Source organism: Bacillaceae bacterium S4-13-56 (assembly GCA_040191315.1).
Taxonomy (GTDB): Bacteria; Bacillota; Bacilli; order Bacillales; family JAWJLM01; genus JAWJLM01.
Genome location: JAWJLM010000027.1, coordinates 1 through 56,841, shown reverse-complemented (window position 1 = coordinate 56,841; position 56,841 = coordinate 1). Strand labels below are relative to the sequence as shown.

The 56,841-nt window shown below is 37.2% G+C and carries 55 protein-coding genes, 3 pseudogenes and 1 riboswitch; of the genes and pseudogenes, 16 read left to right on the top strand and 42 right to left on the bottom strand.

Annotated features, from left to right (window positions below; genetic code table 11):
- Positions 1-25: 25 nt before the first annotated feature.
- On the top strand, positions 26-337 hold the full coding sequence (locus RZN25_09125; GenBank protein MEQ6376978.1) for a DUF3905 domain-containing protein: 312 nt from the start codon (positions 26-28) through the stop codon (positions 335-337).
- Between the two features lie 147 nt (positions 338-484).
- Positions 485-562, top strand: a pseudogene (locus RZN25_09120) (YjcZ family sporulation protein).
- Positions 563-640: 78 nt separating this feature from the next.
- Here the strand turns inward: RZN25_09120 and RZN25_09115 are convergent.
- From RZN25_09115 to RZN25_09095, 5 genes are all read right to left on the bottom strand, one after another.
- Entirely contained in the window at positions 641-2,596 is a 1,956-nt protein-coding gene (locus RZN25_09115) for an EAL domain-containing protein (GenBank protein MEQ6376977.1), read from the bottom strand.
- A 205-nt stretch (positions 2,597-2,801) separates the two neighbouring features.
- Positions 2,802-3,224: a YwpF-like family protein gene (locus tag RZN25_09110; GenBank protein ID MEQ6376976.1), complete on the bottom strand. Its 423-nt coding sequence runs from the start codon at positions 3,222-3,224 to the stop codon at positions 2,802-2,804.
- A gap of 30 nt (positions 3,225-3,254) precedes the next feature.
- Positions 3,255-4,277 (bottom strand): GTP 3',8-cyclase MoaA, encoded by a 1,023-nt coding sequence (moaA, locus tag RZN25_09105; protein MEQ6376975.1) that lies wholly within the window; start codon positions 4,275-4,277, stop codon positions 3,255-3,257.
- A 39-nt stretch (positions 4,278-4,316) separates the two neighbouring features.
- A complete protein-coding gene (locus RZN25_09100; GenBank protein ID MEQ6376974.1) occupies positions 4,317-5,585 on the bottom strand; it encodes a molybdopterin molybdotransferase MoeA in 1,269 nt (422 codons plus the stop codon).
- A gap of 141 nt (positions 5,586-5,726) precedes the next feature.
- A complete protein-coding gene (locus RZN25_09095) occupies positions 5,727-6,776 on the bottom strand; it encodes a radical SAM protein (GenBank protein ID MEQ6376973.1) in 1,050 nt (349 codons plus the stop codon).
- Positions 6,777-6,991: 215 nt separating this feature from the next.
- Here RZN25_09095 and RZN25_09090 point away from each other — a divergent pair, with 215 nt between their 5' ends.
- Entirely contained in the window at positions 6,992-7,228 is a 237-nt protein-coding gene (locus RZN25_09090; GenBank protein MEQ6376972.1) for a hypothetical protein, read from the top strand.
- A 469-nt stretch (positions 7,229-7,697) separates the two neighbouring features.
- On the opposite strand, the gene RZN25_09085 is transcribed toward RZN25_09090, so the two are convergent.
- Positions 7,698-7,841 carry a hypothetical protein gene (locus RZN25_09085; GenBank protein ID MEQ6376971.1) on the bottom strand — a complete coding sequence of 48 codons (144 nt, stop codon included), beginning with the start codon at positions 7,839-7,841 and terminating at the stop codon, positions 7,698-7,700.
- 907 nt (positions 7,842-8,748) lie between these two features.
- Here RZN25_09085 and RZN25_09080 point away from each other — a divergent pair.
- Positions 8,749-9,489, top strand: a complete 741-nt coding sequence (locus tag RZN25_09080; protein ID MEQ6376970.1) for an SDR family oxidoreductase — start codon at positions 8,749-8,751, stop codon at positions 9,487-9,489.
- Positions 9,490-9,622: 133 nt separating this feature from the next.
- Here RZN25_09080 and RZN25_09075 read toward each other — a convergent pair whose 3' ends face one another.
- The 5 genes from RZN25_09075 to RZN25_09055 form a co-directional block, all read right to left on the bottom strand.
- Positions 9,623-10,234 (bottom strand): methyltransferase domain-containing protein, encoded by a 612-nt coding sequence (locus RZN25_09075; GenBank protein MEQ6376969.1) that lies wholly within the window; start codon positions 10,232-10,234, stop codon positions 9,623-9,625.
- Positions 10,235-10,608: 374 nt separating this feature from the next.
- Positions 10,609-11,109: an N-acetyltransferase family protein gene (locus RZN25_09070; protein ID MEQ6376968.1), complete on the bottom strand. Its 501-nt coding sequence runs from the start codon at positions 11,107-11,109 to the stop codon at positions 10,609-10,611.
- 73 nt (positions 11,110-11,182) lie between these two features.
- Positions 11,183-11,710, bottom strand: coding sequence for a thiol-disulfide oxidoreductase ResA (gene resA, locus RZN25_09065; protein MEQ6376967.1), 528 nt, complete (start codon positions 11,708-11,710; stop codon positions 11,183-11,185).
- Positions 11,711-11,894: 184 nt separating this feature from the next.
- A complete protein-coding gene (locus RZN25_09060; GenBank protein ID MEQ6376966.1) occupies positions 11,895-12,137 on the bottom strand; it encodes a hypothetical protein in 243 nt (80 codons plus the stop codon).
- A 192-nt stretch (positions 12,138-12,329) separates the two neighbouring features.
- On the bottom strand, positions 12,330-12,527 hold the full coding sequence (locus RZN25_09055) for a hypothetical protein (protein ID MEQ6376965.1): 198 nt from the start codon (positions 12,525-12,527) through the stop codon (positions 12,330-12,332).
- Positions 12,528-13,074: 547 nt separating this feature from the next.
- Between RZN25_09055 and RZN25_09050 the strand changes: the two genes are divergently transcribed.
- Together RZN25_09050 and nfsA are read left to right on the top strand one after the other, a co-directional pair.
- Complete coding sequence (locus RZN25_09050; protein MEQ6376964.1) at positions 13,075-13,920, top strand: hypothetical protein; 846 nt, start codon at positions 13,075-13,077, stop codon at positions 13,918-13,920.
- A gap of 14 nt (positions 13,921-13,934) precedes the next feature.
- A complete protein-coding gene (gene nfsA, locus RZN25_09045; protein ID MEQ6376963.1) occupies positions 13,935-14,672 on the top strand; it encodes an oxygen-insensitive NADPH nitroreductase in 738 nt (245 codons plus the stop codon).
- Between the two features lie 184 nt (positions 14,673-14,856).
- On the opposite strand, the gene RZN25_09040 is transcribed toward nfsA, so the two are convergent.
- Positions 14,857-15,909 carry a P1 family peptidase gene (locus RZN25_09040; GenBank protein MEQ6376962.1) on the bottom strand — a complete coding sequence of 351 codons (1,053 nt, stop codon included), beginning with the start codon at positions 15,907-15,909 and terminating at the stop codon, positions 14,857-14,859.
- A 283-nt stretch (positions 15,910-16,192) separates the two neighbouring features.
- Between RZN25_09040 and RZN25_09035 the strand changes: the two genes are divergently transcribed.
- Together RZN25_09035 and RZN25_09030 are read left to right on the top strand one after the other, a co-directional pair.
- A complete protein-coding gene (locus RZN25_09035) occupies positions 16,193-16,345 on the top strand; it encodes a hypothetical protein (protein ID MEQ6376961.1) in 153 nt (50 codons plus the stop codon).
- A gap of 318 nt (positions 16,346-16,663) precedes the next feature.
- Entirely contained in the window at positions 16,664-17,986 is a 1,323-nt protein-coding gene (locus tag RZN25_09030; protein MEQ6376960.1) for a TrkH family potassium uptake protein, read from the top strand.
- Positions 17,987-18,272: 286 nt separating this feature from the next.
- Here RZN25_09030 and RZN25_09025 read toward each other — a convergent pair whose 3' ends face one another.
- From RZN25_09025 to RZN25_09015, 3 genes are all read right to left on the bottom strand, one after another.
- A complete protein-coding gene (locus RZN25_09025; GenBank protein ID MEQ6376959.1) occupies positions 18,273-19,700 on the bottom strand; it encodes a hypothetical protein in 1,428 nt (475 codons plus the stop codon).
- A gap of 340 nt (positions 19,701-20,040) precedes the next feature.
- On the bottom strand, positions 20,041-20,592 hold the full coding sequence (locus RZN25_09020) for a GNAT family protein (GenBank protein ID MEQ6376958.1): 552 nt from the start codon (positions 20,590-20,592) through the stop codon (positions 20,041-20,043).
- Between the two features lie 7 nt (positions 20,593-20,599).
- A complete protein-coding gene (locus RZN25_09015; GenBank protein MEQ6376957.1) occupies positions 20,600-21,466 on the bottom strand; it encodes a DUF1028 domain-containing protein in 867 nt (288 codons plus the stop codon).
- A 322-nt stretch (positions 21,467-21,788) separates the two neighbouring features.
- Here RZN25_09015 and RZN25_09010 point away from each other — a divergent pair, with 322 nt between their 5' ends.
- Positions 21,789-22,094, top strand: coding sequence for a hypothetical protein (locus RZN25_09010; protein ID MEQ6376956.1), 306 nt, complete (start codon positions 21,789-21,791; stop codon positions 22,092-22,094).
- 37 nt (positions 22,095-22,131) lie between these two features.
- Here the strand turns inward: RZN25_09010 and typA are convergent, their stop codons facing one another.
- Positions 22,132-23,961, bottom strand: coding sequence for a translational GTPase TypA (gene typA, locus RZN25_09005; GenBank protein MEQ6376955.1), 1,830 nt, complete (start codon positions 23,959-23,961; stop codon positions 22,132-22,134).
- Positions 23,962-24,196: 235 nt separating this feature from the next.
- Between typA and RZN25_09000 the strand changes: the two genes are divergently transcribed.
- Together RZN25_09000 and RZN25_08995 are read left to right on the top strand one after the other, a co-directional pair.
- Complete coding sequence (locus tag RZN25_09000) at positions 24,197-24,682, top strand: GNAT family protein (GenBank protein MEQ6376954.1); 486 nt, start codon at positions 24,197-24,199, stop codon at positions 24,680-24,682.
- A gap of 56 nt (positions 24,683-24,738) precedes the next feature.
- Entirely contained in the window at positions 24,739-25,206 is a 468-nt protein-coding gene (locus RZN25_08995; GenBank protein MEQ6376953.1) for an S-ribosylhomocysteine lyase, read from the top strand.
- 56 nt (positions 25,207-25,262) lie between these two features.
- On the opposite strand, the gene RZN25_08990 is transcribed toward RZN25_08995, so the two are convergent.
- Positions 25,263-25,583 (bottom strand): helix-turn-helix domain-containing protein, encoded by a 321-nt coding sequence (locus RZN25_08990; GenBank protein MEQ6376952.1) that lies wholly within the window; start codon positions 25,581-25,583, stop codon positions 25,263-25,265.
- Between the two features lie 144 nt (positions 25,584-25,727).
- Between RZN25_08990 and ytzI the strand changes: the two genes are divergently transcribed.
- Positions 25,728-25,886 carry a YtzI protein gene (ytzI, locus tag RZN25_08985; GenBank protein MEQ6376951.1) on the top strand — a complete coding sequence of 53 codons (159 nt, stop codon included), beginning with the start codon at positions 25,728-25,730 and terminating at the stop codon, positions 25,884-25,886.
- 58 nt (positions 25,887-25,944) lie between these two features.
- Here ytzI and RZN25_08980 read toward each other — a convergent pair whose 3' ends face one another.
- From RZN25_08980 to RZN25_08920, 13 genes and pseudogenes are all read right to left on the bottom strand, one after another.
- The gene (locus RZN25_08980; protein MEQ6376950.1) at positions 25,945-26,196 is read right to left on the bottom strand and encodes a hypothetical protein; all 252 of its coding nucleotides are present in this window, start codon (positions 26,194-26,196) and stop codon (positions 25,945-25,947) included.
- Between the two features lie 582 nt (positions 26,197-26,778).
- Positions 26,779-28,317 carry an FAD-dependent oxidoreductase gene (locus RZN25_08975; protein MEQ6376949.1) on the bottom strand — a complete coding sequence of 513 codons (1,539 nt, stop codon included), beginning with the start codon at positions 28,315-28,317 and terminating at the stop codon, positions 26,779-26,781.
- A 41-nt stretch (positions 28,318-28,358) separates the two neighbouring features.
- Entirely contained in the window at positions 28,359-28,601 is a 243-nt protein-coding gene (locus RZN25_08970) for a DUF1292 domain-containing protein (GenBank protein ID MEQ6376948.1), read from the bottom strand.
- Between the two features lie 107 nt (positions 28,602-28,708).
- Complete coding sequence (locus RZN25_08965; protein ID MEQ6376947.1) at positions 28,709-29,686, bottom strand: aldo/keto reductase; 978 nt, start codon at positions 29,684-29,686, stop codon at positions 28,709-28,711.
- 85 nt (positions 29,687-29,771) lie between these two features.
- A pseudogene (locus RZN25_08960) lies at positions 29,772-30,163 on the bottom strand (ATP-binding cassette domain-containing protein).
- Positions 30,164-30,403: 240 nt separating this feature from the next.
- Entirely contained in the window at positions 30,404-30,940 is a 537-nt protein-coding gene (locus tag RZN25_08955; GenBank protein ID MEQ6376946.1) for an NADPH-dependent FMN reductase, read from the bottom strand.
- Between the two features lie 99 nt (positions 30,941-31,039).
- Positions 31,040-31,846, bottom strand: coding sequence for a pyrroline-5-carboxylate reductase (gene proC, locus RZN25_08950; protein MEQ6376945.1), 807 nt, complete (start codon positions 31,844-31,846; stop codon positions 31,040-31,042).
- A gap of 130 nt (positions 31,847-31,976) precedes the next feature.
- Positions 31,977-33,131: an acetylornithine transaminase gene (locus RZN25_08945; protein MEQ6376944.1), complete on the bottom strand. Its 1,155-nt coding sequence runs from the start codon at positions 33,129-33,131 to the stop codon at positions 31,977-31,979.
- 10 nt (positions 33,132-33,141) lie between these two features.
- Positions 33,142-33,951, bottom strand: a complete 810-nt coding sequence (argB, locus tag RZN25_08940; protein MEQ6376943.1) for an acetylglutamate kinase — start codon at positions 33,949-33,951, stop codon at positions 33,142-33,144.
- Positions 33,952-33,962: 11 nt separating this feature from the next.
- Positions 33,963-35,195: a bifunctional ornithine acetyltransferase/N-acetylglutamate synthase gene (argJ, locus tag RZN25_08935; protein MEQ6376942.1), complete on the bottom strand. Its 1,233-nt coding sequence runs from the start codon at positions 35,193-35,195 to the stop codon at positions 33,963-33,965.
- A gap of 18 nt (positions 35,196-35,213) precedes the next feature.
- Complete coding sequence (gene argC, locus RZN25_08930) at positions 35,214-36,251, bottom strand: N-acetyl-gamma-glutamyl-phosphate reductase (GenBank protein ID MEQ6376941.1); 1,038 nt, start codon at positions 36,249-36,251, stop codon at positions 35,214-35,216.
- Positions 36,252-36,498: 247 nt separating this feature from the next.
- Complete coding sequence (locus tag RZN25_08925; protein MEQ6376940.1) at positions 36,499-36,858, bottom strand: hypothetical protein; 360 nt, start codon at positions 36,856-36,858, stop codon at positions 36,499-36,501.
- 110 nt (positions 36,859-36,968) lie between these two features.
- Positions 36,969-37,074: riboswitch (SAM riboswitch) on the bottom strand.
- 67 nt (positions 37,075-37,141) lie between these two features.
- Positions 37,142-38,038, bottom strand: a complete 897-nt coding sequence (locus RZN25_08920) for a fumarylacetoacetate hydrolase family protein (protein ID MEQ6376939.1) — start codon at positions 38,036-38,038, stop codon at positions 37,142-37,144.
- 284 nt (positions 38,039-38,322) lie between these two features.
- On the opposite strand from RZN25_08920, the gene RZN25_08915 reads away from it, so the two are divergent.
- Positions 38,323-39,138: a ZIP family metal transporter gene (locus RZN25_08915; protein MEQ6376938.1), complete on the top strand. Its 816-nt coding sequence runs from the start codon at positions 38,323-38,325 to the stop codon at positions 39,136-39,138.
- A 289-nt stretch (positions 39,139-39,427) separates the two neighbouring features.
- Here RZN25_08915 and RZN25_08910 read toward each other — a convergent pair whose 3' ends face one another.
- The 5 genes from RZN25_08910 to RZN25_08890 are packed head-to-tail and all read right to left on the bottom strand — an operon-like array spanning position 39,428 to position 42,713.
- The gene (locus tag RZN25_08910) at positions 39,428-39,973 is read right to left on the bottom strand and encodes a 2-oxoacid:acceptor oxidoreductase family protein (GenBank protein ID MEQ6376937.1); all 546 of its coding nucleotides are present in this window, start codon (positions 39,971-39,973) and stop codon (positions 39,428-39,430) included.
- 4 nt (positions 39,974-39,977) lie between these two features.
- The gene (locus tag RZN25_08905) at positions 39,978-40,724 is read right to left on the bottom strand and encodes a thiamine pyrophosphate-dependent enzyme (protein ID MEQ6376936.1); all 747 of its coding nucleotides are present in this window, start codon (positions 40,722-40,724) and stop codon (positions 39,978-39,980) included.
- Positions 40,708-41,784 (bottom strand): 3-methyl-2-oxobutanoate dehydrogenase subunit VorB, encoded by a 1,077-nt coding sequence (locus tag RZN25_08900; GenBank protein ID MEQ6376935.1) that lies wholly within the window; start codon positions 41,782-41,784, stop codon positions 40,708-40,710. The genes RZN25_08905 and RZN25_08900 overlap by 17 nt, the downstream gene beginning before the upstream one ends.
- Positions 41,785-41,797: 13 nt before the next feature.
- Positions 41,798-42,025 carry a 4Fe-4S binding protein gene (locus RZN25_08895; protein MEQ6376934.1) on the bottom strand — a complete coding sequence of 76 codons (228 nt, stop codon included), beginning with the start codon at positions 42,023-42,025 and terminating at the stop codon, positions 41,798-41,800.
- Between the two features lie 13 nt (positions 42,026-42,038).
- On the bottom strand, positions 42,039-42,713 hold the full coding sequence (locus RZN25_08890) for a hypothetical protein (GenBank protein ID MEQ6376933.1): 675 nt from the start codon (positions 42,711-42,713) through the stop codon (positions 42,039-42,041).
- A 249-nt stretch (positions 42,714-42,962) separates the two neighbouring features.
- Here RZN25_08890 and zwf point away from each other — a divergent pair, with 249 nt between their 5' ends.
- The gene (zwf, locus tag RZN25_08885; protein ID MEQ6376932.1) at positions 42,963-44,471 is read left to right on the top strand and encodes a glucose-6-phosphate dehydrogenase; all 1,509 of its coding nucleotides are present in this window, start codon (positions 42,963-42,965) and stop codon (positions 44,469-44,471) included.
- A gap of 118 nt (positions 44,472-44,589) precedes the next feature.
- On the opposite strand, the gene RZN25_08880 is transcribed toward zwf, so the two are convergent.
- Positions 44,590-45,285, bottom strand: a complete 696-nt coding sequence (locus RZN25_08880; protein MEQ6376931.1) for an aspartate/glutamate racemase family protein — start codon at positions 45,283-45,285, stop codon at positions 44,590-44,592.
- Between the two features lie 328 nt (positions 45,286-45,613).
- Positions 45,614-47,029, bottom strand: a complete 1,416-nt coding sequence (gndA, locus tag RZN25_08875; protein ID MEQ6376930.1) for an NADP-dependent phosphogluconate dehydrogenase — start codon at positions 47,027-47,029, stop codon at positions 45,614-45,616.
- A gap of 535 nt (positions 47,030-47,564) precedes the next feature.
- Here gndA and RZN25_08870 point away from each other — a divergent pair.
- Complete coding sequence (locus tag RZN25_08870; protein ID MEQ6376929.1) at positions 47,565-47,744, top strand: hypothetical protein; 180 nt, start codon at positions 47,565-47,567, stop codon at positions 47,742-47,744.
- A 27-nt stretch (positions 47,745-47,771) separates the two neighbouring features.
- Here RZN25_08870 and RZN25_08865 read toward each other — a convergent pair whose 3' ends face one another.
- The 3 genes and pseudogenes from RZN25_08865 to RZN25_08855 form a co-directional block, all read right to left on the bottom strand.
- Complete coding sequence (locus tag RZN25_08865; GenBank protein ID MEQ6376928.1) at positions 47,772-49,934, bottom strand: DNA topoisomerase; 2,163 nt, start codon at positions 49,932-49,934, stop codon at positions 47,772-47,774.
- Positions 49,935-49,963: 29 nt separating this feature from the next.
- The gene (locus tag RZN25_08860; GenBank protein ID MEQ6376927.1) at positions 49,964-50,689 is read right to left on the bottom strand and encodes a hypothetical protein; all 726 of its coding nucleotides are present in this window, start codon (positions 50,687-50,689) and stop codon (positions 49,964-49,966) included.
- A gap of 396 nt (positions 50,690-51,085) precedes the next feature.
- Positions 51,086-51,181: pseudogene (locus tag RZN25_08855) on the bottom strand (ATP-binding protein).
- An 866-nt stretch (positions 51,182-52,047) separates the two neighbouring features.
- On the opposite strand from RZN25_08855, the gene RZN25_08850 reads away from it, so the two are divergent.
- Positions 52,048-52,713, top strand: coding sequence for a YiiX/YebB-like N1pC/P60 family cysteine hydrolase (locus RZN25_08850; protein MEQ6376926.1), 666 nt, complete (start codon positions 52,048-52,050; stop codon positions 52,711-52,713).
- Positions 52,714-53,984: 1,271 nt separating this feature from the next.
- Here RZN25_08850 and RZN25_08845 read toward each other — a convergent pair.
- Entirely contained in the window at positions 53,985-55,868 is a 1,884-nt protein-coding gene (locus RZN25_08845) for a fructose-specific PTS transporter subunit EIIC (GenBank protein MEQ6376925.1), read from the bottom strand.
- Between the two features lie 17 nt (positions 55,869-55,885).
- On the bottom strand, positions 55,886-56,632 hold the full coding sequence (locus RZN25_08840) for a DeoR/GlpR family DNA-binding transcription regulator (GenBank protein ID MEQ6376924.1): 747 nt from the start codon (positions 56,630-56,632) through the stop codon (positions 55,886-55,888).
- Positions 56,633-56,841 lie beyond the last annotated feature (209 nt).

Sequence of the window (56,841 nt, the reverse complement as noted above, 5' to 3'; positions counted from 1 at the left end):
ATTAGCAAAAAGTGTTCATTTTCACTTGACGGTTACATCATTACCTCATCAAATCAATGCCCCTTCCTTCAATGGTACTGACCATGAGTTAGAAGTGCCTTTTGAAAATGAGCATGGTGTCGTAATTGGAGATAGTTATTATGATTCTCCAAATTCCCCCTTAAACCATTGGAGCCTTGAAACGGAACCCTCGGTAATGTCAGGACCTGAGTGGGTTCATCCAACAAATGATATCGGATGGAATACAAGGGAAAACCGTCATTATATTGAAGCTGAACATTTTAGAAAGGGTTGGTTCTCCCATCCATACCTTGATACATCTTATGAGGAAGATTGAATTATTTCACAAACTTTGGGCAGACGTATAGACGAATCTCTTCCCCCTTTCATAAGGTATAGTGTAAACCTTATGGAGGTGAGATTAATGGGCTTTGGATATGGATACCCTAATTATTGCTATGGCGGCGGATATTATGGTGGATCAGGCTATGGAAACAACTTTGCCCTAATTGTTGTTCTATTCATCCTACTCATCATTGTTGGAACAGCATACTTCAGCTAAAGGTTAAACATCTAATCATTGGACATTAACACCTAAATAATAAAGAGGTTCTAGAATGTTCTAGAACCTCTTTCACATTTAAGCCATTTTTAAAAAAGTGGCCAGATTTTTGGGATGTAATGGTTTACTATAATAAAAACCTTGAATTTCATCACATTTTTCTTTTTGCAAAAATATGAGTTGTTCCTCTGTTTCGACACCCTCAGCAATGACCTTCATATTTAAAGAATGTGACATATGGATAATCGATTTAATTATAGCTTGATTTCGTTCTCTATTCTCATGAATGAAAACTTTATCAATCTTTAATTTGCTGATCGGAAATTGACTTAAATATTTTAAAGAAGAGTAGCCCGTTCCAAAATCATCAATTGACACATGAACTCCTAATTTCCGCAAACCTTGAAGAGTAAAAATAATCTTATCTTCATTTGTCATTGCTATACTTTCGGTAATTTCCAACTCTAAATACTTGGGATGTAATCCCGTCTCTTTTAATATCTCTTCTACCTTTTGAACCAGATTTTTTGAATGGAATTGCTTTGCTGACAAATTCACACTAACAACAAAGGGTTCATATCCTTGATTTTGCCATTCCTTGTTTTGCCTGCAAGCTTCACGTAAAACCCAATAGCCTAATTCAACGATAAGACCGGTTTTTTCAGCAATAGGAATGAAACTCCCTGGAGAAACTAACCCGCGCACAGGGTGGTTCCACCTTATTAGCGCTTCTAAACCAACCACTCGACCAGATTCAATCTCCTTTTGGGGCTGATAATGAATTTCAAATTGATTTTCGCGCATAGCTCTGCGAAGTTCATTTTCCATTGTTAACCGGGCTCTAAAATTTTCTGAAATAGAAGATTCGAAAAGTTTATAATGACTTCTGTTTTTTTCTTTCACAACATACATTGCAGAATCCGCATGCTTAATTAAGTCATTCGCATCATAACCATTCTCAGGATAAATGCTTATCCCAATACTAATGGACGTAAATATTTCATAATCCCCTATTTGAATTGGAGTATGGAAAGACTGAATAAGTTTTTCAGCGAATTTTTCTGTTTCTTTTATGTCTTTTAATTCTCTCTGAAGGATAATAAATTCGTCTCCGCTCATTCTAGCAAGAAATTGATTTCCGTCGATTAATTTTTTTAATCGTTCTGTACATTCCCTTAAAAGATCATCACCAACCGTGTAACCCAATGTATCATTTATCTGCTTAAAGTAATCAACATCAACAAAATATACAGCCATTTGTTCTTGTTGTTTTTTTGCAAATTCAATAGCATCTTTCAATGTCAGATCAAAAAGGGTTCGATTAGGCAATCCAGTAAGATCATCATAGTAAGTGATGTACTCAATAACTTTCTCTTGATTCACCCGTTCTGTCACATCTCTAACTACCGCTACTTTTAGTTTTTCATCAAAGTTAGGGTAAGGAAAAACGATTCCTTCAATATGTAATATATTCCCATCTTTTGTCTTTCCGATTAAGTTATATGTATGTTCAAAACAATCCTTATCTTCCTCCATACTTATAGCGTAAGAAGTCTCGTCTATTAACTCTAATAATGGCTTTTTTAACAAATCACGCACTTCATATCCTAGCATGTTTGAAAATGCTGAATCACAGTCTATAATAAGGCCATTATGGAATAATACTAGTCCTTCACTAGGATAGTTAATCTTTTTTATATAGGTCTTCAACTTTTCAACATTCGCTTGCACAGATAATGGATGAAGAAGTAGACAATATAAGTGGTCTTGCTCAAATTGTAGACACTTAATTTGAAAATATCGTTTTGAACCATCACGTATTTCCATTAGTACATGTGATTCCTTCTTCTCTTTAAGAATCTCAAAATCAAAATAATCAAAAACACTATGTCTAGATAATTCATAATGACCAATTAGGGAATGGGCAGCTTCATTTGCTTTAACTATCATTCCCTCATGATCTACAAATAGTAAGGCATCATGAAGATGATCTAATAACCATTGATCAATAGGTAGCGAAATCGAACGTGACATGTCATTTCCTCCAATGCTGTTGACACATTATGTAAAGTGTTAATTTCCAACAACTTGACCCCGTTTTTCTATATCTATGTATAAAATTCTGCATGAATCGTCAAATTCCTGCTAATTCACAAAAGTTCGCACCTTAAGAAACATATATAATTTTTATTAAAACCTGAGCATCAAAAAAGAGTTGCCCAAAGCGGACAACCCTTTTTTAGGAACTGTAAGCCGTTAGCTCTTTAAATTTTTCAAAAAGTTCATCACCTTGATAACCCTCATCAATGAGCCGTTTTAGCATTTTTTCTACTTGATCCTGTTTACGGTCAATTAATGTTCCAATGAATAAAACATTGATGTGATCTCCAATTTCATTGTACTCAATCACCTTTGCTAACACCATAGCAGGACGATTGCTTTTTTTGGTAATCACTGCCTGGAGCATTACATTTTCATCATCTTCAATATAAGAAGAAAACAAGGGCAAATAATCTTTGGATAAAAAGGCTTCGACCACCCAGCGATTTTGTTCATCCTCTCGGTTAACAATCAATCCATCTATTAACTCTAATGGAGTTTGAACAATTTCTTCTTCTTTCTCATCGATTATATCTAAAGAAACAAGTTTAAAGGTCTTCACTTCCCTCTTCTACCTCCCTATGCCTAGATTTTAGCCTCCAATATAAGACATCTCGATTTTTTTCTTTTTAATCGGTTTTGAGTTGGCTCGGTCCTCTGAATACCGATCGTTTCTCTTTGTCCAGAGCTTGATCATTTCTAAAGTGATCATGTGATCGTTAGCTCCTTCTCTCATAAGATGCCGAACATCATATCCGTCCGATGCAAAAAGACATGTATAGATTTTTCCATCTGCGGACAATCTAGCTCTTGTACAGCTTCCACAAAATGCATCAGTTACCGACGAAATAACGCCAATCTCGCCTTTACCATCCTGGTAACGGTATCTAGAAGCAACTTCACCAAAATAATTGGGGTCCGTTGGCTCAAGTGGAATTTCTTTACTAATCATATCAATAATTTCTTTTTTTGTAACAACAGATTCTAAATTCCAACCATTGGAATTACCGACATCCATAAATTCAATGTAACGCAGCACAATGTCCTTATCTCGGAAGTATTTAGCCATTGGTACAACCTGGTCTTCATTTAATCCTTTTTTCACAACCATGTTCACTTTGACTTTTAGTCCTGCCTTTTGAGCAGCTTCAATCCCCTTCAATACAGGACTCGTTTTCACACCTCTGCCATTAATAGATTGAAAAACTTCATCCTCAATTGCATCAAGGCTAACGTTAACTCTACTTAATCCAGCCGCCTTTAACTCATTAGCATATTTTGGTAAAAAAATGCCATTGGTAGTAAGCGCTATATCCTTAATTCCCTCAATTTCATATAATTTAGAAATGAGTTCAGATAAATTTTTTCTAAGTAGGGGTTCTCCTCCCGTTAAGCGGATTTTCTCAACACCAAGTTTAGAAAAAATTTCGGCCAATCTTACAATTTCATCAAAGCTCAATAATTCTTTCGCAGGTAAAAAACGATAATCATCTCCAAATATTTCTGCAGGCATACAATAAGTGCATCTAAAATTACATTGATCTATTACAGATATACGCAAATCTTTTAATGGTCTATTTAAACGATCTACCACAGAAGAGTCGTGATTTGTCATCGTTATCCCTCTCCCCTCTCCTTTACAAAATAAGTGAAACTATTCCCAAATGACAGAACTTCCTTGAAGTGTCTCTAACAAAAGCACATCCACCTTATCACCTTTTTCATAGCCTCTTGTCCCACCCGGAAGAATCATTAATGCATTTGTATCAGCTAAAGAGGTGACCGCTGCAGATTTATCTAATCCTGCAGGATAAACAAAGACTTGACCATCTTCAAAGTCAATATAACTCCTTACAAATCTCATAAAAGGATTTGCTTTAGGAAAATCAGTCCCTAAAGTCGCTTCTATTTTTGGTGTAAAAGGTCTTTCTGTATACTGAGCTGCCTGTATAATCGGTCTTGAAAAAAGTTCAAAACCCACATAACAAGCGGATGGATTACCCGAAAGGCCAAACAGTAATTTCTTACCTAAAGCCGCAACTGTTGTAACACTTCCGGGTCTCATCGCTATTTTATTAAACAATACCTTAGCTCCTAGTTTATCATAGATTTCAGGCATTAGATCATAATCTCCGACAGAAACTCCTCCAGTTGTTATTAAAAAGTCTACATCATCAATTGCTTTTTGAAGAGCTTGGAAACATAAATCAAAATCATCTACCAATTTCCCTAGATAGACCGGGATCCCTCCAGCTCTTTTAATTTGAGCGGAAATCATGTGTGCATTAGAGTTTCTGATTTTGCCCGGAACCAGTGGTTCATCTACATCAAGCAGCTCTGTACCAGTAGCAAAAAGCCCCACTCTTGGTTGCCTTGCCACTTTAATATAGGAGTAACCAAAGGTAGCTAAAAGAGCCTTTATACCAGGATTTATTCGCGAACCTTTTTTTACTAATACAGCTCCTTCAGATGTCTCACTGCCTTTCAGACCCACATTTTCCCCTTTTTTTAGCTTTCGCTTTAACGTAAAAAATGGAGAATCGCCTTCGGAAGCATCCTGTGTTACTTCAAACATTGCAACACAATCGGCTCCATCCGGTATTTGTGCACCAGTCATAATACGAACTGCCTCAAATTGGCCAACTGTCTTAGTAGAAAGCTGACCAGCACCTATATGATCAATCACTTTAAATTTAACAGGATTTTGAAGGGATGCATTTCTAGTGTCTTCAGATCGGATGGCATATCCGTCATATGGAGCTTTATCAAAAGGCGGCACAGGGTGGCTGGAAATTACATCCTCTGCTAAATATCTACCTTCACAATCCTGTAAAGAAATAGATTCGCTTTCTTTTTCTATTCTATATTTCATAACTCTTTCGACAGCTTCTTTTATTTGTATCGGTTTTCGAAACTCGAACATTAAAATCTACCTTTCTGAAATTTCCGTTATTCTCATACCATCACTTGTTTGGTCTTATTGTACAGGAAAGATGAGGATTTTGGTATGACTTCTGTCACATTTTTATATCTTAAAAGGACAGGCGGCTGCCTGTCCTTTTATTTAAACCATCGGTTCATAATTACAGTAAGGTTCTGGTGCCATAAAATCCTCTGTGCCATAGTAGGCTCTCGCCCTACAGCCTCCACAAACATTCGTATACTCACAAAATCCACACTTTCCTTCTAAAGCCGATTGGTCTCTTAGCCTATGAAAAACAGGACTATTATTCCATATATCGTTTAAAGATTGTTTCGTTACATCTCCCGCTTCTACTGGAAGATAGCCACAAGGCTGAATTTTACCCTTATGGGAAACGAACAACACACCTGTTCCAGCCAAACATCCTTTTGTCATAGCAGACATTCCATGTGATTTTGAAACAATTCTCTCTTTTTTATCTTTCGCAATTTGTCTCATGATTCGATAATAATGTGGAGCACATGTAGCCCTGATTTCAAAATCAACTTCCTTTGAACGATTATAAAACCATGTTAATACTTCTTCATATTCATCCGAAGAAAGCATATTGGTTTCAGTAATTTGCGCCCCACAACCTACAGGAACTAGCATAAATAAATGTAAAGCATTTATTTTTTCCTTATTTCCTAATTCAATCATAGCTTCTATTTCATTCACATTATGTCTTGTAATCGTTGTATTAAATTGGACCTCTACCCCAACTTCTCTTACTAAACGAGCCCCTTCTAAAGCTCTTTCAAAAGATCCTGGAAGTCCTCGGAATTGATCATGAATAGAAGGACTTGGTCCATCAAAGCTAATCGCTACCCGATGAATTCCTGCGTCCTTGATTTTTTTTGCCACTTCTTTTGTTATTAAGGTTCCATTAGATGCCATAGCAACAGTGATTGGCTTTGAACTAGCATATTTGGCAATTTCAAAAAAGTCTGGACGATACAAAGGCTCTCCACCAGTAAGTATCAAAATAGGATGATCAAAAGTAGCGATTTGATCTATAACTTCAAAAACTTTTTCTGTGGAAAGTTCGTCTTTAGAACGCTGAGGTTGAGCAGTTGCTCTACAGTGAATACACTTTAAATTACACCCTTCTGTTAACTCAAAAAAAACAACCCTTGGTTGTGAACGAAACATGATAGTAATCCCTCCAACAAATCTCTTTATAGTGAATATTTTAATCTCATTAATTATTGTAAAAAAAAGACTCGTAAAATCATGTAGATAACAAACTACTTTTTTGTGTCTTGTTTTGTTCACATTTGTCACATTTGAAGTGTAATTTTTCATCTGCAAAGTATATAGCCCCTCATAAGAGGAAAAACTATGGAAAATGAGAAAGGAGTGATTGGATGGATCATCCTTATGTTTCGGAATGGGAAAATTACAAAAATAAAATCACGGAAAGTCGTGAGGCACTATCCTCGCAGTTTCAGTCCCTTGATCACCAATTACAACAAGTACAAACGGACGGTGATCAGCAACAATATGCAGATTTACTCGACCAATGGCAACGTTCTAAAGGACAGTTAGATAACGCTGATTCCTTATTAGAACAACTAGATGTCAACCAATGGCTAAGAGGATAACTATGTTCGGATAAGAAAAGTGCAAGCGCCCTTCGAAACAAGAAAAGCACTTGTTTCTGCGAAGTAGCTCTATGTAGCTTTCCTTTGTGCGATTACTTGGGGCAAAAACTTCGAAGATTACTCGATGATGCTTTTTCGCTGGAGCTAGACAAATTTTATACTTTCTTGAATTAAAAATGCTGCCCGATCTAATCAGGCAGCACTTCATTTGGTTACCAAATATATTTGGTTTTGTAAGTTCAATCTTATGAGCAATGTCATGTGCTCTTTCAAACGATTCATCAACTTCTGAATCTAAACGTCGACGAATGAAATTGTTAAAAATAAGATATTCAATTTCATTGTTATATCTCCTCCGTTAATCCCAAATTTTACGCGCTATCTTTCACTACTTCGAACCAATCTAAAAAATACGCAAGCCTGCTTTTTATCATCATCATCTCTCCCTTATTAAATAGTTCCTTTCCCCCTACAAGAAATTTTGTAACATATACTTTTGCTTACAATCAAAACCCTTGTCTTCAGGGTGAGTCGGAACTTTTATTCCGTAATCAGGCAAACTTTTTTGTTGACGTTTCACCGAGATGGCAAATGAAAACAAATGAATTGTCATTATCAATCCCTCCTTTACTTACGATTTGGCATATACTATATAGTTAAAGGGAATTACCCTTTATACCCAAGAAAACCGACAAAATCATTTTATTATCGATATCCTGTCATTATTCCTACTAATAAAAAAACATTTTTTCTGAAATTGGAACACTCGGCTTATCACCTAGTCTTAATGGCGTAAGTTGCGAAAAAAAAGAAAAGAACATTATCGTATGATCACGGTTCAACGGAAAATGACACATGAAAAATCGGCGAATGAAATCCTCTCTCTCGGTTCTCGAAACCATGCGATTTCAGTCCTTGCAAAAGCATTCGAAACAGAAAACTCGTAATCAAAAGAATGGGAAAATCAATCGGAAGAAGCGACTTGGAAAATCAATAGCAAAGCGAGTCAATTTAACCATATCAAAGGAGAATATAACAAAAACAACTTTCAGAAAGGTGGAATGATTTTGGGGAATTTCTGATTCAACGCGATTTAAATAGTGCGTTTTTAATAAGAAACAGGAATAAAACTCTTCACTCTATTGATGTAAACTTATGCCACGAACAGTGGGATCATTTTATTGAATTGCATAACTGCGAGATTGCACAGTTAAAACAATCACAAAGCAACACATTGCGTTGGTTTATCGCATAAAACAAACCTGATTGGTCATGACAACGTCCAAAAGAAGTCGGAACGAGGAGCATATCAAGAGTCTTTCTAGGCTTGTTGAGAGTAGTGCCTTGCTATACCGCAATACGTCCGTTAATGTTTTAGGAGAATTCAAGCCAGTACTTTGGTGGAAACTCTTCCCGAAAGGAAAGATAAGGGCATAAGAGATAAGCTTGTTAGTATCCTAGAACCCCACTGCTACAGCTGTGGGAGTTGTCAGCATATAAGAAAAGGGAGGTACACTTAAATGAAATTTCAAAATGATATTGTGATGATTACCGGAGGAAGCAATGGTATAGGACAAGGACTTGCCAAAGCATATAGTGACCAAGGTGCAACTGTAATAATTTTGGATTTAGATGAGAGAAAAGGAAGAGAACTCGTGGACACCCTTCCATCAAAGGCTTACTTTTATTTTTGCGACCTTAGAAATCCCGATCAGATACAAAGAACCATTCAAAAACTTGAAATGGAGATTGGGATTCCAACTATATTAATCAACAATGCTGGTATTAGCACCTTTAAAGACTTCTTTTCATTAACTGTAGAAGATTGGGAAAATGTCATTCAAACAAATCTTAGAAGTGTCTTTCTCTGCTCACAAGAATTAGCGAAACGCTGGAAGGATCTAAACATTCATGGAAGAATCGTAAATATGGCAAGTACAAGGGCTTTTATGTCAGAACCAAATACAGAAGCATATTCCTCTTCCAAAGGGGGGATTTTCAGCTTAACCCATGCCCTAAGCATGACATTAAGCCCTTATCATATTCGGGTAAATTCTATTAGCCCTGGATGGATTGAAACTAGACAGTACGACGGATTGCGGCTAATTGATCACTCTCAGCATCCATCGTTGAGGGTTGGAAGACCAGAAGATGTTGCGAAAGCATCCTTTTATTTAACTGACCCTGAAAATACTTTTGTAACGGGGGAAAATATTGTTGTAGATGGTGGAATGACGAAAAAAATGATTTATGAACACTAAAGAATAAGATGATTCCTTACATTTTAGGAATCATCTTTTTCATTGGGGAACGTTTAGAAGCTAATGAAGCTCCAAAAAGCAAGCAAATGTATAAGACAAATAGGGCAGGACAATGTATAAATTCCAACTCTTTTTATTTTGGTGTTGCTTTAATTTTTTTCATAATACCACCGAACAAGTCTTCTGTTTCCGTAACTTTTATCCCAGCTTTATGTAGATTATCTAATGTTTTTCGATTAATGTTCGCTCCCCAAAGAGAAACTGTTAAGGGATTCAATACATCCATGATGGGACCTAGCAATGGATTGTTACTTTTCATATGTTCTAACATTAGAATTTGTCCATCCTGCTTACAAACTCTTTTCATTTCCTTCATCCCTTTTACTGGATCAGGAACCGAACAGAATACACAGCTTGTTACTACATAATCGAATTCATGATCATCAAAAACCATATCTTGAGCGTCCATTTTGACTATCTGAATGGATGCCTTATAGGAGTCTTTTTCTAATCTTTTCTCTGCTTTTTTCAACATACCTTCACTAAAATCTATACCTATTACTTCAGCCTCTTTTGAATAAAAAGGAAAGTTCGCTCCAGTCCCAACCCCAACTTCGAGGATTTTACCGGATAAACTGCTAAGTAAATCCTCTCTCCACTTTTCTTTAATCATTCGATCCATCATATCATAGATCGATGACACACGATTATAACGTTTCCGTATGATATCTGAATGTTTATCCATTGTATCCCCTCTTTAGTAAGAAAAGCGCAAGCGCCCTTGATCATCGACGTAAGGCGGTGGATTAAGGATCGTCGGCTAAAACCGTCACATCGTGTGACAACGCCGACGTGACCTACATCGTGTAGGCCCAAAGGAAACACGGTTCACGAGGGCTCGCAGGATGCGAGTCAGTTCGGTGTTGCGACAAATGTTTTCGGTGGGCCGAGTAATTGGATGTCGCGTTTTTAACCGAACCTCCTTCATCGATGTTGACTTATCGATGGAGAGGAGGGAACCGACTCTAGTCGATAGGGCGCTGGAGCTAGACAAATTTTATACTTTATCTTGTAAAAAAGTCGCCTGCAGAAGACGACTTTCATTTGATAATGTTTCGATTAAAAATTTGCAGAAGAAAACCATTGATATATAGAGACATCCAACCAACGATCAAATTTAAAGCCTACTTTTTTCATGGTACCAACTAATTTAAATCCAAACTTTTCATGCAACTTGATACTTTTCTCATTTTCACTAGTAATTAAAGAAAGTACTGTCTTATACCCTACTTCCTCTGACTTTTGCAAGCATTGTTTCAGTAATTCTTTTCCGATCCCTTTTCCTTGATAAGTTGGATCAATATAAATGGAAAGTTGCGCTGTATATTGATAGGCGAGCTTTTGATGATAGGGCAACACATAAGCATACCCCGCCATTTCTCCATCAACATCAACCACAATTAATGTATTACAGTCTTTAAATTGTTCAAACCAGATTACTTTTTCTTCTATTGTCTTTGGTTCTACATCAAATAAGGCAACACCGTTTAAAATTTCCTGATTCTCAATGGATAGAATACTAGGTAGATCATCTATTGTCCCTTCTCGATATGTATTCAAATACTCTCACCTCTTTAGAGTAGTATAAGAAATTTGAGAGAACTTGAAAAGATAATCTTTTTATTTGTCCATTTTATGGCTGAATTTGCTCCATATAATCATAGATCTGTTCTTCTGTTAAACCTGAGGTAATACGATCAATAACCATTCCTTCTTTATCTACTAAAAAAGTCACAGGGAGCTGTCCAATACCATATGCGTTCATCACGTCCTCTGAAGGATCAAGTAATATCGGAAAAGTGAGTCCATACTCGTTGACAAAGCCTTCGACAGTAACTTTAGGCTCGCCTACATCAACAGCTAAAACGGTCACACCTTTATCTTTAAAATAATGATATTGGTTCTCCATATATGGCATTTCTTCTTTACACGGTGGACAATAGGTTGCCCAAAAATTCAAAAAAACGCCTTGTCCACGATAATCACTTAGTTGTACCTTTTCCCCGTCTAAAGTTTCTAAAATAAAATCAGGGGCCATATCTCCTGTATCTATTCTTTTTTTCTCATCTTGTAGACTATTTACGATAAATATAATGGTTAAGCCCACTAATACCAAAAGTAAAAGCAATCGAAACCAAAATCTTTTTCTCTTTTTATCCATATTCTTCCCCCTTAATGCTACTAGTAGGTTAGAGTATCAATAACACCCAATATAAACAAAAAAACACCTGCTGTTTTTTGAGAAATTGTCCCTATCCTTCTCCCTTGTGTGAACCTCTCCAACTAATTGCTTACGCAATTTGATGGAACATCCCTTATCTTGAATACAGTACAAACAAGCACGATTAAGCCACCCTTGGTGACTTAATTGCCTGGTGAAGACTAATTAACGAAGATAAAGTTTGTGATGTTCTTTTTGCCACTACAGGAACTTTGGCCTGCAAGGACACCCATGAATTTTCAGACATGGATTTTTGATATGGCCGAATAAAATAACGAGCTGCTATATTATAACTACAAGATTTTGAAGGGGAATGCGGCGCTAATTTTTTGTTCAAATTGATAGGCAATCTCCAAAAAAGATTCACTAAAGAAACTTCCCACTTTATTATAAAGGTCATTCATCTTTATTACCAAACCCTTTGCACCAGCTTACTCCATTGAATTATAGTATAGAAATTTGCAAAATTCTTGCAGAATTCAATGGTTAACATTTGTTAGTAAATGATATATAAAAAGGGTGTTAGGGAATACCACCCTTTCCCTATAAGATACAACCATTATAACTTATTTTTTCTGTGTTTTTTGGCATTGGCGAATTTTTTGTGTAGAAAATCTGTCAAAACAACCAGGTACACTAACGAAGGTATTGCGACGATGATTAACAAAAGATCTTCTATTTTTCCCATAGCATGAAGTCCTACACTACCGAGCAAAATTAACACAATTAAAGCATCTAACCAGTAGACCCACTTCATACCCATCACCACCTATTGTGATATGGTGTATTGTATGATTAGTCGGCCTAGAATGTGATTCGAATAGACTCTATACAACCCTAATCTACTTGTTTAGAAAGAAATTAGAAAAGCACAAGCGCCCTTCGAAACAAGAAAATTCGAACAATTCATAAGCTTTTTTTGGTGTATAAAGTGAAACTTCAATCAGTGGCCGTCCCCCACTAATGTTAGCAACCAAGAGTATGACCTAATAATAGAATAAGTTTCTATAAAAAGATATTCTTATCCATAGATTTAGTACCTATCTTCGAGGAAAATTACCTGTTTGTCAATTACAAGTAGATGCATATTTATCAAGAATCCTGTTATAATAAAGTGAAACTTTTAATCAGTGGCCTTTGCTGACTGATTGTTAGCACCCAAGGGCATGAGGCCCTTAAACCATTCGGACATTTACGGGCAGTTTATCCCCCCACCTACTCTTCTCGTTTTACTAAAGATTTGAGGTGCGGTATGACTGTCCGTTATGCAGGATAAAGGAGTTTAAAAGGAGGGAACATGTAAAATGTTCCATAATTTACCTCGAAAAGCCTTACTCATTTTTATTATTTTAACCTTTTCCTTGATAGGGATTTTTCTAATTTTGAGTGAGTGGAGAGGCAGCAATCATGAGGTTACAGTTGAACCTAGATTTGAAGAAGGTTCTATGGAAGAACCGAAAACCACCTATGAAACAATTGAGGAACCTGAGGATATTCAAGAAATCACTTTACCTTTCGACACGGGAACTGTTACTTTTCATATGGAAGATGTTCCATTACTCCATGGATATTTAAAAGTCTCCGAGGATCCTGAAGCGGAACTACAAAGAATGCGCCTTTTATCTTTGGAACAAGAAGAATCCATTTATTTGCTAGAATACGGACCAGATATTATGAGAAAATCATACATTTTGTTGCATATCCTCCAGGATGAAATCTTCTCGATCCTTGTTGCTGATTTAACTAAATTTAAAGAAGCCTATTTTTCCCCAGAAAGAACAAAGGTTGCTCTTGTTTTTTTTCAGAATAAAGATAGTGTTGTAACTACAGATAAATTTAAGATTATAGATTTAGAAAAATGGGAAGAACTTATACTATATTCTGGGGATTCAAAGCTAAAAGTAGATGGTACATATCCAATTACCGCTGTTACTTGGCTGAATGAGGACGAATTAAGTATAATGATTCCAGATATAATGGATCCTAGTGATGAAGATTTAATAAAATGGTATAATCAAGATCTACCTCTACCAACCATGGAAATTCCTGTGACCTTTAAACCTCAAAAAATGGAAATAGAAAACGAAAATGAAAATGAAGAAATAGGGAAAGAGGATGAATCCATCGAGAATAGTCTTTTGCAAAATTAAAGGAGTTTTTAATCATGAATCCAACTATTGAAATACTCTTACAACACCGGTCAATCCGGTCTTTTTCATCAAAACAATTGACAAAGGAAGAAATTGACCAAATTGTATTATCTGCCCAATCTGCTTCTACCTCAAGTTATATGCAAGCTTATAGTATAATCGGTGTTACGGACAAGAAAAAGAAAAAAATATTAGCCGAGATCACCGGTCAATCTTACGTTGAAAATAATGGGTATCTGATGATCTTTTGCGCTGATCTAAATAGACTTACTACAACGGCAAATCAGGATGACTTTGAACAACTCAAACCCAATTTAGAAAATACGGAGCATTTTCTGGTTGCTAGTATTGATGTTGCCTTAGCAGCTCAAAACGCCGCAATTGCAGCTGAAAGTATGAACTTAGGAATCTGTTATATTGGAAGTATCCGGAATCAAATAGAGAAAGTCGGAAGCCTCTTCAACCTCCCAAAGCATGTAATCCCATTGTTTGGTATGGTGTTTGGGGAACCTACTGAAAAACCTGAAAAGAAACCGAGACTTCCAATGGAAGCAGTTTTTTTTGAAAATGAATACGGAAATACGTCAAATGCCGTACAGGAATTTAACGAAAAAGCACAAAAGTATTATAAACAACGCTCAATGAATCAAAGAATAGATAACTGGTCTGATCAAATGATTAGACGGTTACAAAAACCTATACGAATGGATGTAACAGATTACATCAAAAAACAAGGATTTAACAAAAGATAAAGTAAAACTTCATTCAATCAGTGGCCGTCACCCACTGATTGTTAGCGCCCAGGGTATGACCTAAATGCCCCTGGTAGTTTATCCCCCATCTACTCTTTTCGTTTCACTTAAGATTTGAGGTGGGGGTATTACTGTCGTTCATGCGGGATAAAGCTGATACTATTAAAAACGTGCAAGCTCTTTTTTAATTTGTTTTTCTTGCAATCTTATCTAATGGAATCCCTTCCCTTACCCTACCATTTCTTCCTTTTGTAGTTTCCGCCATTGTTAAGGAATTATAAATGGACTCTTCCGTTGCTTCAATAACTGCCTGAAAAATATCATTCATAACCTCATGATCATCTCGGAGAATGATTTTATTCTCTAAAGGTCCTTTAGAAAAATGAGGTTTTTTGTTTCCATTCGAAAAGGCAATGATAATATCTCCACTCCCATGATGTATATGACTTCCCGAACGCCCTAATCCAATCGAAGCTCTCTTAGCCAAGCGGTTTAGTTGTCTTGATTGTAAAGGTAAATCCGTGGCAATGATAATCATAATAGACCCATCTGGCAACTTTTCTTTTTTGACATCTTCCTTAAGAAACGGGTTTTCAGAAAGCCTGCCAAAATTACTTACAACTAATGTTCCTATCATATAATCCATAGGCAAATCAGCATGAATAATTTTCCGTGAGCTTGTCCCAATTCCTCCCTTATACCCAAGACAACTCATGCCCGTTCCCGCACCAACAGCTCCTTCCTCCACTTTTCCGGATTTAGCATGTTGAATTGCCTGTCTTGCGTGGAGAGGTTTGATAGGTAATGATCTCACATGGTTTAAAAACATATCGTTACATTCCCCAACAACAATATTTATCGATCCGGTTGTATCACCAATTTCAGGTGTATGCTGCAACATCTCTTCCAAAGTTCCCTGAAGAACAGCCCCTACTGAAAAAGTATTGGTTAACATGATCGGCGATTCAAGTTCACCTAATTCCTGAAGTTGAATAAGTCCAGTTGACTTACCAAATCCATTTAATACAAAGCTTCCAGCCTCTACTTTTTCATAAAAAGGATTTTCGCTGTGGGGAAGAATTGCTGTCACTCCTGTGCGAATTACTTTTTCTTCATTAAGTTCTTCTTTCAAAGTAACATGACCTACCAAAACATCAGGTACATCTGTAATGGAATTTAACGGACCCGTCGGTAATTTTCCAACAGATTTTCCTAACTCATTATATCTTTTTCTCATTTTCTTTCACCTCAGACTTAGACTACCCACCTTATCGACCTCACGCCCGGATTGAAGTTGGGGATTCCTAAGAACACCAACCTATCGGTTAGTTATGGATTAGGCTATCCCCGCAGTACCTGCGGTTAATCGCAATACTTCATTGCGAGGATTCAAACTTGTGGTTTAATTTGTTTTTGGCTTAGATAGATACGGAATTTGTACGATTATTTCATTAACATTGATTTTCACCACCTTGTAATATATACTATACATAGTATATCGTTTTCGGGAGGGAAGGACAATGGAAAAACAATCAGTTGTATTACGGTTTCCAAAAAAATTATTAGACAGAGTCGATGATTACAAAGAGCAAAAAGGTTTCGGTACTCGTACTCAAACTATATTTCACCTCATACAAGTAGGGCTCGAACAGTCAGACAATCGAGATAACTAAGATTATCCCTTGTACGAAGGCGATTCATCCCCAACTTATTCATCGGACTTCGTCCTTCACATCCCTTGAAAATATGAGCTTTTTCGCCTGTTTTTGCTGAGGAAACATCCCCTAACCTACCATTTTTCAATGCTATTCCTATGTTTCCCATCCCTTTGATGGCTCACCTACAAAAAAAACAAGGAAGTAAGAATGAATCATTTACCCTCCATAAGTATATTCTTATGAGTTTTTTACTTACATGAAACTTTAAATTGAAATCAATTCAAGATAGCGTTATGATACTACCATCTTAATGGGAAATGGGTGTCATTAAAGATGAAAAATAAGGTTATTAAAATAAGCCCACCTCAATTTTTACTCTTAATCTTTCTTTTATTCATTGTCTTTGGAACTATTTTGTTAAAAATACCTGCTGCAACACATGGTAGTATTAGCTGGTTGGATTCCTTGTTTACGGCAACTTCAGCTATGACAGTTACTGGACTTGTAGTAGTTGACACGGGTACTGCATTTACTATTTTTGGCCAAATGGTCATTCTTTTCCTTATTCAAGTAGGAGGAATAGGAATTATGACCTTTGCTGTTTTTATTTTCTTAGTGCTAGGTAGAAAAATTGGTTTAAAAGAACGATTGCTTGTAGGAAATTCATTAAACCAAACTTCACTTGGTGGGCTAATTAGATTAGTAAAACGGATTTTACTTTATTCCCTGATCATTGAGGGAATAGCTTTTATATTTTTAACGCTCCGGTGGGGACCAATGCTGGGTTGGCGTGATGCAATATACGCGGCCTTTTTTCATTCCATCTCTGCCTTTAATAATGCTGGATTTTCTATTTGGTCAGATAGTTTATCAGGATATGTTGGGGATCCAGTGATCAATATTATCATTACACTCTTATTCATCATTGGTGGACTTGGTTTTACTGTCCTATTTGATTTATGGAGAACAAAAGAATTTCATCAATTGTCTCTCCATTCGAAATTAATGATCAAAAGCACGATTATTATTAACCTTCTCACCATGATCCTATTTTTTGTTTTGGAATATAGCAACCCCGATACAATAGGTTCGCTCTCTCTTGGGGAAAAGCTTTGGGCATCGTACTTCCAAGCCGTAACACCAAGAACAGCCGGATTCAATACTCTTGATATTGGAAGTTTACAGGATCCCACTTTGTTTTTTACTATCTTTTTAATGTTTATAGGTGCCGGAAGTGCCTCAACTGGTGGAGGAATTAAGGTCACCACATTTCTAGCAATTACCTTGGCTGCGACTGCTTATATGCGTGGGAAAGAAGATATTGATATTTCTGAACGTGCCTTAAGCCAAGGTACTGTTTTTCGCTCTTTAGCTATCTCCATTTTATCAGTTGGAATTATTTTTCTAGGCCTGTTTATTTTAACAATTTCAGAGTATGGAGAAAGTTTTATAGCTCTTTTCTTTGAAGTTGTAAGTGCGTTTGGAACAGTAGGTTTGTCTATGGGAATAACAGCAAGTTTATCGGCAATTGGAAAATTGGTGATTATTTGCATCATGTTTATTGGAAAACTCGGGCCCCTAACTTTAGCATTTTCAATAGCTGCGCCTACAACAAAATTAATACGCTATCCAAAGGAAGAAATCCTTACTGGATAAAGCAGGGCGGTTTGTCTATCTAGGTGCCACTAACCTTCGTATTTGACAATATTATTCAATAAGATAACGCAAGCGCCCTTCGAAACAAGAAAATCGCTTGTTTCTGTGAAGAAGCTCTAAATAGCTTTCCTTTGTGCGATTACTTGGGGCAAAAACTTGAAAGATTACTCGATGATGCTTTTTCATTGTAGCTAGCTAGACCAATTTTATACTTATCTTGTAAAAAAGATGATTCCTCAATTGAAAGAGGAATCATCTTTTTTATTATCTTGATCTAAACAGCTTTTTACCAAAGCAACAATGCAAATATTGTAGAAATAGTTAACCCTAAAACAACAGGAAAGAAATTTTTTCTAACTAAATCCATAACGGAAATTCCACAGAACCCTGCAATAGCAATTAGTGATGACCATGCTATAATGGTACCGCCACCTGTCCAGATAGATCCCATTTGTCCAATGGCTGCCAATGTGGCCGGATCTATACCGGAACCAGATAATGCTCCAGATAATGCTCCAGTCAAAGGAAGACCAGAAAATCCAGATCCATCAAGCCCCGTAATCATTCCAATGATCAACAAACTGAATCCTGTAACAAAAGTGCTTTGCGGGATCCAGTCTTGGCCGGCTTGCACAAGGTCAAATAAAAACGCTGGAGCTGAATCATCACCTACGGAAAGTATACTGCCTGCAAAATCTGAACTTCCTAAAAAGAAAAATCCTGCAATAGGAATAACAGGTCCCATTGCTTTAAACGCAAAGACGAAACCGTCCGTTATATGTTCACTAATTTTATCTAATGCACGATGCTTTTTAAATGCTACAGTTGAAAGAAGCAATAGAATTACAGCAACTCCTCCAATAAAGGCAGCACCATCGCCTCCTTCAAATCCGCCCATTCTTCCTGATCCTAGTTTTGAGTAGATCATATAAATCATAACAGCCAACATGGCTAATGGAACAATAACTGCAAAAACGGTACTCCAGAAAGAGTATCCTGAACTTCCTTCATTATCCTCTATATCTTCTTTTCCACCTTGAATCGCGGAGATTTCCACCTCAGCTATTGAATCTCCTTTTTTTCTAATAAATTTTCGATTTAAAAGGTAGGCTGTTCCTATTGCCACAAAACCAGTGATCAAGGAAAGAACCATTGTTTTATTAACAAGTACCCCTTGATCAACTCCCGCAGCCTTTGCAGAAAGTCCTGGAGCTACCTGAATAATATAGTCAGAAGAAAGAGCCATCCCTTGGCCAGCAAGTGCCACCGCAATAGCGGCTGTCATAGCAGGTAGACCTGCACGAATGGCAGCAGGAACTAATAAAGCACAAATTAGCGGAACAGCTGGAGTCGGCCAGAAAAATAGAGAAATTACGTAGGTCACAATGACTAAGATGAAATAAGCAATATGTCCATTGGTCATCATTTTCTCAATGGGTTGAATCATTTTCCGGTCAGCACCAAGTTCCTTTAAAGATTGTAAAAGGGCCACCATGAATGTAATGATCAGAAAGATATTAAATAATTCAGTCGCTGCAACTAAATTCGCATTAAATATGGCTGTAAAACCTGAAATGATGCTTCCTTCATACACCCAGGCCACTAGAAACGTACCTAACAATGTTGGGAGTACGACACCTTTTTTAAACACCATCGTTAAAATAATGGCGAGAGTAAATACTCCGTATAAAAAGTGTGCTGCAGATAAATCCAACTTTTTCACCCCTTTTTAGCGATTTCAACATTGCGATGTTGTGTAATAGGCTATGCAAATTCATTAAAAGGAGTGACAAATGCCTAGTATGAGAGCTAAAGAAGAGTAAAATATACGCCTTGCATGGAGTTCAAAATAAGAAAAGCGCAAGCACCCCTCGAAACAAGAAGAGCCTTGTTTCTGCGAAGTAGCTCTATATAGTTTTCCTTCCTGCGATTACGCAGGGCAAAAACTTCGAAGATTACTTGATGAAGCTTTTTCGCTGGAGCTAGACAAATTCTCTAACAACTTATAAATTCTGATACTGTAAAAAAAGTCAGACACGGTAAAAGTGTCTGACTCAATCATTTTCTAATTTTGAATACAACAAATGATCCTTCCATTGGCCTTTCATAAGGAGATACCCTCTAAGAAGTCCTTCTTTAACAAAACCATTCTTCTCCAGTATACTTATAGAAGGGATATTTGAAGGTGCTACGGCAGCTTCCACTCTATGTAGTTGAAGGTCATTAAAGGCATACTTAGTCATTAAAGCAAGAGACTGAGTACCATATCCTTTCCCGACGTAGTCCTTAGATAGAGAAAACCCAACCATTCCTTGATTTAAGGGACCTCTTAAAATATGGAATATAGAAATCTCTCCTATTAACTGCTCCTTTTCTCGCAAAAAGATACCACAGTTAAATTCTTTTCCTTTTCCAGTTGAGTGGATCATATCTTGTAATCTTTGTTTTTGTACATTATAAGTATAGTAATTGGGATGATGATCTGGTTCCACCTTTGACCAAAAATATTGATTGTCATAAACTAGCCTAAACAAGTTCCTTGCATCTTTTTTTTGGAACGGTCTCAAATAAAGTTCTTCTGATTCTATAATAATTCTCTTCCCCATTCATCAATCACCTAGATTTATTTTCCATAAACTTTAATACTTCTAAATCAATTTTCCCTTTATCCTGCTCTCTTTCCTCGAAGTTCTCTGTATGAACAAAGCGTGTAAGGGCTTCAAAAAGAGCATCATCTGTTGGGGGATCTTCTTCCAAATATCCCCAACGAAGAAGTTGAGAGACTAAATCACTTTTAATAGGTCCATTGATTTCCTTGATATTTTCAGGCTTCGTTTGCCCAAAATAAAGTTGCTGGAGTTCATATAAACGAATAAGCTCCTTAATAGGCTCGGGATGATCATCTACGCGCAAATCAATAAAATGGTCATTATATCCACCATATCCACCTTTTTCTTTCACTACATATAAGGCAGCAGACTGTTTTCCACGAGAATCACCGCCTGAGGCCTGTCCAGAATCTAAAGCTTTTAACAATCTTTCAGAAAGGGTCCCTTGGGTAGTAGTAAAAGTATCTGCCATTGATTGGACAGTCTCCTGTCCTACTAAAATATTACCTTGAGCAGCAAAATTTTTCCCAGTAATCCCACCTGCCCAGTCATAACATTTAGCTCCCGTAAAAGTTGCCACATTTCCTTTGGCATCCACAATTCCAACTTGCCTAAATTCTCGGTCATCATCTTCAGAAAGGAGTCTATCAAGTGCCCCCTGAGCTGATAATCCATTTTCGATAAGCTTTAATCCATTGGGACCAAAAGAAGTATTTGCATAGGATTGAGTCGCAACCGCTCCAACTCCGGCCTTAGCCCATGGTACTACAGCACCTACCCCAATAAACTTAGATTGCACTGCTATTCCTAACTCCCCTGTTTCAGGATCGAAACCCACAATAGAAAAAGTTGCAACCAGTCTCTCCTTCATTTTTATCCTCCTCGAAAAAGTCCGTATTTTTAAATTCATTTCTATTTTCAATCATACACTTTTTTGAGAGGACAGAAAACAAAGAAGGCAATAAAGAGAATTATTGTGCTCCTCCCACTGCAGCATTACTTCGTCTTCTTTTTTGTATCATATGGACTCCCATAACCACTGCGATCCACTCTTCACTTGAAACCTGCATGAGTTTATTAAAAACGTTAGAAAGTTTGTAGACTTTTTTGTTCAGAAATTCCACATAATAAAAAAAGGTTTTTTTATCAGTTAAGAAGAATGTAAAATAGTATCAAATAAAGGAGAGATTCATATGTCTATGGTTACTTTAATGAAATGGATAACTGGTGGGATTGAGGCGTTTTTTGCCATCCCTTTCGTCGGTGGGATATACATAATAAGCTCAGCGTGGGTTGCCTTAGGCGTCATGCTTGCTCTACACTTAGTTACTCTAGTTTTGTCTATAAAAAATGGAGCTGTAAGTGTTGGTAGTATTTTTGGAATATTGGCTAGCGTCTTAGGGGTAATACCGGTGGTTGGATGGTTCCTTCATATCTTAACAGCCATTATATTAATTGTCGATGCCTCTCTGTCTACTTTTAAAAGCAAAAAAGAATAGAGAAAGAAAAAAGCCACCTCAACAGTGGCTTTTTTTCTTATTGATATTGTTTTTTCTTAGCTGCTTTTTCTCTTTCATTTTTATTAAGAAGTTTCTTTCTAAGTCTAATGGACTCAGGAGTAACCTCACAGTATTCATCTTCATTTAAATACTCAATAGCTTGTTCCAATGAAAGAATTCTTGGTTTCTTAATAACTGATGTTTGGTCCTTATTTGCAGATCGAACGTTAGTTAATGCTTTTTCTTTTATAATATTAACGGTTAAATCATTATCACGATTATGTTCTCCAACAATCATTCCTTCGTAAACCTCTGTACCAGGTTCTACGAAGATTGTTCCTCTATCTTCAAGGGCCATAATACTATAAGTGGTGGTTTTTCCACGATCAAGGGAGACAAGAACACCTTGCCTGCGTCCTCCTACTTGACCTGGAACAACAGGTTCATATCCATCAAAGGTATGATTCAATATTCCATATCCCCTTGTTTGTGACAGGAATTCGGTCGAATATCCAATTAGCCCACGAGAAGGCACTTTGAATTCTAATCGAACTTGGCCGTTCCCATGATTAATCATATCAAGCATTTCACCTTTTCGTGAACCTAGTGATTCCATAACTGAACCAGTATGTTCTTCTGGCACATCTACTTGTACTCTTTCTACCGGCTCACATTTCACACCATCAATTTCACGATAAATAACCTCAGGCTTTGAAATTTGTAGTTCATAACCTTCACGTCTCATGTTCTCAATCAAGATAGATAAATGAAGTTCACCACGGCCTGAAACCGTCCATGCATCAGGTGAATCAGTTGGATCTACACGAAGACTTACATCCGTTTCTAATTGCAGCATCAAGCGCTCTTCAATTTTACGAGAAGTTAGATATCTACCTTCTCTCCCTGCAAATGGACTATTATTCACTAGGAAAGTCATTTGTAGAGTTGGTTCATCAATACGCAACAATGGTAAAGGGTCAGGATGATCGACAGGACAAATCGTTTCTCCTACGTTTATCCCTTCCATTCCAGCAATAGCTACGATATCCCCTGCTTGGGCTTCTTGAACTTCAGTTCTCTTCAATCCTATAAAACCAAACAATTTGGTCACTCGGAAAGGTTTAGACGATCCATCCTTTTTCATCAAAAGAACTTGTTGTCCGACTTTGATCTTTCCACGGAATACTCGGCCAATTCCGATTCGACCAACGTATTCATTATAATCTAATAACGTAACTTGAAATTGTAATGGCTCATCTGCATTGTTTAATGGTGCAGGTATCGTATCCATAATCGTTTCTAGGATAGGAGACATCGTTTCTTGCTGCTCCTTTGGTTGGTAACCTGAGGTGCCTTGTAAAGCTGAAGCATAAACGACTGGAAACTCCAACTGATCTTCGTTTGCTCCTAATTCAATAAACAAGTCAATAACTTCATCCACTACTTGTTCTGGTCTTGCATTTGGTCGATCTATTTTATTTAATACAACGATAGGTGTTAACTCTTGCTCAAGAGCCTTCTTAAGAACAAATCGTGTTTGAGGCATACAACCTTCAAAAGCGTCAACGACTAGTAAAACGCCATCTACCATTTTCATGATTCGTTCGACTTCTCCACCAAAATCGGCATGTCCAGGTGTGTCTAGTATATTAATACGTGTGTCATTATAATGAATGGCTGTATTTTTGGCTAAGATTGTGATTCCACGTTCCCTTTCCAATGCATTTGAATCCATTGCACGATCATCAACATGCTCATTTTCACGAAAGGTTCCTGAATCTTGTAACAGTCGATCCACTAAAGTCGTTTTCCCGTGGTCAACGTGGGCAATAATCGCAATATTTCTTATATCATCACGACGTTCCATGATTAACTCGCTCCTCTATGTTTCACTTAGCCTTTTTGGCCAACTTGTTTATTATAACATATTTCCTATTAAAAACATCAAAACTTTCTCTAAAGCTCCAAAAAGACATTGTTTTTCATATTGTTACCAATCCTATTTCACTCATGTATGATCTTCTTTTTCTCTTGCATTTTAATTTGGTAATATTGTGGAATGGAGCAATAATAGAGGAACACAACGGAAAGGTTGTTATAAAATGATGATTTCAAAAATGACAGAGCCCTATGCAAAAGATATATTCAATTGGAAATATAAAGCACCTTATGATTTGTACAACTCAACGGAAAGCGAAGAAAATTTGAAGGAATTATTAGATGGTAGTTATTATGCGGTTTTTAATTCAGAGAAATCACTCATTGGCTTTTTTTGTTTTGGTCCAAACGCCCAGGTTCCAGTGGGTAGAACATTAGGACTTTATAAAGATTCTTCCTATCTTGATATTGGCCTTGGAATGCTTCCTGACCTCACTGGGAGAGGATTAGGTCTCCCGTTTCTTCTTCGAGGACTTGCTTTCGCAGAAAAGGAATTTCAAGCAGAAAAATTCCGGTTAACTGTTGCAACATTTAATCAAAGGGCAATTTCCCTTTATAAAAAGTGTTTCTTTAAGGAAGGCCCTACTTTCCCAACTGATAAATATGATTTCATGATTATGTTTAATGAACACTTCTTCAAAAAGAACTGAACGAATGATTCTAATTTTTATGTTACAATTTTAAGAGAAGTATCATGGATAAGGAGATGGAAACTGTGCCAAAAATGAATGTAGAAAGTTTTAATCTGGATCACACAAAAGTAAAAGCTCCCTATGTAAGATTAGTTGGGGTTACAGAAGGACAATATGGAGACAAAATTTATAAATATGATCTTCGATTCAAGCAACCGAATAAGGAATATATGGCCATGCCAGCTTTACATTCGTTAGAGCATATGATGGCGGAATTTAGTAGAAATCATCATGACCGCATCATTGATATTGGCCCTATGGGATGTCAAACAGGTTTTTACTTAGCTGTTCTTAACGATGACAATTATGACAACATTTTATCCGTTCTTGAAAAGACACTACAAGATGTCCTTGAAGCTACTGAGGTTCCAGCATGTAATGAAGTTCAATGTGGATTTGCTGCCAGCCATAGTTTAGAAGGGGCTAAAGAGCTAGCAAAAGAAATGCTATCCAAAAGGGATGATTGGAAAGAAGTATTTTAATACAAAAGCGGAAGTGAACAACAAAAAGGCAACTACTTTGTTTTAGTAGTTGCCTTTTATTTAGTAAGATCGACCCATTGGTTAGCCCATGATTGGACCTCTTTTAAGGCTGGTGCTAAAGCCTTCCCTTTATCTGTTAAACTATATTCAATACGGACAGGAGTTTCTGGATACACATGTCGCTGAATAATACCTTCTTCCTCTAAGCTTTTTAAGCGGTCAGATAACATCTTCTGACTAATATGTGGAATGTGGTCAGCAATTTCATTGAAACGCATGGCCCCATCTTCAAGTACGTGAATGATTACACCGCTCCAACGTTTTCCCAAGATTTGAAATGCTTTTTCAAACTTAGGACAAAGGGAATGTCCAGCCATTCTGCCCGCCTCCTCTATATTTTCCTCTATTATACTACATTTACTTAGTTACAAAAAGTAACTAACTGAAAAAACACTTTTGACGCTCATTAACAGGTTTCTTATCTTATGATATGATAAGAGTAAAATGAAAAGGGTGTAGTTATGCTTTATATTCTAGTGATAAGTGTTATTGTTGTCTTAGTTATATTGGTCCTCTCTGTTGCGGCTATCTCAAAAGGCTATCAATATAAACATTCCGTAGACCCTTTACCAAAGGACAATCATCAGGAAACCCCACACAAAGGAAAATTTTTAGAATAAAACGGATAAAAGCGCTACATCTAGTAACGCTTTTTTCATTGATTAAAGTTGATTTTCTTTATTCTTCATCGTCCTCATCTAGCTGTTCAAAAAGAGTATCTAAATCCAGTCCCTCATCTTTATGATTAGAGAGAGTAGACATGGTTTTAATTAGTGCTTCTTCTTTTGAAATAAGACTTGTAGCACCATTAAAACTCCATCCTTTTGACTCAACCCATTCAATAAATTCGTCTAAAAACTGTTCATGAGAAACATTTACATCATGGACAGCTCCATCAATCGATACTATATTTTTACGCTGCAGTAACATAGAAAAGGATTTAGGATGTTTACCTGGAAATTTAGCCATGATCTATTCCTCCTTTAGGTGGATATTTCTAGTTTACCATACTTCTCTAGTTTTCTATAGAAGTCTTGTCCTGGCATCTTAACTTTATTTAACTAGCTCATGCTTGGAGGAATAAAGTGAAACTTCAATCAGTGGCCGTCCCCCGCTGATTGTTTGCACCAAAAGGCATGAGCTAAAAGGTCCTTGAACCAATCGGACATATACAGGCTGTTTATCCCCCACCTACCCTTTTCGTTTCACTTAAGACTTGAGTGGGGTATTACCCCCATAAAAATAAAACATTAAATTCTTCATCCCTGTTGGTTAAGCTTGCTTCATGGTTGGCTGCCCGTTCATGCGCGACAAATAGAGGCATAAAACCTAATTCAAGGTTATGGGCATAATAATCAGTTATATTTTTATAAAAACTCGAGACGTATTTGTTACTAAGATTAGAAAACTGTGGCATACGCCAAGCTTTATGGACGCTGCACTTATGCAGATAGGAAAGTTTTATGCTTTCCTATCTGCCAATAGAAAAGCGTGTTGTCAAAGTCTACACGCTTAAAATGGTTGAATCGGATCGAGGCCTTTCGTTGCTGGACCCTCTATTACTTCTCCATCAATATCATACCGTGACCCATGACAAGGACAGTCCCAAGTATGTTCACCATTATTCCACTCTACTTCACATCCCATATGAGAACATGTGGTATCTACAAAATGAAGTATTCCTTCCTCATCTCGGTATGCCCCACATTTCTTTTCATTTACTTGAACAAGGTCACCCTCCCCCTTTTTCAAGTCTCCGGGAGTTTTTAAAGGTTTCTCCAGTTTACCAGTTATAAAACGTTTTGCTACATGTAGATTTTGCTTAAGGAGATGACGAAGACTCGGATCTGCAACAAAACGAGAGGGAGAAAACAAATTAGCATAAGGATTTTGATTTTCTAACACTAAATCCGATAAAAGTTGTCCTGCCAAAGTTCCTGAGGTCATACCCCATTTTTTGTACCCAGTCGCAAGAAATACATTGGGTTGATTTTCCGTTAAATGACCAATATAAGGAATTTTATCTAATGTTTCTAAATCCTGTGCCGACCATTTGTATGGGATCTCTATTTCCCCAAAAACATCTTTTCCAAAAGCCTCTAATGCTTGATAATGAGCTTTTGTATCTTCATCATGTCCCGTTTTATGATTTTCCCCACCAATTAGTATGAGATCTTCCCCACCTACTTTGGTAGATCGAAGGGATCGACTTGGCTTTTCAGCGTTAATATACATGCCACCTGGAAATTCTTGATTTGCTTTGACTCCTAATATATATGACCTAGAAGCATTCATCCTAGCAAAATAAAACCCTATCTTATCGTAAAATGGGAAGTGTGTGCAGATTAGTACCTTCGATGATTTTAATCTTTTCCCATTTTCTAAAATCACAAAAGCACTGTCCCTGTCCTCATGAATATCCACTGCCGTACTATTTTCAAATATTTCTCCACCCTGTTCAGTGATCTGATCTGCAATTTTTCTAAAATATTTGAGGGGGTGAAATTGAGATTGACCATGCATGATAATTGCATTTTTAATTGGGATGTTAAAAGGTATCTCATATGTTAAAGACCCAGGAATCCCTATTTGTTCATAAGCTTTCATTTCTTTTTCGATTTTTTCTTTGTACTTCTCCGTAGTTGAATATACATAGGCATCCTCATCAGAAAAATCACATTCGATATTTTCTTCTTGAATCGTTTGTTTTATAAAATCTCTTGCATCCATATGTGCATTATAATATTTTTTGGCTAGATTTTTCCCAAAATGTTGAATAAGTTCGTCATAAAACAGTCCATGTTGAGCTGTAATTTTTGCAGTAGTATGCCCTGTTGTGCCATTTAAGATTCGGTCTGCTTCAATCACAACTACTTTTTTACCTTTCTTGCTCAAAATGTAAGCTGCGGTTAACCCTGAAATACCTCCTCCAACAATTGTGATGTCAGCTGAATCATCTTGAAGAATTTCAGGGTATTTGGGGAATGTCACACTTTCTCTCCAATAGGGTTCTGGTGCATGTGGTTGGGAGTTAGAGGCATTCTGCTTCATCTGTAATGGACCTCCTCTGTTGTAATGTCCTAAGTATTTATTTACTTTTCTTCTTTTAATGCCTCTTCATAAGCACTCATAATTTGATCAATCTCACTATCCGAAACTTGTTCAAGCATTTGGTATCCATCATCATCTACAAGCTTCCTGATCTCAAGATCATCCGCTTCAGAAAATAAGATATATGAATTTCCATTCATTTCGATAATAGCGTCAACCTCATACTCCTCTTCATTTCCTTCTTCATCCTCTATAATGATATACTCTACTACTTCTTCTTGCATATTATCTTCCTCCTATTCTATAGTTTCTTCTTATCATGCCCAAAATCGAAACAAGAATATAATTTATAGCTAATAGTACATAAAAAACGTAGGGAAATTCCCTACGTTTAATAAGCTCCTCTTATATGTTGATGTACTTCCGTTAGATAGAAATCTTTAAGCTTTTTCATTTCTTCTTCTGAAAATGGAGGAACATCCAGTGACTTTAAATTATCCTCCACTTGTTTTACATTTTTAAATCCTGGTATAACGCTTGTAACGGAATCATGATCCAGAATCCAGCGTAAGGCCGCCCTTGTCATGTTTCCTCGATCATGACTAATCCAGGATAATTTATCACTTAATTCCACCCCTTTTGAAAATTCAACACCTGCGAACGTCTCGCCGACATTAAAGGCTTGTCCATCTCGGTTAAAATTTCGGTGGTCATTTTCTTCAAAACGAGTATCTCCAGAAAACTTACCTGTTAATAAACCACTAGCAAGGGGAACACGAGCCAAAATCCCAACCCCATTTTCTTTTGCTAAAGGAAAAAGTTTTTCTAACGGTTTCTGTCTAAAGATATTAAAAATGACTTGAAGAGCTTTTACATTTGGATTTTCTAAACAGAATAATCCTTCTTCTACCGTTTCCACACTTACTCCATAGTATCGAATTTTCCCTTCCTGCTGAAGCTTATCAAGAACTTCGAAAACCCTTCCATCTTTCAAGATTTCAAAAGGTGGACAATGGATTTGATATAAATCAACCCGTTCCCTTTGTAAACGTTTAAGACTTCCCTCTAAATAGCTTCTCACCTGTTCTTCAGAATAGTTTTTTGGGTCAAAAATGTCCCCTGCACGGCAAAACTTTGTGGCAATATAAATGTCATCTTCTTTTCCCTTTGTCGCTTTAGCTAAAAGTTCCTCACTATGGCCACTTCCATAAACATCAGCTGTATCAAAGAAGTTTACTCCCGCTTCCATGGCACGAGAAAGCCCATCTATGGCTTCTTGATCATTTGATTTTCCCCAGTCACCACCAATTCCCCAAGTACCAAAGCTAAGCTCACTTATTTCTAGTTCTCCTAGTTTTCGGTATTTCATGAAAACCAAATCCTTTCCATTATGATATCTACATATTAGTATAATGACTGAATAAAGAAAAAGCACGGAATAACTGTTCTCTCTTTTACAATACTTCACTTAAAAACTCTTGGGTTCTTGGATTCTGAGGGTTATTGAAAATATTTTCCGGATGATCCTCTTCCATAATAATTCCTTCATCCATAAAGATGACTCGATCAGCAACTTCACGAGCAAATCCCATTTCATGAGTGACATCTACCATAGTCATCCCTTCCTTTGCCAAATCCTTCATTACACTTAACACATCTCCAACAAGTTCTGAATCTAGAGCTGGCGTTGGTTCATCGAAAAGCATAATTTTCGGATTCATGGCTAGAGATCTTGCAAGGCCGCTCGCTGCTTCTGTCCGCCAGATAAACTGTCAGGATTGGCGTCTGCTTTATCACTGAGTCCCACTTTTTCTAAAAGCAGTAACGTGATTTCTTTAGCTTCATCACTATAATTTGTCTGTTTATATACAATTTCTCTTAATAAGAAAAGTGCAAGCGCCCCTCGAAACAAGAAAAGCACTTGTTTCTGCGTAGTAGCTCAAAGTAGCTTTCCTTCGTGCGATTACTAGGGGCAAAAGCTTCGAAGATTATTCGATGAAGCTTTTTCGCTGAAGCTAGACAAATTTTATACTTTCTGGTTATCTTGCAAAAAAAGCATTGGTCCTAGAAAATGGACCAATGCTTTTTAATTACTTAATTTTGTTTGCAGAAAAACTAATTCTTCTGCTAACCGATCTAGCCTTTCACTTACATTTTCATCAACAATTTCATTCTTATCATTAAAAGCTCCACTTGTCACAAAAACACTTGTTGGACAGACAATCGCTTTAAAGAAAGACAAAATAGGCTTTAATTGATTTTCGGCCACTAAAGCGTGCCGTTCTGTTCCGCCATTTGTCACCATCGCGACAACCTTGGATTCAAAGACACTCATAGGCAAATGATCAAACAAATTTTTCAGTACTCCAGGAATTGATGCCTGATAAATCGGTGCACCAACCACAAAAAAGTCGGCATCAACAATTTTTTTTATAATTGTTTTTGTATCATCATTATATTGATCAGATGGTCTTCCATCGATGATCTCTACTTTATAATCCTTCATGTCGATTAGCTCAACTTCTATATCTGCTCCTAATTTTTCAGAACGTTTTATGACCTCATCCACTAATATAGCGGTTTTGGACCCCATAATCGCGCCAGATAATCCAACTAACTTCAAAACTGTGACCCTCCTTCATTTCCATTCCACACCTCATATTATCATGAGACAGGCTTCTCTCTCAAATAATTAGACTGACGAATTGCGGTATAATAGTAATTACGAGCCAATTCCTTTCGTTTTTCTTGTACAACGCTCCATCGCCTGAATGACTGATGACCGAAAATGATTTTTCTCAAGCTCAGCCACCGCTTCAATCGTTGCTCCTCCAGGGGTACATACTTGATCCTTTAACACTCCTGGATGCTCGCCACTATCCAACACCATTTTTGCTGCACCTAAAACAGCTTGTGCTGCTATACGATAGGCCTGTTCTCGCGGGATTCCTTGAAGAACACCACCATCAGCTAAGGCTTCAATAAACATATAAACATAAGCTGGCGATGATCCACTTATCGCGGGTATGGAATCCATTAAGACCTCAGAAATAACTTCCGTTCTCCCAAAACTTTGTAGGATTTCACTAACAGTCTCTAATTCATGATCAGATACTTTGTCATTCGAACAAAAAACAGTCATACCTTCTTGAACAAATGCAGGAGTGTTCGGCATCGTCCTTACGAGTTTGACAGTTTGTCCAACAGCTTGTTCCATATCCTTTAAAGTTACCCCTGCAGCAATGGAAATCAATATTGAGTTTTTTTTAAGGGAAGGTTTAATTTCCTTAAGAATACTTGCATACTCATCTGGCTTAACTGCTAAGAAAACAATGTCTGCAAAGCAAACTACATCCATGTTACTTAATGTAGTATTTACTTGATATAATTCCTGAACCTTTTTCATCGTAGTTGTAGATCGTGTACTTACGACGACTTGTTGCTGTGAAGTTATTCCAGAACTCATTATTCCAGACAATATTGCTTGCCCCATTTTCCCGCACCCAATAAATCCTATTTTTTTATCCATAATTTTCTCCTTTAGCTTAATATTGATTCATTATACTTGAAAATGTATAGGCAACCAAAAAAAGCGCCTTTAGCTTAAACAGTCAAAGGCGCTTTTCTCTATGAAAAAAATTATCTGCTTTCTCCTAATTTTACATAAAAATATCTTTCATGACAGAAAGAAATTGATCCATCTCTTTCTTGTTAGTAGTTAACGGGGGGAGGATCCTCACTACATTTGGTCCTGCAGGAAGCACTAACAACTTGTTTTCACGAGCTTTTTGAACAAATGAAAGAGCATCGGTTTTGACAACTATACCTAAAAATAACCCCTTACCTCGTATTTCCTTAATATCATCAGAGTGGGAAGCTAAAACCTTTAGATTTTCCAATAAGTATTCCCCACTTTTCAACGCCTGCTTTGGTATATTTTCTTGAATCATATATTCAAGTGTCGATAATCCTGCTGTTACCGCTAGCGGATTTCCCCCAAATGTACTCCCATGACTTCCTGGATCAAAGGCTTTAGCAACATGACTTTTTGCAAGCATTGCTCCAATAGGAAAACCAGATCCTAGCCCTTTGGCTAAGGTGAGTACATCCGGTTCAATTCCATATTGTTCATAGGCAAAGAGCGTTCCCGTTCTCCCCATCCCTGTTTGGATTTCATCAACCATTAGTAGAATGTCATGTTTTTGACATAGATCAGAAAGTTTATGGACCCATTGAGGGTCTGCTGGAACCACTCCACCTTCCCCCTGAACGAGTTCAAGTATGACAGCGCAGGGTTTAATAGTAGCAAGTTCATCTAACGACTGTAAATCGTTATAAGGCAAATGATAAAATCCTTCTAACAAAGGATAAAACCCCTTTTGAATCTTTTCCTGTCCAGTTGCTGATAAAGTAGCCATTGTACGACCATGAAAAGATTGAGTAAAACTGATAATTTCAAAACTATCATTTTTTTTCACTGTTTGAGCATATTTCCTCGCTATTTTAATGGCAGCTTCATTTGCCTCTGCTCCACTATTACAAAAAAACACCTCATCTGCACAGCTGTTCTCGATTAACACTTGGGCCAACAACTGTTGTTTTGGAATATGATAAAGATTGGAACAATGCCATAATTGTTGTAGCTGCTCTACTAGTTGTTCTTTTACGACATCCGGAACATGCCCCAAATTACATGTTGCAATACCCGAAGTATAATCTAAATATTTGTTCCCTTCTTCATCCCAAACATAACTTCCCTTTCCCTTGACTAAGGAAAGAGGAAAACGCCCATAAGTTGACATGACAGGGAACATATCTAATGTTTTACTGGTAGACAATTTGACTCTCCTCTCCTACCACTATTTTTGTACCCACCTTTTTACCAAGACAATAATCGACTAGACTGTTGTCATTCATCCCGTTCACAATTGTAACCTCAGGGACTCCTTTCAATAATGCATCAATAGCCGAGTTTACTTTTGGTATCATACCATCACGAATAACCCCATCTTTAATAAGTTCTTCTGCCTGATTTTTTGTGATGCTATCAAGAATGACTTTTTCTCCATCCTTCCATGAAAAAATCCCATCAATATTACTCACCATACACAGATTGGCTTTTAAGGATTTCGCAACAGCTGCAGCTGCCGCATCACCATTAATGTTATACCTTTGCCCATCCCCACTAATGCCCAAAGGTGAAACGATTGGAATATAGCCGGTTTTGATGATTTGAGTGAGAAGATTAGTTTTCACCTCAACGACCTCTCCTACAAATCCCAGCTTGGAATTGTTGGATACAGGCTTTGCTCTTAAAAAACCTCCATCCACCCCACTAATACCGAACGCAGATCCTCCAACCTTTAAGAATTTGCGAACAATTTTTTTGTTCACTACACCCGTTAATACCATTTCAACTACATCTAACACTTCATTAGAGGTTACACGTAATCCATCAACAAACTCTGTTTTTATTTTAAGAGATTGAAGCATTTCTGAAATAAGTGGGCCTCCTCCATGGACAAGTATCGGAGTCCACTTCCCTGATTTTTTTATCTTAACAATGTTTTCAAAAAAAGATTCAGGTAACTCCTCCAATACACTCCCCCCACACTTAATGACAAGATAGTTCATTGTTCCACCCCTTACGTGCGGTAGGATGCGTTGATTTTTACATAATCATAAGTTAAGTCGCATCCCCAAGCTGTTCCCTCTTGTTGACCCATTCCTAAATCCACCTCAATGATAATGTTTTCTTGCTCTAAGTATTTTTTAGCTTGCTCTTCACTAAATGGAAAAGGCAGCCCATTTTCTACTACTTTAATAGGCCCTAAAAATACTGAGAGATCATTTGGGAGAATGTCCACGTCACTATATCCTACGGCACAAACAATCCTCCCCCAATTAGCATCTGCTCCATAAATAGCAGTCTTTACTAGATTGGAAGATATAACAGTTTTAGCAACTTGCTGAGCATCTTTAATAGAAGCAGAATTTCTCACTTTCACTTCGATTAATTTCGTTGCCCCTTCTCCATCTCTTGCAATTTTTTTTGCTAATGTCTCGCAAACATAGGTAAGCCCTTTTAGGAATGCTTCCCAATCTGGATGATCTGGTGTTAAGCTTTTGTTGTTGGACTGTCCATTCGCCATCACAACCACCATGTCATTAGTACTTGTATCGCCATCTACTGTGATCATATTAAAGGTTTGATTGGTTATCTGTTTTAGCGCCATGGACAAGGAATCCTGATCAATAAAGGCATCTGTAGTGACAAAACCTAGCATAGTAGCCATATTAGGATGAATCATTCCCGAACCCTTAGCTGCCCCACCAATCGTGACTGTTTGCCCATCAATTTCCACTTGAACCGCTATATTCTTTTTTATAGTGTCTGTTGTAAGAATCGATTGTTCAAATTTTTGTACATTTTCATGAACAGGATCCAATATTTTCTGAATCCCTTTTTCTACTTTATCCATAGGAAGCTGAACTCCGATAACACCGGTAGAAGTTACCGCTACATAATGTTCTTTTATACCTAACTCGTTTGCAAAACGATTCCGCATTGCATAGGCATTCTGTAATCCTTCCTCTCCTGTACAGGCATTAGCAATCCCTGAATTAACTAGGATAGCCTGTGTTTTTCCTTCTTTTTTAATACTTTCCTGAGTAACTAAAAGTGGAGCAGCTTGAAAGCGATTTGTTGTATATACTCCTGCTGTTATGGCAGGTGTCAACGATAAGATATAGCCCAAATCTAAACGTTGATGCTTAATTCCACAGTGCATGCCACCTGCTTTGAACCCTTTTGGCGATGTCACACTTCCTTCTTTTAAAACCACGTACTGTTTGTTTGAAACTAGCTGCATTCCCATTCCCCTTTCCCATCCATCCTATGGATAGATTGGTAAATTCATTAACCCTGTACGTACATCCCATCCATTTATAAGATTCATATTTTGAATAGCTTGGCCTGAGGCTCCTTTTACTAGGTTATCGATTACAGCAATCACTGTGACCCTTCCCGAACGCTCATCAGAAAATAAGCCAATATCACAAAAATTACTTCCACTCACTTCCTTTGTCATAGGTAGAACTCCATTTTTTCGTATTCGAACAAATGGATGATCTTGATAAACCTTTTCGTATAAAAATACAAGCTCAGTTGTGCTAATTTTTTTATTTAATTCCGCATAAGCTGTGATCATAATTCCCCGAGTCATCGGTATCAAATGTGTAGAAAAAGAAACGATTACTTTTTTTCCGCTCTCCCAACTAAGTACTTGCTCAATCTCAGGAATATGTTGATGTACACCTAATTTATAAGCTTTCATGTTCTCATTCACTTCAGAAAAATGCGTACCTAATCCTACACTTCGTCCAGCCCCAGAAACCCCCGTCTTTGCGTCAATAATGATAGATTTGAGGTCGATCTGATCATCGGAAATGAGAGGATATAATCCTAGTAATGTTGCTGTTGGGAAACACCCAGGGTTTGCAATCACTTTTGCCTTCCTAATTTCTTTTTCATAGATTTCACTTAAACCATAAACCGCTTGATCGAGTACATCATGAGGTGCAGGAGGTAGATTATACCACTCCTCATAAAGAGCCGGGTCTTTCAAGCGGAAGTCTCCAGATAAGTCAATACAGGTAATATCTTTCTCCATAAACTCCGGTATAAGCCTACTAGTAACTCCTGCAGGGGTAGCAAAAAAAACGAGTTCTACTTTTTTAGATATCTTTTCTATATCCATTTTTTCTAAAGAGATTTCTACTACATCTGTAAGGTGTGGGTACAGCTCGTGTATAGACTTTCCTGCATTAGAATGTGAAATGATTACCTCTATTTCCACAAATGGATGCTGTTGTAATAACCGAATCAGTTCAACTGCCCCGTAACCCGTTCCCCCAACTACTGAAACTTTCAAAAAACCAACTCCTTTTTACAGATAGAAAATCATCTTATTTGAAAGTTTAAATGAATAGCAATAAGTAATATTGTATAATTATAAAATGAAATGGATTTTTATTCAACTGTTTTTTAAAAAAATTGGTATTCGTCAAGCTTTTTGGCGAATACCTTAGTTACACTTATACAGATAGGAAGTTATATACTTCCCTCTCCCCCCAAAAAATCCGCAATTGTTTTTACGAATTTTAGTTGATGAGAAAATTTTAGGATGGAATACTTTCTGGAAAATCAAAGTTTTCATTTAAAACTGTCTCTATGTAGTGGTCTTTGGGCACAGGTAAACCTTGATTTTCAAATAACCTCCAGATTAAGCGGTCGAGTGCATAGGGACCTGCCTGCTGAAATTTGGATAATAAGGACAAATCGAAATAAACAGTTGTACTTAAAGAATGATAAGAGATCAATAAGGTGCCCCTTTTTTTGCTATTCCATTGATGTGTAACTTGCCCTTCTATCTCCCACTCTCTTAATTCTCGATTAACACAATCCACTACGTAGTTCAAAAAATCCCTAGTGTTCATTCCTTTTGCTATATAAGCACGTGCTAAACCATTTGCATTCATGTTTTGCTAACTCCTTTTTCCATGATTCAATCTTCATGGTTTGATGCTACGGGTCTATATTAGCGAATAGAAAAACCCCTAACCAAGTGGCCAGGGGATGAATTCTCCGTATTGTATCATCCAAAGCCATGAGCCTTGCTGGTAGTAGCACCTTATTCAATGAACAGGTTGCTGTGGAGTCATAGAGCCAGTTCTCTCATCCACTCTTGATAAAATTTTATTAAGATGAAAACAGTATAGCATAAAACAAGGAAAAATGTTTTATCGTTTATTTCGGTTCTTCCTATACAAATGTATTTCTTAATGCTCCAAGCTTCTCCACTTCAACTATTACCTCATCACCTGGTTGAAGATATTGCTGTTTATCTTCTGGATATCCCAAAATCACCCCTGAAGGAGTGCCTGTTAAAATAAGATCTCCAGGGTATAAGGTCATATGTTTAGAGATATAGGCAATAAGTTCTTTGCAGTTAAATATCATATCTGAGGTGTTTGAATCCTGCCTTAACTCACCATTAACTTTCGTGGTTAAACGGAGGTGATTGGGATCTGGAATCTCATCGGCTGTTACTGCAAAAGGGCCAATAGGGCAGAATCCATCACTTGTCTTTCCCAACATCCATTGTGGGGTTCTCATTTGTAAATCACGTGCAGACAGATCATTCCCCGAACAATATCCAAAAACATAATCTAACGCTTTTTCTTCAGGAACATCTTTTGCCTCTTTCCCAATAATAATGGCTAGCTCCACTTCGTAATCTACTTTTTTAGTTTCCCTAGGAATGGATATCACTTGGTTATGCCCTGTCAGAGCATTAGCATACTTATTAAATAAGATTGGATATTCGGGATAAGGAAGTTTCGTTTCATCTGCATGTTTCCGGTAATTAAGACCAACACAAATAATTTTTTGGGGACGTAAGATACATGGTTCCCATTCTACTTCGTTCTCTGATAACAAGTATGAGGATTCATTTTCTACGGTAAGCGCCTCTATATATGTACGTAATTTTTCTACCCCATCACTACCAGCTTCAACCAGGTCCATGATTGTTTGTGGTATATCTAATAAATCAAAACTCCCGACCTCTTCAATTGCCTTTTGCACAGAAATAAGGCCAAGATCATGCTGTACCACCAAAAGTGACTCTCTATTCTCCTTAACAGTTGCTAATTTCACAAAACACACTCCTCTCCAATCAGTTCTTGTCTCTATCATACTAAATGGTGTCAACGTTGTGAAACACAATATTTTTTTATGATACTTCACTATTTATTGATTCTGGAATCGGATAGTTAAAATTTATGTAGCTGACAACTCACACACCTAAAGGATGGCTTTCCCATTCGGAAAATTAGTAACAGGAATCACCAGATAATTTAAATCTTTCAAAAAACAAGCTGTAGATGGTATGATATATTAAATATTTCTTCTGATTTTCAAATCATAGGGGGTGATCTTCTTTGTTAGACTGGTTAGCTGGATTAAGTCCTGTGTCTCAAGCCTTCCTTGCCACATTATTCACATGGGGGATGACGGCATTTGGGGCCGCACTTGTTTTTACTACTAAAACAGTGAATCAACGTTTTTTAGATAGTATGTTAGGGTTTGCTGGAGGAGTCATGATCGCTGCGAGTTATTGGTCTTTATTGGCTCCTGCTATTGATATGGCTGAAGATGGAGGTCAGCCTGGGTGGTTACCAGCAGCAGGCGGGTTTTTACTTGGTGGGTTTTTTCTATTGTTGGTTGATAAAATTCTACCACATTTGCACCCTAACACCCCCATTGAGGGAGCTGAGGGTTTTCATCCTGAGAAAAAAAGAAGAAGCACACTGATGGTATTAGCTATAACTCTTCACAACATTCCTGAAGGTTTAGCCATTGGGATAGCATTTGGAGCTTACCAAGCTGGGTTTGAATCTGCTTCTCTTACGGGAGCACTTGCACTTGCTATTGGCATAGGGATTCAAAACTTCCCAGAGGGTGTTGCCGTATCCATGCCTTTAAGGCGTGATGGGATGTCTCAGAAAAAAGCGTTTCAATATGGACAGTTTTCAGGGATGGTTGAACCTATTGCAGCAGTTATAGGCGCCTTTGCAGTAATTTTTATTCAACCGTTATTACCATGGGCATTAGCATTTGCTGCAGGTGCCATGATTTTCGTAGTGACAGAGGAGGTAATTCCAGCCTCTCAAGAGAACGGGAATTCTGATTTGGCATCTATCAGTTTAATGGTGGGTTTTACCGTCATGATGATCCTTGATGTGGCTTTAGGATAAAGTAAAACTTCAATCAGTGGGGGGTTATTCAACCCCCACTGATTGTTCGCACCTAAGGATATGACCTAAAGGTCCTTGAACCAATCGGACATTTGCGAGCAGCCAACCATGAAGCAAGCTTCACCAGCAAGGACTAAAATTTAATGCTATATTTTCATGGGAATATTTATCCCCACCTACTCTTTTCGCTTCACTTATGACTTGAGGTGTGGGTATTAATGCGGAATAAAAGATCCAAAAAAGATGATTCCTCCTTTATTGTGAGAAATCATCTTTTTAATGAACTTTGTTAAGCATTCACCATATTTGAGTATCCTTTTCCTTCTTCAAATGCAGCAAGGTTGAGTTGAACAAGATCGTTTTTTCCAGATAACGAATCAACAATTGTATCTCTTAACGTTTGTTCTGATAGTAGATGGGTGTTTTCTAATAGGCTGCCTAAAATAACCGAATTAGCAACTTTTGTATTCCCCAGTTCATTAGCTATTTCAGTTGCAGGTATTTCAACTACCTCAATATCTGTACGTTTGGATGTACGTTCTACGAGGGAGGAATTAATAAATAGATAACCTCCGGGTTTTACTTTAGGCTCAAACTTGTCGAAGGAAGGATTGTTCAATACTACAGTAATCATTGGCTTTGTTACAACTGGTGAACCAACAGGATCATCACTAATAACTACACTAACATTTGCTGTGCCTCCACGTTGTTCAGGGCCATAGGAAGGAAGCCATGTTACGTATTTTCCTTCTTTCATTCCAGCAGACGTGAGCCATTGTCCCATGGACATCACTCCTTGCCCACCAAAACCGGCAATAATCAATTCATGCATCATGGGTTTACTCTCCTCTCTTATCTTTGTAAACACCTAGTGGATAGACCGGAATCATATGATCTTTAATCCAATCTAAAGATTCAAAGGGGTCTAACCCCCAATTAGTAGGACAGGTGGATAAAACCTCGATGAATGTAAATCCCTTTCGCTCCTTTTGTGCTTCAAAAGCTCGTTTAATCGCCTTTTTTGCTTTTATTATATTTGGAACGTCATGAGTGGAGACACGTTCAATATAAGCGGGCCCATCTAAAGTGGCTAACATCTCACTTACTTTAATCGGAGAGCCCTGGATACTTATATCTCTTCCTTTAGGTGATGTAGCTGTTTTTTGTCCTACAAGGGAAGTTGGTGCCATCTGCCCACCAGTCATTCCATAGATTGCATTATTAACGAAAATAACAGTAATTTGCTCCCCTCTTGCAGCAGCATGGATAATCTCACTCATACCAATAGACGCCAAATCTCCATCCCCTTGATACGTAAAAACAATTCGATCTTCTGGCAATACCCTTTTCACCCCGGTAGCTACTGCAGGTGCTCTTCCATGGGCTGCTTGTGTCATATCACAATTGAAATAATCATACGCAAGTACAGAACATCCAACCGAGGCAACGCCAACCGTTTTTTCTAATACATCTAACTCTTCTAAAACCTCTGCAACAAGCCGGTGGATTACCCCATGAGTACATCCAGGACAATAATGGGTTGGTTGGTCAGTTAATCCTTTCGTTTTCTCAAAGACTGTTTGCATGCTGAACACCCCCATGTTTCCGTACAATCTGTTCATATATCTCTTCTTGTGTTGGTACAATGCCGCCATTTCTTCCAAAGAAATCGACAGGAGTATGACCATTAACAGCTAATCGCACATCTTCAATCATTTGGCCAGCACTCATTTCCACACATAGATATCGTTTCACTTTTTCACGTGATTCTAGAAAAGGTTTTTCTGGAAATGGCCACAGACTGATTGGTCGGATGAGCCCAACCTTTATCCCATCCTCCCGTGCCTTTTTAATGGCATTCATTGCTATTCTAGCTACTGTCCCATAAGCAACAATAACTGTTTCCGCATCTTCCATCATTTGTTCTTCATATCGCACTTCATGAATAGCCATGGAATCCGTTTTTTTCTGCAACTCTATATTTCTTTTCTCTAGTGTTTCAGCATTAAGATCTAAAGAAGTTATGGTCTTCGGTGCTCCATCTCCTACAGTTCCAGTTGTAGCCCAATCTTTTTTCGGTAAAGGAGGATATTCTTTCTTTCTAAATTCTACTGGTTCCATCATTTGTCCAAGCATTCCGTCTCCCAAGATAATGACAGGAGTACGATAAGAATCTGCTATATAAAATGCATCTTGGATTAAGTCTACTATTTCCTGTAAGGTTGAAGGTGCAAGAACCGGAACATGATAATCTCCATGCCCACCCCCTTTGGTCACTTGAAAATAATCGGATTGTGCAGGCTGAATATTTCCTAATCCAGGACCCCCACGCATAATGTTTACAACAACCGCTGGAAGCTGAGAGCCAACCAGAAAAGAGATTCCTTCCTGCTTTAAACTAAAACCAGGACTAGAAGAAGAAGTCATAACCCTAACGCCAGCACTACTTGCCCCATACACCATATTAATGGCAGCTACTTCACTTTCAGCTTGTAAAAACAGCCCCCCCACCTCAGGAAGTCGTTGAGCCATATAGGCAACTAACTCACTTTGAGGTGTAATTGGATATCCAAAGAAGTATTTGCAATCTGCCGTAACTGCCGCCTCTGCAATAACTTCATTTCCTTTCATTAATACTTTCCCCATAACCAAAACCTCCCTAAGAAACTTTGTTTCTAGCTGGACGATAAACTGTAATCACAGTATCCGGACAAATTTGAGCACATTTCATGCAACTAATACAAGATTCTTGGTCCTCCACAGTTGCTGGTCTATATCCCTTTGCATTTAAACGATTGGATAAAAAAATAATATCTTTCGGGCATACTTGAACACAGAGACTACATGATTTGCACAAATCCTCTTGAAAAACAACTCTCTTTTCCAAACCAATCCCCTCCCTAATAATCCCAAGGTGTTCTCATAAAGCGCTGTATTCCAAAAACAGGGTGATCAACATCTAGTTCTTTGACCTCAGAATATAAATCTTCCATAACAGTGGATGCTACTAAAGGAATACCCGTTATCCCTGTAACTTCATGACAAAGATCAATTCCTCTTTTGAAATCCTCTACAGTAGATTCTGATGAAACATTTGTGTTATTAATCATCCCCGTTACCTTCATACGAACCGCCTCTTCAATTCTTTTCATTGCGTTTACTACTCCTTCAGTAGTACTTACATTAGGACGATTCGCATTGAGGACAAATAACATGTCAACACCAAGAGCTTTCCATTCATGGTAATACTGGCTCAGTGCCGTTGCACCATCCTTATCACCACCAGAGTCAACAATAAGAACATACTCTTCATCATGAATATAACGATATATGTCCCCAGAAACGATAGGTAAATCAGAGGAAGCCCATTTCTTTGGTGGAGCAATAAGATCAATTCCATTCTTAGATAGGAAATCAGCTACATCCCTCGTTCTAAAATAAGGATTGATTACATCCAAGTCAGCAATAGCCACTTTTGGATTGCTTTTTAATGCTTCTAACGCAAAATGGATAGCTAACTCTGTTTTCCCGCTACCGAAGTGTCCCGTAAAAATTGTAATTCGGCGATTCAACATGGTAACACCCCTTTCTAAGAAAACGCTTACATTACTTTGGAACATAAATTTTACTATTCTTTAATTATAAACATGAAAATAAAAAAAAACGTTGATAAATGTCACAGTTTTGCAAATTGATATGTTATCTCATCAAATGGATAAGTTCTTAACTCAGGGAAAATACTATGCTTATGTTATGATAAGGTTTGAGCAACTAAGAAACACATACATAAGGTGGATAACAGATAAAAAGTGAGGGACAATGACGTGAACAAGGAAAACAATTCAAAAGCGATCATCGTAATTTTTGGAGCCACCGGAGATCTGGCCAAACGCAAACTTTTCCCATCCATTTACCGGCTTGCTGCAGCTCAAAAAATATCTAAGGATTTTGCCGTAATTGGAGTCGGTCGTCGTCCGTGGTCAAACGAAAAACTAAGAGACCATGTGATTACTTCGATTAACGAACATGCAGATCAAAGTCCTTCCATAGATATGAATGAATTTAGCGAACATTTTTATTATCAATCTCTTGATGTAGAAAATGTAGAATCTTATCAAGAATTATATAGTTTATGTAATCAATTAGATGATCATTACCAAACAAACGGTAATCGCTTGTTTTACTTAGCTATGGCGCCAAACTTCTTTGGTGTTATTGCAAACCACCTTCGTAATGAAGGATTGACTAATACTGTTGGCTGGAAAAGGCTAGTTATAGAAAAACCATTTGGTCACAATTTTGAATCCGCGAAGGAATTAAACGAGCAACTCAGACAAACCTTCCGTGAGGATGAAATTTATCGAATCGACCATTATCTTGGTAAAGAAATGGTGCAAAACATTGAAGTTATCCGATTTGCAAATGCCATCTTTGAACCTTTATGGAACAACCGCTACATTTCAAATATTCAAATAACCTCTAGTGAATCTCTGGGAGTAGAAGAACGAGGGAATTACTACGACAAATCAGGAGCACTTCGTGATATGGTGCAAAACCATATGCTACAAATGGTGGCTTTATTGGCTATGGAACCACCTAGCCGATTAACTCCCGATGATATTCGAAGCGAAAAAATTAAAGTATTTCGAGCAATGCGTCAAGTTAAGGAAGAAGAAGTTCCAGAATATTTTGTTAGGGGCCAGTATGGAGAAGGAGAAAACAGTGGTAATAGAGTGTCTGGTTATCGCCAGGAACCAAATGTTCCAACCGATTCGATTACCGAAACCTTTGTCGCTGGTAAATTGTTAATTGATAACTTCCGATGGGCTGGGGTTCCCTTTTATATTCGTACTGGAAAGAGAATGGCAGCTAAGGCGACTAAAATTATTGTAGAGTTTAAGGATCTTCCCATGGATTTATATTATCAGACAGAAATTAAGAGACCTAACCTTCTTGTTATAACTATCCATCCAGATGAAGGGATCACTCTTCATTTGAATGCCAAAGAGTCCACAAATTCACAGAGGGTACAAACTACACCAATTAAACTAGATTATTGTGTAAACTGTCATGATGGTATTAATACACCTGAGGCCTATGAGAGGCTTTTGTATGATTGCATGCAGGGTGATACCACTTATTTCACTCACTGGGATGAAGTATCCCTAACATGGCAACTTGTCGATCCAGTAAGAACCTATTGGGATAAGAGCAAGGCTGAGTTTCCTAATTATACCTCTGGCACAATGGGGCCAAAAGAAGCTTATGAGCTAATTGAGAAGGATGGATATACATGGTGGCCTATCCGTAGCGGAGAAAAAGTTTACGAATAAGCGGGACTAAAATTCAAAAAGATGATTCCTTCTTTATTTGGAGGAATCATCTTTTATATGCTATTAGAATTTATAACTTTAGTCGGTTGATATTTCCCTGGCAATTCTCAGTATTCTACTACTCTTTTACTAATGCCTTTTCCACGATCTCTATTGCATGAATCATAGCAGTGTCAAATAAAGGGACCTCTGTGTCCTGAGGTTTAATTAATAGACCTATTTCTGTACAGCCCAAGATGATCCCTTGAGCACCTCTACTTGCTAATTCCTCAACTACTTCTAAATAATAATCCTTTGAAGATGATTCTATCTTCCCTAGGCAAAGCTCAGAAAAAATCACTTGATTGATCCTTTCCATATCTACCTGATTTGGAATAATTACATCGATTCCTTGCTTTTGAATTCGAGATTTTAGGAAGTCCTGTTCCATCGTGTATTTCGTCCCCAATAACCCTACTGTCTTTAAATTAGACCTTTGAATTTGTTTGGCTGTGGTATCCGCTATATGTAGGATAGGAATAGAAACTCTAGATTCTATCTCCCCAATGACCTTATGCATTGTATTGGTGCAAAGAGCGATAAAATCAGCTCCGGCTTTTTCAAGAGAAAGAGCCACATCCCCTAATACCTCACCAGCTTTCACCCAATCCCCTTGATGTTGATACCGCTCAATTTCTTCAAAATTCACACTATACAAAATACACTTTGCTGAATGCAGACCGCCTAATTCTTCCTTCACCCTTTCATTTATAACTCGATAATACTCAGCCGTGGATTCCCAACTCATACCACCAATTAAGCCAATCGTTTTCATCCTCTTCCCCCCCTCAGGCTAGACTTGTCCATTTCATCCATTTTATAATAAGGACAAGCTCTCGTTTCTATTATACACAAGATTCCTGTCCTTATTTGTGAACCTCTCCAACTAAATCAATAGATTTTGATGGAGCATCCCTTAAAAGAGACATTTCCTGCTTCTTAGACTATTGCCTCCCTTGAGAAGGTACTTCTTTCAACATAGGAATAAGCGCAAAAGAAAAAGCGATTCATCTCCCACTAAATCAAAGATTTTGAAGGAGAATTCTCGCTAATTTTTGTTAAATAAAGCACACGCTAAGAAAAAGCATGTGCTTTTACCTCAATTAATCTTCCATCCACTCCGTATGGAAAACTCCCTCTTTGTCTAAGCGCTCATATGTATGCGCACCAAAATAATCACGTTGAGCTTGCAATAGATTAGCAGGCAATCTCTCAGAACGGTAGCTATCATAATAAGCTAAGGCTGAGGCGAATCCTGGAACAGGGATCCCCTGCTTAACCGCTTCCACAACAACGTCACGAAGAGCTGTTTGATAGTTCTCAACGATTTCCTTGAAATATGGGTCAAGTAGCAGGTTTTGAAGCTCAGGATTACGATCATATGCATCCTTAATGTTTTGAAGAAAAGCCGCACGGATAATGCATCCTCCACGGAAGATCATCGCAATCTCTCCATAGTTTAATTTCCAATCATATTCATTAGAAGCGGCACGCATCTGGGCAAAACCTTGAGCATAAGAGATAATTTTACTCATATAAAGGGCTTTGCGTACTTTTTCAATAAACTCCTTACGATCACCAGTGAATTGTCCCTTATCAGGTCCATTCAATTCTTTGCTAGCAGCTACTCGTTCCTCTTTTAATGCAGATATAAAACGCGCAAATACGGACTCTGTAATAACTGGAAGAGGCACTCCGAGATCTAAGGCACTCTGACTTGTCCATTTACCTGTTCCTTTTTGTCCTGCTGTATCGAGGATTACATCTACCATTGGCTTTCCTGTTTCAGGATCATATTTTGTGAAAATATCAGCTGTGATTTCAATCAAATAGCTATCGAGTTCACCTTGATTCCATTCAGAAAAAATCTCATGAAGCTCTTTTACGTCTGTTCCAAGTGCGTTTACCATTAAATGATAGGCCTCAGTGATCAATTGCATATCCCCATATTCGATGCCATTATGTACCATTTTTACATAATGTCCAGCACCGTCAGGACCAATATAGGTTGTGCAAGGCTCTCCGTCAACCTTGGCTGAAATAGCTTCAAAAATGGGTTTTACTAACTCATGGGCTTCCTTTGGTCCTCCTGGCATAATCGATGGTCCTTTTAATGCTCCTTCTTCCCCACCAGAAACTCCGGTTCCAATAAAGTGGATCCCTTTTTTCTGTAATTCATCACTGCGCTTTTTTGTATCTTTAAAAAAGGCATTTCCACCATCAATAAGAATATCACCTTTATCTAAGTAAGGAAGTAATTGATCAATGGTTGCATCAGTAGGTCCTCCAGCTTTAACCATTAACATGATTTTACGTGGAGATTCTAAAGCATTTAAAAATTCTTCTATTGAGTGAGCTCCAATGAAGTTTTTTCCTTTTGCTTCGTTAGCTAAAAATTGATCCGTTTTCTCCGGGGAACGATTATAAACCGCCACGCTATATCCTCTGCTTTCAATGTTAAGAGCAAGGTTCTTACCCATAACCGCTAATCCAATTACTCCAAATTGTTGTTTTGACATTTAATTACGTCCTTTCTGCTATGAAATGGCTATGTGAAAAAATTATCTAATTGTATTTAAACATTAATTACGCTTCCTGTCACTTTATGTAGATTGAATTTCTCTAGCTTAGTATGTCAAAATTTCCAGTAAACATGTGTAAGTGCTTCATCAGGAGAAAAGGAGACTGATATTGAGGGAATGATTAAGCATCATTCGCGAGGGAATTTTTTACTTAGTAGGAAATCCTGTACTCTTTTGTTTCTTTTCCTCTAGAATCTCTTCAAAAGATAAACATAATAAAGAACTCAGGGAAAATGCCAATATCCATCATATTATAGTTAGAAAAAATCTGATCTTCGGCAATTAATCACCTATGAGAAAACCAATGCCTCTTCTCACCAAACAGCTAAGTATTGCCCGTTAATGCGAGATAAACTATTCAGAAAAATACCATTATCGTACTTTAGCGTATTAAATATGTAATAATCACCACTTGAAATTTCAAATAATTTATTAGTCTTTTTGGGCATAGTAAAGCTATAGGAGGGATAGAATGGATCCAAAAGAAAAGAAGAACTCTCAAGAGGAAACCGTTGCTCCAGGTATAGATGAGGCTGATTCCTTAGGAGAAGATGCAACTCCGGAAGAAATAGCTCACGGAGATAGTACAACTGTTTTTCAGTTTAAATACGATGAATATGATCCAAGTATGGAAGAAGATGAAAAAGGCTAGGAAAACTTCCTAGCCTTTAAGTACAATTTATCGTTTGAATTCCATTTTCCAGCTAAAGTAATCATTTGCTGGATTTTTCTCATACCTTAAATAAGCATTAAACTTGGTGCCCTTCTTGCTGGTTAATCCCTGAACATGTACAACTCCATCTTTTAACAAAGAACTAACCATTGTTTTGGAAGTTCTTTTTTTCATAGTTGCTAAAAACTTGTCCTCTTTCCATATCACAAACTTGCATCCGGATTTCCAATTGCTACATCCAAATCCCTTTTTCCCTTCGATCACAGGATGACCACAAACCGGACATTTTCCAAGTACTTCTCTTGTTTTTGAAGTACTTTGTTGGATGTGGTGAATGATGGTTTCTTGATCATTTTTGATTATTTCTACTGACTGTTTAGTAAAAGAAAAAATGAGTGAAAGAAAATCCTCACGATTCACTTTCCCTTTTTCCATATCTGCCAGCTGTTTCTCTAATCGTCCAGTAAATTCTAAATCGAATAAATCCTTTATTGGAAAGCTTTCCACAAGCTTGTGTCCCAATTCTGTACAGGTTAAGTTTTTTTGTTGCTGCTGAATATAACCTATCTCTTTAAGCTTTTTAATCGTCTCTGCACGTGTAGCTGCTGTTCCTATGCTAAACCCCGATAAAATCTCTCCGAAAACCTCATCAGGACCGTCCTCTTTGATATTTCTTCCGCAAGTTTCCATCACTCTCAAGAGAGTTTTTTCCGTATGAGGCTTCGGTGGTTTAGTGACATGGGAAGTTACTTCTGCTTTATCTAGGGTTACCGCTGCCCCTAACGATACATTCGGCAAAAGAGCATCCTTCGATTGAATCTTTTCAACTTTTTTCCATCCTTCTACAAGCTGAACTTTCCCCTTAGATTGAAATACTCCCTTAATATAATCATCACTGATTTTGGTTATTAGTTTGGTTTCTTCGTACTCGGCTACTGGCATAAACTGCATTAGCAGACGATTCTTAATTGCTGTATAAACAATTTCCTCATCTCTTGTTAGACGATTTGGAACCATATACGTGGGGATAATAGCACTGTGACTTTCTACTTTAGCATTATTAAACACCCTTTTTGATACTTGAAATTTTATATCTTCTTTATAGGGAAGTCCCTCTGAAATTTTCTTTACGACATTAGCTGTTTTTTCAACTAAACTCTCTTCTAATGCCGTACTAGATGTTCTTGGGTAAGTAATGTACTTCTTTTCATAAAGAGATTGGGCTACCTTTAACACCTTATCGGAAGTCCATCCTTGAAACTTACTTGTGACATAACCTTGAAGACCTGAAAGATTAAACAAGAACGGTGGAAACTCTTTCTTTCTTTCCACTTGTTTATCTACGATTTCTCCAGTCTTATCTTTCAAGTGCTGTAATATAAGGTCTAATTCCTCTCGACTTTCAAACTTTTCCTGATCCTCACTTACATAGGTTCCCTCATACTCTTGGGAGTCCTGAGTTTTAAATGTGGCTACAAGCTTGAAAAAATCTTTCGGAACAAAGTTAGCAATTTCTTTGTCTCGGTCATAGATAATTTTCAATGTCGGTAATAATACACGTCCAATATTTAAGGCTTTGCCAACTCCTTTTTGATATTTTAAGGTGGCAACAGAGGTTAAATTGATTCCAATTACCCAGTCTGCCCATTGCCGACTAAAACCCGCATCTTGAAGATGTTTCATTTCAGTATTTGGCTTTATTTTTTCCAGCCCATCTAGGACTTCTTCTGGTGTCCATTCATTTAGAAGAAGACGATATACTTGTTTTGTTGTTTTTAATTGTTGAATTATGCTATCCCCAATAATTTGTCCTTCACGGTCGTAATCACATGCAGAAATAATCATATCGACATCTGGTCGTTTCGTTAATTGATAAATCGTTTTTGCCTGTTTTCTTGCTCCTCCATCAAATTTGCTTCTATTACGCGGGTCGGATTTCACTTTATACTTAAAGCTTTTAGGTATAAATGGGAAATTTTCCATTTTCCAATGTTCCATTTTAGGATCATAATCTTTAGCATCAAATAACTGGAAGAGGTGGCCAAACGCCCAGGTAATAATGGCATCTTCCCCTTCAAAATAGCCATCCTTACGCATTTGAATTTTTAAAGCATCTGCAATATTCTTCGCAACAGAAGGCTTTTCTGCAATTATTAATAAAAGTCCCATTTTCGAGTCAACTTCCTTTTCATTAATGTTTATATGGTATAAGTCTTGTTTGACTTTTTATTTAAGTCAAATAAAAAAACTTTTAAGGCAACTCCAAATACAATATCAGGAGTTTCATGCTGTGCAACGTAAAGCACCTCACGAATATACTGTAATCGAATAAAGATCCTATTTTCGTTTGATTCATAACTTTGAGGTACTATATCTTTTCTTTTTACTTTATCGCGTAATAATGTTTCATCTGTCTTTTTATATGTGAAACAAATTTTATATACTTTTCTAATTTCTTTTCGAGATCTCACAGTCACTAGTTTGAATTGTGGTTTTTGCTTGAGGACTTTTTCATCCCATAAATACTTATAAAATTTAGATAAAAAATTCTCTTTCATTTCAAGGGTTTTATTCTTATTTGACTTCTCTTCTACACAGTATTGTAAGTAATCATTTGCATGACAATCTTTTAGATCCTCAAGCCCCTGAATTTCCGTATATTTGGCTGATTGTCTTTGTACATTGTCTAATACAAAGTTTAAAAAGGGTACAATAATTTGAGCTACTGTTAGTTCAGTATTTACCGAACCTGAATTTCTATGGTAGTTCTTATATAAATAATGAGTAATGGGATGAGGAAACACTTCTTTTGTTAGTTGGTCTTGTATTCCAATGATATATGCAGGTGTATAAACAATCTCCCCGCCTTGCCTTCTCGGATACTTAATTGCTTTCCAAACAAATTTATATGTGTTTTTTACCAACGATTTATCACCTCTAATAAAAGTTTTTTCGAAGCTCGAACTTATATTGTTAGTATTGAATAAATAATTTATTAAAAAATGTTTACAATCGTACAACCAATCTTTTTTTATTTCAATATTAATCTTATATTTTGCTTATTTCTTGTAGTATTGAAATTTCTATTGGAAACTATATAAACTCGCTGAGGGATAGGAATCGTTTGAAATTAGATGGAGACAATAATTTGTTTAGAAGTATTTCATCTATTGAAAATTACATTAATAATGTTTATTTTATTCATTAATGGTTGGATAGATGGGTTATTTGATTCTTCAAATTAACCTCATTGTTGGTAAGTAAAATATATAATGTAACCACTTCCCAACAATTAATTTAGTTCTTTTTTTTGACTCTTTTCAGCTATGTCTGTCCTCATTAAAAACAATTAAGTGAAAATGGTGTATGAGTCGATCAATGATGGCTTCGGTTAATATTGAATCTCCAAAGACATGTTTTTTAACAGAGTGATCCTTCATATGAGCATCGATGATATTAGTAAGTTCTGAAAATGTTACTTCTTTTTGAGTATGACCATAGTCTTCTTAAAGATTTCATTCTCCTCCTGTAGTTTAATCACTTGCTCTTTCCTCTTAGCAATTTTTACATCTGTAAAAATGTATCCATCTTCTGTTTGAATAGGAGAGAACTTCTTAATACATGCATAAATTTTCACTTCAGATACGCTAATTCGCTACTTAAGTCTGTAACAGCGCTTCCAAAATTATAAAGAACTACCTATCATTTTTTTAAGTCTTCATTATATTTTTTGCCTGTATGTTGTTTTCCCATAGACATTACCTTTCTTCTATACAGTGTTACAAATATATGGAACCTTAACTAGGGTGAGTCTATGAAACTATACTAGCATCATAGCATCATTACTTATTATAAATTGTCGGAGGGTACCTATTATTACTATATAAGTTTAAAATTTATCCTTGTGTTGACCTAACTTGTGCTTATGTACCTAGGAAGAAATGAATAACATAAAGTTTGACATATTATAGATAGTGAATTTACAATTTCTTAAAAATTTTATCTAAGATAAAACCGTAAAGGGAATAAAGAACAACATACAATATCATTCCAATAAAATTCAACTTATAATTTGAATGATTATATAAATCAAATTCATTTACAATATATTGAAAAATCGGGTCGATTAAATATATATCTTTGATTGGATTATGAATTGCCTCAATACCCATTACTATGCAAGCAAATAAAAATGTCCAAAATACAATTTTTTTCAAAAGTATCACTATTAATCACTCCTTATTTTATTATATTAAAACTTTTTTGACTATTTTTGCAATATATGTTTACAAATAATGTCTATTATTCTATTATAACTATATATTTGAAAGGGAGGAAAAATTATGAAAAAAATACTTTTTTATTTGCATTAGTATTTACTTTTGTTTTTGGTGGTGCTCTTTCTGTTTCAGCTGCGGACGGTGGTCCAAGTTATATCCCTATAGGTGAAGGTGGAGGTACTAGTTATGGTAACTACCCAAATACCAATATAGAAATTAAGCCTGGTGATTTACTCTATTCAAAAAAATCGGTTTCAACTTTTTATGTTGGTCACATAGGTATTGTGGGCACTGATGGAAAAGTACACCATACACTACCCGCTGATCCTTCTGCTTCTCATCCAGTTTCAACATTCTTATCTAACTTTGATACTGTTACATTAATTAGACCTAATAATGCTACTTCTGCCCAAAGAACTACAGCAGGATATTGGGCTGTGAATAACATTAATTATGTTACAAATTACTCCTTTACTAATAATCCTTACTCGATAAGTAATAATTATTGTTCAAAGTTTGTTTGGCTAGCTTATGACTATGCTAGGGTAGATATCGCGACATATAAGACAGTCCTCTATGATCCTATTCTTGGTTATTATGGGATGTATATCCTTCCTTCACAAATCTATAATGATACAAATAATACTAAAGTTAAAGTTTTAAACTAACATTTTTATAAAAAGATGTCGGCTGAAGTCCTCTATACTTCTTAATAGTTCAAGGATCTCTTCCCATTAGCCTTGTAATCTCTGAATAGTTTTCATACTCTTTGTTTGCTTTATGTCTGATATAATTAATCTTGGCCACTGCCAACATCTCCTTAATACCTCCTGCACTAATTGTGTCCCAACAAGAAGTGTATGTGTATTTTTAATGTTGACCAGTGTTTTTTTGTTTATGTAGGGCCTCCGTCACCTGCATAGTAAAAAACTGTATCCAAAGAATTAGACTTTTTCCTAAAAAGGTCAATCAAAGTATTGGGTGAAAATTCTTGCTATTTATGTGTTTTTTATAAAATGCAATTTAATTATGGTTAGTTTGTACCAACTCATCCACATAAAATTATTAATTTCATTGAATTCGACTCCTATCAAAATTGAAAGTTTTTAGCAGAGTATTTCCATCATATAGGAAAACTAAGGAATAGAACAGTAAAAATTGAGGGTTTTGACGAGGTTTGTTCATGTGGGCTTACTTCGTTGTCCTCCTTTCTTGTTTGGTGGCTAAAAGATAATATTCGACAAACGTGACGAAAACCCTTTTTTTGTTTTGTTGGGCAAACGTTAGCTAGAACGGCTCTTGGTTGCCTTTTGTCTCCACTCTCCTAGGCAAACGTCATCAAAGCAACGCATCTGCTTATCAATAAAGGGATTCTTGAGAGCGTATTTTGCTTTCATAGTAGCCCGTTTGCAATTCCTGATGGCGAAAGCCTTGGTTTGACTTATACTATCACCCAACTAAAGTTATAAAGCTGATAGCATTAGAAAACTTGGCATTCGCCAAGCCTTTGTGGCGAATGGCTTAGTTGCACTTATGCAGATAGGAAAGTTTTATACTTTCCTATCTGTTGAGAAAAGCGCAAGCGCTCTTGATCATCGACGTAAGGAGGTGAGGCCCACCGGATGTGGGTCACGTAGGCGTTGCCACACGATGTGGCGATTTTAGCCTGCGATCCTCCGAGATAAAGGAAACACGGTTCACGAGGGCTCGCAGGAGGCGAGTCAGTTCGGTGTTGCGCCAAATGTTTTCGGTGGGCCGAGTAATCGGATGTCGCGTTTTTAACCGACCCTCCTTCATCGATGTTGCCTTATCGATGGAGAGGAGGGAACCGACTCTAGTCGATAGGGCGCAGGAGCTAGACAAATTTTATACTTTCTGGTTATCTTTCAAAAAAAACCAAGCTGATGAAAAACAGCTTGGCTTTTTAACATTTTATAAGCTATCTTGCCTCTACATCCTTCTTCAAAACTCCTAATAAGATTGCTGTAATCACAGCACCGATTAGTATAGACAAAAGATATAATAAGGCACTGCCTTGGATAAGAGGAACAACAAATAATCCACCATGAGGAGCTTGTAGTCCTAATCCAAACATCATGGATAATGCACCGGCTACTGCAGATCCAATGACTATGGAAGGAATTACACGACCTGGGTCAGCAGCTGCAAAGGGGATGGCTCCTTCTGTTATAAAGGAAGCTCCCATTACATAGTTTGATTTTCCTGCATCTCGTTCTTGCATTGTAAATTTACGTTTAAAGAAAGTAGTCGCTAAAGCAATTCCTAGTGGTGGTACCATTCCACCGGCCATAATGGCAGCAATAAACGTATATTGTTGAGCATCAAGCATAGCGATACCAAAAGTATAGGCAGCTTTGTTGATCGGTCCACCCATGTCAATCGCCATCATACCACCAAGAATCAATCCAACGAGAACAGCATTTGTTGTACCAATTCCTGTTAACCAATTTTCTAGCGCTGTATTAAACATACCAACAGGTTCATTAACAACAAAGAACATAATCATTCCAGTGATAAAAATACCGAAAAGAGGATAAAGCAAGATCGTTTTAATACCTTCAAGAGAGCGAGGAAGGTTTGCAAACACGTTTTTCAAAAGAATAATGACATAACCCGCTAAGAAACCAGCAATGATACCACCTAAGAATCCAGATCCACCCTGAGCAGCCATGAAACCACCAACCATACCTGGAGCTAAACCTGGCCTATCGGCAATACTCATCGCAATAAAACCAGCCAAAACTGGTATCATTAAACCGAAGGCGTTCCCTCCACCAATCGTGTTTAAAGCTTCAGCAAATCGATTATAATCTGGATTCCCTTCCACATGGGACTCAATCCCGAATAAGAAACCTAACGCAATTAGAATTCCTCCACCAACAACAAACGGAAGCATATGGGATACACCATTCATTAGATGCTTATAGAAAGCATTTTGCTTTTGTCCTTCCTCCCCTCCACCGCTATCAGAAGATGATTCTCCTCCCCCTTGGAAAATAGGGGCATTTCCACTAAGTGCTTTATTAATTAGTTCTTCTGGGCGACGAATTCCTTCTGCCACCCCTACCTCAATCACACGCTTTCCTTTAAAACGGCTCATATCCACATTTGTATCTGCAGCCACAATGATAGCATCTGCTGATTCAATTTCAGCTCTAGTAAGAACATTTTTCGCCCCACCTGAACCACGTGTTTCCACTTTAATATTGACACCCATTTCAGCAGCTTTACCTTTCAAAGCATCAGCAGCCATGTAAGTATGCGCAATTCCCGTTGGACAAGCTGTTACCGCTAGGATTTTTTGTTCAGAAGAAGTTTCCGTCGTGCCGGCTTCTTCTTCAAGTCTTTCTTGTTCCTTTTGATCAATCGCATGGATAATTTCTTCTTTTGTTTTTGCTTCCAGTAGCGTTTTTCTAAAAGAAGTATCCATAAGCATGGAAGATAAACGAGCCAATGTATCTAAATGGTCATTGTTCGCCCCAGCAGTAGCCGCAATCATGAAAAAGAGATGACTTGGTTGTCCATCAAGAGCCTCATAATCGATACCTTCTTTTGATCGACCAAATGCAATCGATGGTGTCCTAACCGCATCTGTTTTGGCATGAGGAATAGCTACTCCTTCCCCAATTCCCGTCGTGCTTTGAGATTCACGTGCTAAAATCTCCTCTTTATACTTTTCTTTATCCGCTAATCTTCCTGCTCGATCTAATTGATTGACTAGCTCATCAATAGCATCTGATTTTGATCGTGCTCTTAGATCCAGTTCAATCGTATCAAGCTTTAACAAATCCGTAATCTTCATTGATCTGCACCTTCCTTTTAAATACTTATAATTGAGGTTTTATTTTTAAAATCTTTCAATATATCATCATCGTTCTCGTTGGTAATGATTACAGCTTCTTCTAATTGGGCTATTTTAGAAAAGGTAACCTCATGAAGTTTGGAATGGTCTGCTAAAACATAAACCTGCTGGCCTAAACTAATGGCTTTTGATTTGATAGTTGCTTCTTCAGGATCAGGAGTCGTAAATCCATATTCTGAATGAATTCCATTGACTCCTATAAAACATTTATCAAATCGATAACCAGTCAAACTTTCAATGGCTCTTTGCCCAATGATGGCATTTGTTTTTCCCTTAACATAGCCTCCAACGACATAAGTATTCATTCCTTTTTCAAGCAATGGAGTAATATGAGTGACTCCATTTGTAACTACAATGAGGTCTTTCGCTTGAATATAGGGAATCATGGCAAAAACAGTTGTTCCTGCGTCAAAATAAATACAATCCCCATCTCTGATAAGACTCGCGGCATATTCAGCAATTCTTTCCTTTTCTTCTGAATTCTTGGAGGATTTTTCAGAAATACTTAATTCTTCTCCTTTTTGTTTTAATAAAGAAGCACCTCCATGAACTCGTTTAAGTAGCTTTTTTTCTTCTAACTGACTAAGGTCTCTTCGAATTGTTGACTCAGAGGAGGAAAGTGCCTCGACAAGTTCTTGAACATGAACAATTTCTTTTTCTTTTAACAATTGCAAAATAATGCGATGTCTTTCTTCTGTTAACAACGAATTCACCTCCACCTAAGAAGCCAATTATTTACTAGCTTCCCCTATTTGACTTCATTATATATGAAGCGCTTGCAATTTTCAACCATTTTCAATCAAAATCAATCAATAATAATCATATATATTTTGTGAATGCATCCAAAACATTCACAAACGTTCATGGATTACAATGAGAAAAGCGCAAGCGCCCTCGATCATCGACGTAAGGC

Excerpts from the sequence above, each read along its gene's own strand:
- RZN25_09115 (MEQ6376977.1), bottom strand. The coding sequence starts at position 2,596 with ATGTCACGTTCGATTTCGCTACCTATTGATCAATGGTTATTAGATCAT.
- moaA (MEQ6376975.1), bottom strand. The coding sequence starts at position 4,277 with ATGACAAATCACGACTCTTCTGTGGTAGATCGTTTAAATAGACCATTA.
- RZN25_09100 (MEQ6376974.1), bottom strand. The coding sequence starts at position 5,585 with ATGTTCGAGTTTCGAAAACCGATACAAATAAAAGAAGCTGTCGAAAGA.
- RZN25_09095 (MEQ6376973.1), bottom strand. The coding sequence starts at position 6,776 with ATGTTTCGTTCACAACCAAGGGTTGTTTTTTTTGAGTTAACAGAAGGG.
- RZN25_09090 (MEQ6376972.1), top strand. The coding sequence starts at position 6,992 with ATGGATCATCCTTATGTTTCGGAATGGGAAAATTACAAAAATAAAATC.
- RZN25_09085 (MEQ6376971.1), bottom strand. The coding sequence starts at position 7,841 with ATGACAATTCATTTGTTTTCATTTGCCATCTCGGTGAAACGTCAACAA.
- RZN25_09080 (MEQ6376970.1), top strand. The coding sequence starts at position 8,749 with ATGAAATTTCAAAATGATATTGTGATGATTACCGGAGGAAGCAATGGT.
- RZN25_09075 (MEQ6376969.1), bottom strand. The coding sequence starts at position 10,234 with ATGGATAAACATTCAGATATCATACGGAAACGTTATAATCGTGTGTCA.
- resA (MEQ6376967.1), bottom strand. The coding sequence starts at position 11,710 with ATGGATAAAAAGAGAAAAAGATTTTGGTTTCGATTGCTTTTACTTTTG.
- RZN25_09055 (MEQ6376965.1), bottom strand. The coding sequence starts at position 12,527 with ATGAAGTGGGTCTACTGGTTAGATGCTTTAATTGTGTTAATTTTGCTC.
- RZN25_09050 (MEQ6376964.1), top strand. The coding sequence starts at position 13,075 with ATGTTCCATAATTTACCTCGAAAAGCCTTACTCATTTTTATTATTTTA.
- nfsA (MEQ6376963.1), top strand. The coding sequence starts at position 13,935 with ATGAATCCAACTATTGAAATACTCTTACAACACCGGTCAATCCGGTCT.
- RZN25_09040 (MEQ6376962.1), bottom strand. The coding sequence starts at position 15,909 with ATGAGAAAAAGATATAATGAGTTAGGAAAATCTGTTGGAAAATTACCG.
- RZN25_09035 (MEQ6376961.1), top strand. The coding sequence starts at position 16,193 with ATGGAAAAACAATCAGTTGTATTACGGTTTCCAAAAAAATTATTAGAC.
- RZN25_09030 (MEQ6376960.1), top strand. The coding sequence starts at position 16,664 with ATGAAAAATAAGGTTATTAAAATAAGCCCACCTCAATTTTTACTCTTA.
- RZN25_09020 (MEQ6376958.1), bottom strand. The coding sequence starts at position 20,592 with ATGGGGAAGAGAATTATTATAGAATCAGAAGAACTTTATTTGAGACCG.
- RZN25_09015 (MEQ6376957.1), bottom strand. The coding sequence starts at position 21,466 with ATGAAGGAGAGACTGGTTGCAACTTTTTCTATTGTGGGTTTCGATCCT.
- RZN25_09010 (MEQ6376956.1), top strand. The coding sequence starts at position 21,789 with ATGTCTATGGTTACTTTAATGAAATGGATAACTGGTGGGATTGAGGCG.
- typA (MEQ6376955.1), bottom strand. The coding sequence starts at position 23,961 with ATGGAACGTCGTGATGATATAAGAAATATTGCGATTATTGCCCACGTT.
- RZN25_09000 (MEQ6376954.1), top strand. The coding sequence starts at position 24,197 with ATGATGATTTCAAAAATGACAGAGCCCTATGCAAAAGATATATTCAAT.
- RZN25_08995 (MEQ6376953.1), top strand. The coding sequence starts at position 24,739 with ATGGAAACTGTGCCAAAAATGAATGTAGAAAGTTTTAATCTGGATCAC.
- RZN25_08990 (MEQ6376952.1), bottom strand. The coding sequence starts at position 25,583 with ATGGCTGGACATTCCCTTTGTCCTAAGTTTGAAAAAGCATTTCAAATC.
- ytzI (MEQ6376951.1), top strand. The coding sequence starts at position 25,728 with ATGCTTTATATTCTAGTGATAAGTGTTATTGTTGTCTTAGTTATATTG.
- RZN25_08980 (MEQ6376950.1), bottom strand. The coding sequence starts at position 26,196 with ATGTTACTGCAGCGTAAAAATATAGTATCGATTGATGGAGCTGTCCAT.
- RZN25_08975 (MEQ6376949.1), bottom strand. The coding sequence starts at position 28,317 with ATGAAGCAGAATGCCTCTAACTCCCAACCACATGCACCAGAACCCTAT.
- RZN25_08970 (MEQ6376948.1), bottom strand. The coding sequence starts at position 28,601 with ATGCAAGAAGAAGTAGTAGAGTATATCATTATAGAGGATGAAGAAGGA.
- RZN25_08965 (MEQ6376947.1), bottom strand. The coding sequence starts at position 29,686 with ATGAAATACCGAAAACTAGGAGAACTAGAAATAAGTGAGCTTAGCTTT.
- proC (MEQ6376945.1), bottom strand. The coding sequence starts at position 31,846 with ATGGATAAAAAAATAGGATTTATTGGGTGCGGGAAAATGGGGCAAGCA.
- RZN25_08945 (MEQ6376944.1), bottom strand. The coding sequence starts at position 33,131 with ATGTTCCCTGTCATGTCAACTTATGGGCGTTTTCCTCTTTCCTTAGTC.
- argB (MEQ6376943.1), bottom strand. The coding sequence starts at position 33,951 with ATGAACTATCTTGTCATTAAGTGTGGGGGGAGTGTATTGGAGGAGTTA.
- argJ (MEQ6376942.1), bottom strand. The coding sequence starts at position 35,195 with ATGGGAATGCAGCTAGTTTCAAACAAACAGTACGTGGTTTTAAAAGAA.
- RZN25_08925 (MEQ6376940.1), bottom strand. The coding sequence starts at position 36,858 with ATGAATGCAAATGGTTTAGCACGTGCTTATATAGCAAAAGGAATGAAC.
- RZN25_08910 (MEQ6376937.1), bottom strand. The coding sequence starts at position 39,973 with ATGATGCATGAATTGATTATTGCCGGTTTTGGTGGGCAAGGAGTGATG.
- RZN25_08905 (MEQ6376936.1), bottom strand. The coding sequence starts at position 40,724 with ATGCAAACAGTCTTTGAGAAAACGAAAGGATTAACTGACCAACCAACC.
- RZN25_08900 (MEQ6376935.1), bottom strand. The coding sequence starts at position 41,784 with ATGGGGAAAGTATTAATGAAAGGAAATGAAGTTATTGCAGAGGCGGCA.
- RZN25_08890 (MEQ6376933.1), bottom strand. The coding sequence starts at position 42,713 with ATGTTGAATCGCCGAATTACAATTTTTACGGGACACTTCGGTAGCGGG.
- RZN25_08880 (MEQ6376931.1), bottom strand. The coding sequence starts at position 45,285 with ATGAAAACGATTGGCTTAATTGGTGGTATGAGTTGGGAATCCACGGCT.
- gndA (MEQ6376930.1), bottom strand. The coding sequence starts at position 47,029 with ATGTCAAAACAACAATTTGGAGTAATTGGATTAGCGGTTATGGGTAAG.
- RZN25_08870 (MEQ6376929.1), top strand. The coding sequence starts at position 47,565 with ATGGATCCAAAAGAAAAGAAGAACTCTCAAGAGGAAACCGTTGCTCCA.
- RZN25_08865 (MEQ6376928.1), bottom strand. The coding sequence starts at position 49,934 with ATGGGACTTTTATTAATAATTGCAGAAAAGCCTTCTGTTGCGAAGAAT.
- RZN25_08850 (MEQ6376926.1), top strand. The coding sequence starts at position 52,048 with ATGTTTACAAATAATGTCTATTATTCTATTATAACTATATATTTGAAA.
- RZN25_08845 (MEQ6376925.1), bottom strand. The coding sequence starts at position 55,868 with ATGAAGATTACGGATTTGTTAAAGCTTGATACGATTGAACTGGATCTA.